The organism is Pseudarthrobacter sp. TRD_SC_9 (genome assembly GCF_055361265.1).
In genome coordinates this window covers 848768-905207 of sequence record NZ_CM143956.1, presented here as the reverse complement: position 1 = coordinate 905207, position 56440 = coordinate 848768, and the positions used below count along the sequence as shown (strand labels likewise).

Annotated in this window: 57 protein-coding genes and 1 pseudogene (2 of these 58 cut by a window edge); 37 read left to right on the top strand and 21 right to left on the bottom strand. The window is 63.0% G+C overall.

Annotated features, from left to right (window positions below; all coding sequences use genetic code 11):
* The 5 genes from ACWA13_RS04340 to ACWA13_RS04320 form a co-directional block, all read left to right on the top strand.
* A protein-coding gene (locus ACWA13_RS04340) for a hypothetical protein (RefSeq protein WP_463936944.1) crosses the window boundary here: on the top strand, positions 1 to 1285 show its 3' portion. The gene continues 383 nt to the left of window position 1, outside the view; 1285 of the gene's 1668 nt are visible here — the last part of the coding sequence; its start codon lies beyond the left edge, outside the window; it ends in the stop codon at positions 1283 to 1285.
* A gap of 9 nt (positions 1286 to 1294) precedes the next feature.
* Positions 1295 to 1483 (top strand): hypothetical protein, encoded by a 189-nt coding sequence (locus ACWA13_RS04335; RefSeq protein ID WP_463936943.1) that lies wholly within the window; start codon positions 1295 to 1297, stop codon positions 1481 to 1483.
* Entirely contained in the window at positions 1480 to 2133 is a 654-nt protein-coding gene (locus ACWA13_RS04330; protein WP_463936942.1) for a hypothetical protein, read from the top strand. The genes ACWA13_RS04335 and ACWA13_RS04330 overlap by 4 nt, the downstream gene beginning before the upstream one ends.
* A gap of 115 nt (positions 2134 to 2248) precedes the next feature.
* Positions 2249 to 2464 carry a hypothetical protein gene (locus tag ACWA13_RS04325; RefSeq protein ID WP_463936941.1) on the top strand — a complete coding sequence of 72 codons (216 nt, stop codon included), beginning with the start codon at positions 2249 to 2251 and terminating at the stop codon, positions 2462 to 2464.
* A 33-nt stretch (positions 2465 to 2497) separates the two neighbouring features.
* Positions 2498 to 2815 (top strand): hypothetical protein, encoded by a 318-nt coding sequence (locus ACWA13_RS04320; protein WP_463936940.1) that lies wholly within the window; start codon positions 2498 to 2500, stop codon positions 2813 to 2815.
* A 2-nt stretch (positions 2816 to 2817) separates the two neighbouring features.
* On the opposite strand, the gene ACWA13_RS04315 is transcribed toward ACWA13_RS04320, so the two are convergent.
* Positions 2818 to 3654: a tyrosine-type recombinase/integrase gene (locus tag ACWA13_RS04315; RefSeq protein ID WP_463936939.1), complete on the bottom strand. Its 837-nt coding sequence runs from the start codon at positions 3652 to 3654 to the stop codon at positions 2818 to 2820.
* A gap of 331 nt (positions 3655 to 3985) precedes the next feature.
* Positions 3986 to 4822 (bottom strand): SGNH/GDSL hydrolase family protein, encoded by an 837-nt coding sequence (locus tag ACWA13_RS04310; protein ID WP_463936938.1) that lies wholly within the window; start codon positions 4820 to 4822, stop codon positions 3986 to 3988.
* A 125-nt stretch (positions 4823 to 4947) separates the two neighbouring features.
* Here ACWA13_RS04310 and ACWA13_RS04305 point away from each other — a divergent pair, with 125 nt between their 5' ends.
* Both ACWA13_RS04305 and ACWA13_RS04300 read left to right on the top strand, forming a co-directional pair.
* Positions 4948 to 5430: a hypothetical protein gene (locus ACWA13_RS04305; protein ID WP_463936937.1), complete on the top strand. Its 483-nt coding sequence runs from the start codon at positions 4948 to 4950 to the stop codon at positions 5428 to 5430.
* A 108-nt stretch (positions 5431 to 5538) separates the two neighbouring features.
* A pseudogene (locus ACWA13_RS04300) lies at positions 5539 to 6295 on the top strand (SDR family NAD(P)-dependent oxidoreductase).
* 101 nt (positions 6296 to 6396) lie between these two features.
* Here ACWA13_RS04300 and ACWA13_RS04295 read toward each other — a convergent pair.
* A complete protein-coding gene (locus ACWA13_RS04295; RefSeq protein WP_330188298.1) occupies positions 6397 to 6696 on the bottom strand; it encodes a DUF4193 domain-containing protein in 300 nt (99 codons plus the stop codon).
* A gap of 130 nt (positions 6697 to 6826) precedes the next feature.
* Here ACWA13_RS04295 and ACWA13_RS04290 point away from each other — a divergent pair, with 130 nt between their 5' ends.
* The gene (locus ACWA13_RS04290; RefSeq protein WP_463936936.1) at positions 6827 to 7108 is read left to right on the top strand and encodes a hypothetical protein; all 282 of its coding nucleotides are present in this window, start codon (positions 6827 to 6829) and stop codon (positions 7106 to 7108) included.
* A gap of 281 nt (positions 7109 to 7389) precedes the next feature.
* Here the strand turns inward: ACWA13_RS04290 and ACWA13_RS04285 are convergent, their stop codons facing one another.
* Positions 7390 to 7779 (bottom strand): hypothetical protein, encoded by a 390-nt coding sequence (locus tag ACWA13_RS04285; protein ID WP_463936935.1) that lies wholly within the window; start codon positions 7777 to 7779, stop codon positions 7390 to 7392.
* Positions 7780 to 7944: 165 nt separating this feature from the next.
* On the opposite strand from ACWA13_RS04285, the gene ACWA13_RS04280 reads away from it, so the two are divergent.
* The 6 genes from ACWA13_RS04280 (at position 7945) to ACWA13_RS04255 (ending at position 13280) form a co-directional block, all read left to right on the top strand.
* Entirely contained in the window at positions 7945 to 8556 is a 612-nt protein-coding gene (locus tag ACWA13_RS04280; RefSeq protein ID WP_463936934.1) for a GyrI-like domain-containing protein, read from the top strand.
* Between the two features lie 117 nt (positions 8557 to 8673).
* Complete coding sequence (locus ACWA13_RS04275; protein WP_463936933.1) at positions 8674 to 9138, top strand: MarR family winged helix-turn-helix transcriptional regulator; 465 nt, start codon at positions 8674 to 8676, stop codon at positions 9136 to 9138.
* Entirely contained in the window at positions 9135 to 10430 is a 1296-nt protein-coding gene (locus ACWA13_RS04270) for an MFS transporter (RefSeq protein WP_463936932.1), read from the top strand. Before ACWA13_RS04275 ends, ACWA13_RS04270 begins: the two co-directional genes overlap by 4 nt.
* A gap of 53 nt (positions 10431 to 10483) precedes the next feature.
* Positions 10484 to 11077 (top strand): TetR/AcrR family transcriptional regulator, encoded by a 594-nt coding sequence (locus tag ACWA13_RS04265; RefSeq protein WP_463936931.1) that lies wholly within the window; start codon positions 10484 to 10486, stop codon positions 11075 to 11077.
* A gap of 50 nt (positions 11078 to 11127) precedes the next feature.
* Positions 11128 to 12063, top strand: coding sequence for a DMT family transporter (locus ACWA13_RS04260; protein ID WP_463937821.1), 936 nt, complete (start codon positions 11128 to 11130; stop codon positions 12061 to 12063).
* Complete coding sequence (locus ACWA13_RS04255) at positions 12048 to 13280, top strand: NYN domain-containing protein (protein ID WP_463936930.1); 1233 nt, start codon at positions 12048 to 12050, stop codon at positions 13278 to 13280. The genes ACWA13_RS04260 and ACWA13_RS04255 overlap by 16 nt, the downstream gene beginning before the upstream one ends.
* 56 nt (positions 13281 to 13336) lie before the next feature.
* Here ACWA13_RS04255 and ACWA13_RS04250 read toward each other — a convergent pair whose 3' ends face one another.
* On the bottom strand, positions 13337 to 14413 hold the full coding sequence (locus ACWA13_RS04250; RefSeq protein WP_463936929.1) for a hypothetical protein: 1077 nt from the start codon (positions 14411 to 14413) through the stop codon (positions 13337 to 13339).
* Positions 14414 to 14442: 29 nt separating this feature from the next.
* Entirely contained in the window at positions 14443 to 15294 is an 852-nt protein-coding gene (locus ACWA13_RS04245) for a phosphatidylinositol-specific phospholipase C/glycerophosphodiester phosphodiesterase family protein (protein ID WP_463936928.1), read from the bottom strand.
* A gap of 257 nt (positions 15295 to 15551) precedes the next feature.
* On the opposite strand from ACWA13_RS04245, the gene ACWA13_RS04240 reads away from it, so the two are divergent.
* The 3 genes from ACWA13_RS04240 to ACWA13_RS04230 all read left to right on the top strand — a co-directional run bounded on the left by ACWA13_RS04240 (position 15552) and on the right by ACWA13_RS04230 (position 16844).
* The gene (locus ACWA13_RS04240; RefSeq protein WP_463936927.1) at positions 15552 to 15983 is read left to right on the top strand and encodes a hypothetical protein; all 432 of its coding nucleotides are present in this window, start codon (positions 15552 to 15554) and stop codon (positions 15981 to 15983) included.
* Positions 15983 to 16195, top strand: a complete 213-nt coding sequence (locus ACWA13_RS04235) for a helix-turn-helix transcriptional regulator (RefSeq protein WP_463936926.1) — start codon at positions 15983 to 15985, stop codon at positions 16193 to 16195. Before ACWA13_RS04240 ends, ACWA13_RS04235 begins: the two co-directional genes overlap by 1 nt.
* A gap of 181 nt (positions 16196 to 16376) precedes the next feature.
* A complete protein-coding gene (locus ACWA13_RS04230) occupies positions 16377 to 16844 on the top strand; it encodes an Lrp/AsnC family transcriptional regulator (RefSeq protein WP_463937820.1) in 468 nt (155 codons plus the stop codon).
* On the opposite strand, the gene ACWA13_RS04225 is transcribed toward ACWA13_RS04230, so the two are convergent.
* Positions 16837 to 18246, bottom strand: a complete 1410-nt coding sequence (locus ACWA13_RS04225; protein WP_463936925.1) for an amino acid permease — start codon at positions 18244 to 18246, stop codon at positions 16837 to 16839. The genes ACWA13_RS04230 and ACWA13_RS04225 overlap by 8 nt on opposite strands.
* A 305-nt stretch (positions 18247 to 18551) precedes the next feature.
* Here ACWA13_RS04225 and hisC point away from each other — a divergent pair, with 305 nt between their 5' ends.
* The 3 genes from hisC to ACWA13_RS04210 all read left to right on the top strand — a co-directional run bounded on the left by hisC (position 18552) and on the right by ACWA13_RS04210 (position 22203).
* A complete protein-coding gene (gene hisC, locus ACWA13_RS04220; protein WP_463936924.1) occupies positions 18552 to 19637 on the top strand; it encodes a histidinol-phosphate transaminase in 1086 nt (361 codons plus the stop codon).
* 16 nt (positions 19638 to 19653) lie between these two features.
* Positions 19654 to 21315, top strand: a complete 1662-nt coding sequence (locus ACWA13_RS04215) for a thiamine pyrophosphate-binding protein (RefSeq protein ID WP_463936923.1) — start codon at positions 19654 to 19656, stop codon at positions 21313 to 21315.
* Between the two features lie 459 nt (positions 21316 to 21774).
* Complete coding sequence (locus ACWA13_RS04210) at positions 21775 to 22203, top strand: universal stress protein (RefSeq protein WP_463936922.1); 429 nt, start codon at positions 21775 to 21777, stop codon at positions 22201 to 22203.
* Between the two features lie 125 nt (positions 22204 to 22328).
* On the opposite strand, the gene ACWA13_RS04205 is transcribed toward ACWA13_RS04210, so the two are convergent.
* The 3 genes from ACWA13_RS04205 to ACWA13_RS04195 all read right to left on the bottom strand — a co-directional run bounded on the left by ACWA13_RS04205 (position 22329) and on the right by ACWA13_RS04195 (position 25377).
* The gene (locus tag ACWA13_RS04205; RefSeq protein WP_463936921.1) at positions 22329 to 22580 is read right to left on the bottom strand and encodes a hypothetical protein; all 252 of its coding nucleotides are present in this window, start codon (positions 22578 to 22580) and stop codon (positions 22329 to 22331) included.
* A gap of 92 nt (positions 22581 to 22672) precedes the next feature.
* Complete coding sequence (locus ACWA13_RS04200) at positions 22673 to 24349, bottom strand: thiamine pyrophosphate-binding protein (protein ID WP_463936920.1); 1677 nt, start codon at positions 24347 to 24349, stop codon at positions 22673 to 22675.
* Positions 24350 to 24516: 167 nt separating this feature from the next.
* Positions 24517 to 25377, bottom strand: a complete 861-nt coding sequence (locus ACWA13_RS04195) for a PaaX family transcriptional regulator (protein WP_463936919.1) — start codon at positions 25375 to 25377, stop codon at positions 24517 to 24519.
* 165 nt (positions 25378 to 25542) lie between these two features.
* Between ACWA13_RS04195 and ACWA13_RS04190 the strand changes: the two genes are divergently transcribed.
* Positions 25543 to 26001: an acyl-CoA thioesterase gene (locus ACWA13_RS04190; RefSeq protein WP_463936918.1), complete on the top strand. Its 459-nt coding sequence runs from the start codon at positions 25543 to 25545 to the stop codon at positions 25999 to 26001.
* A gap of 62 nt (positions 26002 to 26063) precedes the next feature.
* On the opposite strand, the gene ACWA13_RS04185 is transcribed toward ACWA13_RS04190, so the two are convergent.
* The gene (locus ACWA13_RS04185) at positions 26064 to 26462 is read right to left on the bottom strand and encodes a RidA family protein (RefSeq protein ID WP_463937819.1); all 399 of its coding nucleotides are present in this window, start codon (positions 26460 to 26462) and stop codon (positions 26064 to 26066) included.
* A gap of 129 nt (positions 26463 to 26591) precedes the next feature.
* Here ACWA13_RS04185 and ACWA13_RS04180 point away from each other — a divergent pair, with 129 nt between their 5' ends.
* The 8 genes from ACWA13_RS04180 to ACWA13_RS04145 all read left to right on the top strand — a co-directional run bounded on the left by ACWA13_RS04180 (position 26592) and on the right by ACWA13_RS04145 (position 37970).
* Positions 26592 to 27482: a fumarylacetoacetate hydrolase family protein gene (locus ACWA13_RS04180; protein ID WP_463936917.1), complete on the top strand. Its 891-nt coding sequence runs from the start codon at positions 26592 to 26594 to the stop codon at positions 27480 to 27482.
* 5 nt (positions 27483 to 27487) lie between these two features.
* Positions 27488 to 27970, top strand: a complete 483-nt coding sequence (locus ACWA13_RS04175) for a cupin domain-containing protein (RefSeq protein WP_463936916.1) — start codon at positions 27488 to 27490, stop codon at positions 27968 to 27970.
* Between the two features lie 3 nt (positions 27971 to 27973).
* Entirely contained in the window at positions 27974 to 28879 is a 906-nt protein-coding gene (locus tag ACWA13_RS04170; RefSeq protein WP_463936915.1) for an acyl-CoA thioesterase, read from the top strand.
* 39 nt (positions 28880 to 28918) lie between these two features.
* Complete coding sequence (locus tag ACWA13_RS04165; protein ID WP_463936914.1) at positions 28919 to 30577, top strand: AMP-binding protein; 1659 nt, start codon at positions 28919 to 28921, stop codon at positions 30575 to 30577.
* Between the two features lie 12 nt (positions 30578 to 30589).
* Positions 30590 to 32983 (top strand): bifunctional salicylyl-CoA 5-hydroxylase/oxidoreductase, encoded by a 2394-nt coding sequence (locus ACWA13_RS04160; protein WP_463936913.1) that lies wholly within the window; start codon positions 30590 to 30592, stop codon positions 32981 to 32983.
* A gap of 148 nt (positions 32984 to 33131) precedes the next feature.
* Entirely contained in the window at positions 33132 to 34502 is a 1371-nt protein-coding gene (locus ACWA13_RS04155) for an MFS transporter (protein ID WP_463936912.1), read from the top strand.
* 223 nt (positions 34503 to 34725) lie between these two features.
* Positions 34726 to 36096 carry a pectate lyase family protein gene (locus tag ACWA13_RS04150; RefSeq protein WP_463936911.1) on the top strand — a complete coding sequence of 457 codons (1371 nt, stop codon included), beginning with the start codon at positions 34726 to 34728 and terminating at the stop codon, positions 36094 to 36096.
* Positions 36096 to 37970, top strand: coding sequence for a pectinesterase family protein (locus ACWA13_RS04145; protein ID WP_463936910.1), 1875 nt, complete (start codon positions 36096 to 36098; stop codon positions 37968 to 37970). Before ACWA13_RS04150 ends, ACWA13_RS04145 begins: the two co-directional genes overlap by 1 nt.
* Before the next feature lie 95 nt (positions 37971 to 38065).
* Here the strand turns inward: ACWA13_RS04145 and ACWA13_RS04140 are convergent, their stop codons facing one another.
* The 3 genes from ACWA13_RS04140 to ACWA13_RS04130 all read right to left on the bottom strand — a co-directional run bounded on the left by ACWA13_RS04140 (position 38066) and on the right by ACWA13_RS04130 (position 40732).
* Positions 38066 to 39205, bottom strand: coding sequence for a glutamate--cysteine ligase (locus tag ACWA13_RS04140; RefSeq protein WP_463936909.1), 1140 nt, complete (start codon positions 39203 to 39205; stop codon positions 38066 to 38068).
* 299 nt (positions 39206 to 39504) lie between these two features.
* A complete protein-coding gene (locus tag ACWA13_RS04135; RefSeq protein WP_463936908.1) occupies positions 39505 to 39972 on the bottom strand; it encodes a nuclear transport factor 2 family protein in 468 nt (155 codons plus the stop codon).
* Positions 39973 to 40195: 223 nt separating this feature from the next.
* Positions 40196 to 40732: a carboxymuconolactone decarboxylase family protein gene (locus ACWA13_RS04130; protein WP_463936907.1), complete on the bottom strand. Its 537-nt coding sequence runs from the start codon at positions 40730 to 40732 to the stop codon at positions 40196 to 40198.
* Positions 40733 to 40850: 118 nt separating this feature from the next.
* Between ACWA13_RS04130 and ACWA13_RS04125 the strand changes: the two genes are divergently transcribed.
* Positions 40851 to 41450 carry a CGNR zinc finger domain-containing protein gene (locus tag ACWA13_RS04125; RefSeq protein WP_463936906.1) on the top strand — a complete coding sequence of 200 codons (600 nt, stop codon included), beginning with the start codon at positions 40851 to 40853 and terminating at the stop codon, positions 41448 to 41450.
* A 185-nt stretch (positions 41451 to 41635) separates the two neighbouring features.
* Here ACWA13_RS04125 and ACWA13_RS04120 read toward each other — a convergent pair whose 3' ends face one another.
* From ACWA13_RS04120 to ACWA13_RS04105, 4 genes are all read right to left on the bottom strand, one after another.
* Positions 41636 to 42001, bottom strand: coding sequence for a hypothetical protein (locus tag ACWA13_RS04120; RefSeq protein WP_463936905.1), 366 nt, complete (start codon positions 41999 to 42001; stop codon positions 41636 to 41638).
* Positions 42002 to 42312: 311 nt separating this feature from the next.
* The gene (locus tag ACWA13_RS04115; RefSeq protein WP_463936904.1) at positions 42313 to 42450 is read right to left on the bottom strand and encodes a methionine/alanine import family NSS transporter small subunit; all 138 of its coding nucleotides are present in this window, start codon (positions 42448 to 42450) and stop codon (positions 42313 to 42315) included.
* Positions 42447 to 44021 (bottom strand): sodium-dependent transporter, encoded by a 1575-nt coding sequence (locus tag ACWA13_RS04110; RefSeq protein WP_463936903.1) that lies wholly within the window; start codon positions 44019 to 44021, stop codon positions 42447 to 42449. The genes ACWA13_RS04115 and ACWA13_RS04110 overlap by 4 nt, the downstream gene beginning before the upstream one ends.
* A gap of 546 nt (positions 44022 to 44567) precedes the next feature.
* Positions 44568 to 45287, bottom strand: coding sequence for an SDR family oxidoreductase (locus ACWA13_RS04105; RefSeq protein WP_463936902.1), 720 nt, complete (start codon positions 45285 to 45287; stop codon positions 44568 to 44570).
* Positions 45288 to 45347: 60 nt separating this feature from the next.
* On the opposite strand from ACWA13_RS04105, the gene ACWA13_RS04100 reads away from it, so the two are divergent.
* On the top strand, positions 45348 to 46223 hold the full coding sequence (locus ACWA13_RS04100) for an SDR family NAD(P)-dependent oxidoreductase (RefSeq protein ID WP_463936901.1): 876 nt from the start codon (positions 45348 to 45350) through the stop codon (positions 46221 to 46223).
* Positions 46220 to 46921: a FadR/GntR family transcriptional regulator gene (locus ACWA13_RS04095; protein ID WP_463936900.1), complete on the top strand. Its 702-nt coding sequence runs from the start codon at positions 46220 to 46222 to the stop codon at positions 46919 to 46921. Before ACWA13_RS04100 ends, ACWA13_RS04095 begins: the two co-directional genes overlap by 4 nt.
* 68 nt (positions 46922 to 46989) lie before the next feature.
* Here the strand turns inward: ACWA13_RS04095 and ACWA13_RS04090 are convergent, their stop codons facing one another.
* Both ACWA13_RS04090 and ACWA13_RS04085 read right to left on the bottom strand, forming a co-directional pair.
* Positions 46990 to 47430 carry an iron chaperone gene (locus ACWA13_RS04090; RefSeq protein ID WP_463936899.1) on the bottom strand — a complete coding sequence of 147 codons (441 nt, stop codon included), beginning with the start codon at positions 47428 to 47430 and terminating at the stop codon, positions 46990 to 46992.
* The gene (locus tag ACWA13_RS04085; protein ID WP_463936898.1) at positions 47427 to 47963 is read right to left on the bottom strand and encodes a nucleoside deaminase; all 537 of its coding nucleotides are present in this window, start codon (positions 47961 to 47963) and stop codon (positions 47427 to 47429) included. The genes ACWA13_RS04090 and ACWA13_RS04085 overlap by 4 nt, the downstream gene beginning before the upstream one ends.
* Positions 47964 to 48297: 334 nt before the next feature.
* Between ACWA13_RS04085 and ACWA13_RS04080 the strand changes: the two genes are divergently transcribed.
* From ACWA13_RS04080 to ACWA13_RS04060, 5 genes are all read left to right on the top strand, one after another.
* Positions 48298 to 49293 carry a LacI family DNA-binding transcriptional regulator gene (locus ACWA13_RS04080; RefSeq protein WP_463936897.1) on the top strand — a complete coding sequence of 332 codons (996 nt, stop codon included), beginning with the start codon at positions 48298 to 48300 and terminating at the stop codon, positions 49291 to 49293.
* 139 nt (positions 49294 to 49432) lie between these two features.
* Positions 49433 to 50707 carry an ABC transporter substrate-binding protein gene (locus ACWA13_RS04075; protein ID WP_463936896.1) on the top strand — a complete coding sequence of 425 codons (1275 nt, stop codon included), beginning with the start codon at positions 49433 to 49435 and terminating at the stop codon, positions 50705 to 50707.
* Positions 50704 to 51627, top strand: a complete 924-nt coding sequence (locus ACWA13_RS04070) for a carbohydrate ABC transporter permease (protein WP_463936895.1) — start codon at positions 50704 to 50706, stop codon at positions 51625 to 51627. Before ACWA13_RS04075 ends, ACWA13_RS04070 begins: the two co-directional genes overlap by 4 nt.
* A gap of 43 nt (positions 51628 to 51670) precedes the next feature.
* On the top strand, positions 51671 to 52588 hold the full coding sequence (locus ACWA13_RS04065) for a carbohydrate ABC transporter permease (RefSeq protein WP_463936894.1): 918 nt from the start codon (positions 51671 to 51673) through the stop codon (positions 52586 to 52588).
* 47 nt (positions 52589 to 52635) lie between these two features.
* Entirely contained in the window at positions 52636 to 54966 is a 2331-nt protein-coding gene (locus tag ACWA13_RS04060; protein WP_463936893.1) for a beta-L-arabinofuranosidase domain-containing protein, read from the top strand.
* 120 nt (positions 54967 to 55086) lie between these two features.
* On the opposite strand, the gene ACWA13_RS04055 is transcribed toward ACWA13_RS04060, so the two are convergent.
* Positions 55087 to 56440, bottom strand: partial view of an alpha-L-arabinofuranosidase C-terminal domain-containing protein gene (locus ACWA13_RS04055; RefSeq protein ID WP_463936892.1) — the 3' portion only. The gene runs 1142 nt beyond the window's last position; only the last 1354 of its 2496 coding nucleotides appear in the window; the start codon falls outside the window, past its right edge; it ends in the stop codon at positions 55087 to 55089.

The window sequence follows — 56440 nt, the reverse complement described above, 5'->3', positions numbered from 1 at the left end:
GTTCATCCCCTGGGGACGGCTGAATAACCTGCCCGACATGGACTACCGGTCCGGCATCGCCCACGCCATGCGTGAACAGGCGTTCCAGGACCGGGTAGGGCCGGTCCGCACTGACGGGAAGGGCGCCGTAGCGCTCCGCTTCGATCACGGCCTGGCAAACTTCGACACCAAAATCCGGCCCCTGCTCGAAGCCCGGAACCTCCCCTACGCCCTGGCTATCAACTCCAGGTCATGGTCCCTGCCAGAGAACGGCTCTGTCACACCCGGCCACGTCAACGGCTGGGTTACCGGCGGCCTGTGCGAAATCCTCAACCACGGCGCCCACCACGGGGACGCCGTAGACCCCGCAGCCCAAGAGGACACCATCCTGGGCGGCCTGAACGAACTACGTGGCCAGCTCCCCGCCGCCATCATCGAAGGATTCGCCGTCCCCGGCGTAGGCGGCACCAGCTACAACGGTTTTGACAGCACCAAAGCCACCGCCTTTGGCGACACCACCGCCGGGCGCATCATCATGCGCCATCACGCCTTCAGCACCGGCTACGTCACCGGCACCTCTTTCCGCCCCCTGGACGGGCGCCTACGGCAAGGCCAGGGACACCACACCTTCGATTCGGCCACACTCGCCGGCGCGCAAGCCAACATCAACAGCGCAGCAACCAACCGTACCGGGCTGCAAATCATGCTCCACCCATCCCTGATCGACACCGCCGGCTACATGACCACAGCCACCCTGACCGCTGTGTTGGACCACATCGTTGCCAAACGCAACGCCGGCGAACTCGTCGTTCTGTCCCCGTCCCGGCTGCTGTTGGCAGACAACGGGATAGCTTCCGCCCGCGTCACCGTGGACAACACCGTAGGCCGGCGCGCATTCGCCTGGGACGCCGCCAACAACCGCCCCCAGATGATCTATGCAGATTCGGGATGGCGGGATATTAGCGCGTCCGTACCGGCAGGGATCACAGTAAGCCAACTCCGCATTCGCCGCGTTGGTGGGGTGGTCTTTGTTACCTGCCAGCTTGTTTCCACAGCCACGGCAGGGAATGTCTCAATAGTGACCCTCCCTATGGGTTTTCAAGCTGACCCTATTGCCCTCCGTGTCGGCGTTGCATCTGATCGCTCGGGCACATCAGTCCGGCAGGTTTCCCCCTACGCGGGAGCGCTCCGAATCCTTGAGATGCAAACCGGTAAAGCCTATGAGCTAGGCATTTCCTTCACCACCAATGACCTATGGCCCGCGGCCCTGCCCGGTGATGCCGTAGGTCCCGTACCAATCTCCTAGGGGAAATCAATGAGCATCCACCGCGCAGAAGGCCACGCCACCGACGAATCCGGCGAGCCCGTCCATATCGACATTGACCCCTATATCCCTACCGGCGTGTGTGCGATCTGTTCCAGCACGCCACAGGAAACGGAACCACCCGAAGACCGGACCACGCCCGTGGCACCGGAACCACCCCAGGAAGGACAAACACCATGAGTATCAGCATCCAGGCGTTCATCGAGAAGAACGCCGGCAAATCGATCACCATCCCCGGCTACAGCACTGCCGAATGCGTGGCCGCGTTCTGGCTGTTCAACCGGGAAGTCAACAAATCCGAAACCTACAGCGCCCACGGGGCCTACAACCTCTGGACCCAGGGTGGACAGCCGTACGTCTGGGACACCTACGACCGCAGCAACGTCGGCGTGTGGGGATCATGGGCCATCTGGTCCGGTTACTCCGGGGCCTACCAGAACGGCGGCAACGGCCACGTAGCGCAGTTCCTCCGGGACAACGGCGACGGAACCGGCCAGTTCATGTCCCAGAACCCCGGCCCGTACCGTGAGCAAACCCTCAGCATGTCCGGCATCGTCGGCTACCTAGTAGCCAAAGACGTTGATTCCGGCGTCACACCCGCCGGCGGAACGCTCACGCTCCCGGGCACAGTGGACTACTGGAGGGTCTACCCCGAAGGCGTCGCCCCCATTCGAGGGAACGAAAAAGCCGCGCTGAACCCCCAGCAGTACGGCGGGCTGAGCTACGCCATCCAGGGCTGGTCCCAGCCCAACGTGGCCCTGATCAATACCGCCATGTTCGGACGGGTCCAGATTTACGTAGGCCCGGACACGCCCGCAACGATCCAGTGAGCCGGCTACTAACCGCCGCGCTCTGGGCGGTGATGATCATCACCGCCCTAGCCGGCTGGGCCGCATGGACCATGTGGGCCGGCATCAGCAAACTACTAGAGATTGGATTTGGATAATGACCCGCACCATAGGACCCGTGACCGCAGCAGCAGCCGCCGGCGGCACCGCAGGCAGCGCCCTGGCACTCGTGCTGGTATGGGTGCTCACGCTGGCCGGTATCACCGTCCCTGAACCCGTAGCAGACGCGTTTAGCCTGCTGCTGGGCCTGCTGCTGGCGCTGCTGGGCGGCTGGCTCGTGCCACCCGCCCGGAAAGGGGATCATGCCGCCTGAATCGTTCGCCTGGATCGATCCTAAGGAATGACCGTGACCTATACCGACCCGATTACCATCAAAGAAATCACGCTGGGCGAGGTCTACCGGCTCGTGAAAGACCAAAGCGACGCGCTGGCCGGTATCAGCGAGGCCGTAACCAAACGGCCAACGTGGGATGACATTGCCCGGATGGAAGCCACCCGGATCGAGCGGAGCAAGCTTCACGCCGAACGCGAGAAGCTGCAGGACCAGGCCATCAAGGACCTAGAGGACGGGAACCGCTGGGTAGTCCGCACCGTAGGAACCGCCCTCGTGACCGCCCTCGCCGGCCTGATCACCGCAATAGGCGGCGTCCTGACCTCCCGCTAAGACTATGCGGCGGTGGGCAGCTCAAGCCTGCTCACCGCCGCTGTTCGTGCTGTGGACGATACCCGCGTGTAAATCTGCGTGGTAGCAAGACTCTCGTGCCGTAGTAGCTCCTGCACTGTGCGCAAGTCCGCGCCTGACTCCATCAAAGTGGTTCCATACCAGTGTCGAAGCATGTGCGGTGTGCCTCTGACCCCAGCCCGCTCCATGGCCCTACTGATTGCCACCCCAACGGCCTGTGGCCCTACGGCGCGCGTCCGGTCTCTCTGGGACGGGAACCACGGCCCCCGCTCGGGCATTAGCTCAGCAACCTCGGCAAGGTCTGGATGAAGCGGAATGTTGGCAGTTTTGGAACCTTTGCCTGTGACCGTCAGCATGCCGGCCCCGCGATCTATATCCCCGCCGTCAAACTTGGCTATCTCGTGAATACGCAAGCCGGCCAACGCTCCAAGCAGGACCATAGCCCGCGCTCGGGGCGTTTTTGTGACCTCCAGCAACCGCCCCAGTTCATCCGTCCGCACCGGGCGCGGCACGCCTTTGGGCCGCTTGGGAGTGGGCACCTTTGCCATCGGAGAGTCAACAGTCAATTCCATCTCAACCAGCCATTTGTACCAAGCGCGCAAGGCCGTGTGGTAGGTCGCCCGGGTCGATGCCTTCAGCCCCTCCTTGCCAAGGAAGCGCACCACGTCAACGCGGCTAATCAGCAAAGGCGGCGCTTCGCCACACAGGCCCGCCACAATTTGGGCACGCTCTGTAATGGTCCGCAGGCTCAGCCCTGCTGCCCGCTGCCACATTGCCCAGGTATCCAACAAGTCATCGAGTGTTTCCGGTTCGTCCCTCACGATGGTTAATCCTCACGCCTAATACAACCGCGAATGGACAAATAGCCGCATTTCAGCTCGTGATGTTAAGCACGCGGCTGATGTGACTGGTGGTGAGATTGTGCCTGCATTTCGGCCATCACGCGGCGTCGGCCAGGTCGGGAAAAAGCTCCAAAACAGGCGAACTGGTCACCTTGTAATGAAAGGTCATCAGTTCGATTCTGATAGGAAGCTCGTAAGAAGAACCCCGGACAGTCGTTTGATCGCGACGGTGCGGGGTTTTTTGTTGGTTGAGCTGAACGCCGAGGGGCAGAAGCGTCTGCCGATTCTGCGGCGGGGCACCAACAACCCATTACTGCTGGCTGCCCCACCATGACGCCTGCCAAGTGAGATCAGCCAGACGCGCCTGGCCCTCCAGGCTCGGATGGAAGTAATCGAGCACGCTGACGTCACTTGCCGAGAACTTGAAGCCGTGCACAGCGTTGTTGTCCCAACGGCAGTTCTTGTACCGGGAGCACTCGTCGGCAAGGATCTGGTCGAACGCGAGTTTCCGCTTGACCACCAACTGCCGCTGCTCTTCGGTGTTGCCGGCAGCAAGCATCGACGGGCAGGTGCCGCGGGACCATGCCTCGCGTGCAGCGGCGTTGTTTTCCAAAGCCTCCCAGAGTTGGTAGAGATCCGGGATGCTGCTGACGAAGATGCGGGCCCTCGGTATTCCTCGGTCGAGCGTCGCCAAAGCGGTCTCGATGTGCGCAGCAAATTCCGCCTCGGACGTCATCGTGGTTGCAGACGAGGCGCAGAGGTCATTTGCTCCGATCAGGATGGTCACGTATTCCACGTTCTGCTCCACGGCCATCGTGGCCTGGTCCGGAAGGTGCCTGGCTCTGGACCCGCTGACGGCGTTGTTGTGGTTGCGCCCAGCGATGGCGGGTTCCAGCCTTATCAGCCGCTCATAGTGGCTGCTGACGCCGTCGCCGGGGCCCTGTCCGGTGGACCATGAGTGCAGCGAGTTGTCACTGTTCGAACAACACACTGCCAGGGCCCGGGTAATGGAGTCGCCCAAGGCTGCCATGGAGGTGGGCGGCGATGGCGACGAAATTGGCGGCGGTGCGGTCGGGATTGGCTGCGCAGCCGTGATCGCCGCGAGCATGACAAACGGCAGGAGCAGGAACCGCGCAACTTTCGGCACAGCCATCTCCTCGGTGGGCCGGAGGTGCGCCGGCAACCCGCACTGCCAGATGCCGACGTGTACTAGCCGACGGTATGTCCCCGCTCTGGCCCGTGTCCAGCGCCGCGGCCCCATAGACTCAAACCATGAAGATGGGTTGGGGGATCCTCGGGGCCGCGGCGTTGGCGGTCAGCTTTCCCCTTTCGGGCTGCAGTAACGCCTGCACCACGATTGGCTATGTCAGCACCCTCACGGTGAATCTTGAAGGGGATGCCACTACCGTCGACGAAGTCCAGATCTGCGCTGGCGAGGTTTGCTCGGTTTCAGAGTCGCCGTCAGCTCCCCCGAGAATAATTGTTCAGGAATCCCTGGACGCCAGGGCAAGTCCCACGCCGGCTCCCGAGCCCTCCCCGTCCTACTACGGCACCAGGACCGACGCCGACACCTGGGTTTTCACCTTCATCCCTGGGCCGCATCCCGAGCATGTGTCTGTCCGCGCCCTCGCGGAAGACGGCACCGTGCTGGCCGAGCAGGAGAACGCCCTGGTGTGGACCAGGACGGGTGGGACGGCCCGGTGCGGTGGACCGGTCACCACACCGGCGATCACCCTGGCACTCGCTGAACCCTGAACCTGACCTTGTGCCGTAGGCCCTCCTGGCTAGACTCAAATCGTGGCCCCATGACGGGTATCGAGGCGCCCCGGAACCTCTGCGCCGCACAACCGGAAGGAACCGAAAATGGCACAGTTCACGGACAAGGTCGCCTTGGTCACGGGAGGCGGCTCAGGAATCGGCGAGGCAGTCAGCAAGGAACTCGCGGCCAAGGGCGCCAGCGTTGTGGTGACGGACATCAACCTGGAGGCGGCTCAGCGGGTGGTCCAGGAAATTCTCGACGCCGGCGCAAAGGCCTCTGCAGTACGGCAGGACACCGCCAAAAAGGAAGACGCGGAGATGGTGGTGCGTCACGCCGTCGACACTTACGGTTCGCTGCACCTGGCGGTCAACAACGCGGGCATTGGCGGCAAGCAGGCGCCGGCAGGTGAAACCGATTTGGAGGAATGGGACAAGGTCATCGGCAAACCTCAATGGCGTGCTTTACGGCATGCGGTACCAGATTCCGGAGATGCTCAAAGCCGGCGGCGACAAATGCGCCATCGTCAACATGGCCTCCATCCATGGTTCTGTGGCCGCCCCTGGCAATGGTGCCTACACAGCTGCCAAGCACGGCGTAGTGGGGATCACCCGGAACGCTGCGGCCGAATACGGCGCCCAGGGCTTGCGCATCAACGCTGTGGGGCCCGGCTACATCAGGACCCCGCTGGTTGAGAACAGTCTCAGTCAGGAGGTCCGCGACGCCCTTGCGGCCAAACACTCACTGGGCCGGCTCGGCACCGCCGAGGAAGTGGCGCACCTGGTCAGCTTCCTCCTATCCGATGAGGCGTCCTTCATAACCGGCGGTTACTACCTTGTGGACGGCGGTTACACAGCTGTGTGACAGCCCGCCCGTCCCGCGGTTAGTCCTGGGGCAGCCAAAAAAATCCCTCCCGCCGGCTGATGGTGCCAGCCGGCGGGAGGGATCATGGGTTGGATCAGGTTTTAGCCTTCACATTCCACGCAGTACGCATGGCCGTTCTTTTCCCGGGCGAGCTGGGAGCGGTGGCGGACCAGGAAGCAGGACCAGCAGGTGAACTCGTCGCTGGCTTGCGGGATGACCTGGACAACCAGTTCCTCGGCGATGAAGTCGCCGGGAAGGTTGACCCCGTCAACATTGTCCGCTTCATCCAGCTCCAGGACCACGCTGCGGGCATCTGGCGTATTCGCGGAACGCAGGGCCTCCAGGGACTTGTCCTGGGACTCCTTAACGTCTGACCGGAGTTCGTCGTAATCGGCTGCCAATTCGGTGCAACTCTTTTCTCTAGTTCTTGCCTTGTCGCGTCTGCAACGTACAGCATCTTGCGGATATTCCCAACCCCTACCGTTCGAGCAGGCGTTGGATGTGCCATTGCCGATGCCGCTGGAGCGTTGCATGCAGTTCCCGCAGCCACTCCGGATCACCCATATTTGCACCCGCGTCCAGCACTCCTTCGAGATGCACGAGCAACCTTGCCGAAGCAGCCAGCGAGTGGAGCGGCAGGCTGCGTTCCTCCTCCACGGTGAAGGCACGGCGGCTCCGGTAGCCGGAAAGAAAGGCAGCCAGCAGGCCCGGATGCCCGCGGGTGCCGGGCGTAACGCCGGTCAGGTCGCACACGGCCAGGGCGACATCGCCCGCGAAGAATCCGTAGTGGGCTTCATCGACATCAAAGAATGATACGCCACCGGAACTGAACTGAGGTTGTCGAGCTCGAAGTCACCGTGGCACATCCCACGGGAATGGAAAGCAGGGTCCAGCGAAGCAATCTTGTCTGCGACATTTCTCACAGCGTCAGTCAGATCACTGTCACCAAAGCCGGCCTGCACGTCCAGCCCCCGGGGGTGAGTGCCGCCGTCGTAATTTTCGGCCCGTTCGTTCCTGCCTGCACCGGTTGCACCGTTGCGATGAATCCCGGCCAGTGCACTCCCCCACGCTGAGGCCTGGGCTTCAGTCAGCGCCTAAACTTCGATTTCCGCTCCAGGCGCTTCGGGAACCAGCATGGCGGTGGCTTCGCCCATCGGCGTGCTGATGCTTTCCGTAAGGCGCCCGTTGATACTGGGCAGCGGACTGACCGAGCCAAGGCCACGCTCCGTCCAGGCTGGCATGAACTGTGCACTATTTTCGAGCTTCCCTGCGGCCGGGGTGGCAGCAGGCGCGAACCGGAGATAGGTTGCTTCCCCGTGGCCAGATGAGGGCGGAACTATGAACACATGGCTGGCGCTGGACCTCAACCAGCGTGCGGATCCGGCGGGTATGCCCCAGGCTGCTGCGACGGCATCGGCAGTCGGGCTGCGCCATTGCGCGTCCACCGAACTGCTGATCTGCAGGATGCGGGATAGCGGAAGCATTTCGGGTAACTCGCTTTCGGGGGTGCTTTGTCTACTTCCATGGAAGCGTAGAACACGGCCACGGGATACAAGTACACGCCGTACCTTGTCCGGGACCTGCGGCATGTGCAGAACGAACACTAAACTCTGGCTGTCAGCAACGTAGCCGCCATGAAGGGACCTGCCGTGAAAACGGACCTCCGACTGCAGCATCCGGACTACTACAACCCTCCGAACCGGCCGGTCCTGGCTTCCTTCGGGACGATTCCCTACGTGTCCATCAATGGACGCGGCGCTCCCGGCGGTCCTGAGCACGCCGCGGCCATGGAGGCTTTGTACCCGGTGGCCTACGCCGCGAAGTTTGCTGCGAAGGCCCAGGGGCAGGATTTCACTGTGGCCAGGCAGGAGGGTCTGTGGTGGTTCGACGTCCATTTGCCGGCTGCCGAGGTGCCGCGCGAGGAATGGAGCTGGACGCTGCTGATCCGTCTCCCGGACTTCGTCAGCGAGGAGGCTCTGAACGCGGCGAAAACCACGGCAGCCGCCAAAAAGCCGGACAACGAGGCCATCGGGAAGGTCCATTACAAGGAACTGGACGAAGGGCAATGCGTGCAGATGATGCACCACGGGCCCTTCAACACCGAGCCGGACTCCGTGCGCATCATGGAGCAGTTCATGGACGAGCGTGGGCTCGCATATAACGGCCTGCATCACGAAATCTACGTGACCGACTTCCGGCGGGTGCCTCCGGAAAAACAGCGGACCGTGCTGCGGTATCCGGTGAAACCCCGGCGCCAGTAGCCCAAGAACAAGAAGAGCAGACGACGGCGGCACCGCCCCGCTGGAGATTTCCCCGATCCTGCGGAATAATCGTTAGCAACGCTAATTATCAAAGCTAACGAAAATCGGAGACCTTCCATGACGAATGGCAGCCAGGCCAAGGAAACGTGGAACTCCACGGAGCACACCCGCCCAGACATGCTCGCGATCGACCTGCGGATCGCTATCATGCGGACCTCCCGCAGGCTGCGCACCGAGGCGAGCGGCGACTTCGTCTCGCCCGGGCAGTACGCGGCGCTGACCCACCTTCAGAAGGGTTCCCGCACCCTGCGCGAACTTGCACAACTCGAAAACGTCCAGGCACCATCGATGACCCGGATCACCAACGCCCTCGCCGAACAGGGCTTGGTAACGCGTACCGGCCACCCGGACGATGGCCGCCAGGTCCTGCTGTCCATCACCGCCGCCGGCGAAACGGTAATTGACGAGGCCCGCAGCCACCGCACCGCCTGGCTCGCCCAGCGGGTAGCCGTGCTGAGCGACGAGGACCGCCTGATCCTAAGCCGGGCGGCGCAGCTGATGTTGGAAATGAGTGCCAGGTGATCACCACGTTCCGCGCCCTGGAAAACCGCAATTACCGGATGTGGGCTGGCGGCGCCCTGGTCTCCAACATCGGCACCTGGATGCAGCGGGTTGCCCAGGACTGGCTGGTGCTCACCGTCCTGACCGACCATTCCGGCACGGCCGTCGGCATCACCACCGGATTACAGTTCCTGCCCATGCTGATCCTGGGCCCCTATGCCGGCCTGCTGGCGGACCGACACAGCAAACGGCGCATCCTGGTGTGGGCCCAGACCGCCATGGGCATCTGCGCGCTGGTAGTGGGCCTCCTGGTAGTGCTGGGATCGGCGCAGTTGTGGCAAATTTATGTGGCTGCCCTGGGCCTTGGCGTGGCCAGCGCGTTCGACGGCCCCGCCCGGCAGGCGTTCGTCTCCGAAGTGGTGAGCCATAAAGACCTTCCCAACGCCGTGGCGCTCAACTCGGCCTCATTCAACGCAGGCCGGCTGGCCGGCCCTGCCATCGCCGGCCTGCTCATTGCCTGGATCGGCACCGGACCCGTTTTCCTGCTCAACGCAGCCAGCTTCCTGGCCGTGATCATCTCGCTGGCCCGGATACGCGGGGCGCAGCTGTTTCCGTCCACACCCGCCGCCCGTGGGAAGCACCAGGTTTCTGAGGGCCTGCGGTACGTACGGGTCAACCCGGAGCTCGTACTGATTCTGATCCTTGTTGCCCTGGTGGCCTCGTTCGGCATGAACTTCCAGGTGACCAACGCGCTGATGGCAACGGCTGAGTTCGGCGTGGGCCCGGGCGAGTTCGGGCTCCTTGGCACCATCATGGCAGTCGGGACGCTGGCGGCCGCCTTGCTCGCCGCCAGCAGGCCATTCCCCCGGCTTCGGGTCCTGCTGGGTGGGGCATTGGGGCTGGGGTTCTTCTCGCTGGTCGCCAGCGTCGCGCCGTCGTATTGGACGTATGCCGCTGTTCTGGCGTTGGTGGGCCTTGCCTTAATGACGTTTCTCAACAGCTGCAACACACGCATTCAGCTCTCCGTGGATCCGCAGTTCCGCGGCCGGGTGATGGCGTTCTACCTCTCAGTGCTGCATGGCGGCACCGCCCTGGGCGCCCCACTGATTGGCTGGGTTGCCACCGAACTCGGAGCGCGCTGGTCCATTGCCGGCGGGGGCCTGATAGTGCTGCTGGGTGCGGGAACCGCGCTCCTCGTTGTCCGGCGCCGCAACGGTGCAGCGGTTCCCCCGGTGCCGCTACCGTCGGACAACGACGGCGAACAGAAGGCACACCGGTCAGCGCCGGGATTGAAACGTCCCGAAGGGCAGTAGCAAGTAGGTAGACTGCGCTACCTACCATAACCAAGCGACACACGGAGAAAATGATGCCTGAAACTCTCCCGGTGGCCGCCACCCGGCGGCGGCCTGCCCGGGAGGCCATCCTTGACGCGGCGGCACGACGGTTTTATGCCAACGGCCTCGCTGGAACCGGAATCGACGCCATCACGGCTGAGGCGGGGGTGGCCAAGAAGAGCCTGTACAACAACTTCGCGTCGAAGTCTGAGCTGGTAACTGCGTACCTGACGGCCCGTCATGAGGAATGGCTTGGCCTGTACCGGGCAAGGCTGGCCGAGGCCGGCAGCCCCCGCGATCGGGTCCTCGCAGTTTTCGACGCTTACGCGGATCACGCGAACATGGCCTATGACCATGGCTTCCGGGGGTGTGGTCTGCTGAACGCCGCGGCAGAACTGCCCGCCGGTGAACCGGGCCGGGATGCTGTACGTCGCCACAAGGGAGAAGTTGAAACACTGCTGCTGGACCCGCTGGCAGAACTTTTCCCCCGGGACCGCGCCGTACCGATGGCCCGGCATCTGGCATTCCTGCTGGAGGGGTCCATGGCCCGTGCCGGACTGGAAGGCACAGATCGGTGCCTGCGCGAGGCGCGCGGCCTCGCGGCAGCCATGCTGGACGCCGCGTGAGTTCCGGGGCTGTCAAACAGGGCAGGTTCAGCGGGAGCACCTGGGGCGCGATGTTCGTCCTGGCCACATCGGTCCTGTGGGGAACCACCGGCACCGCTGCCACATTCGCTCCGGAGGTCAGCCCACTGGCAATCGGCGCGGTGGCCATGGGGTTCGGCGGGCTGCTGCAGGCGTCCATAGCGGCCCGACCTATCGCGGCATTTTCATCGCTCTTGCAAAGCCGGTGGCGGACACTCGCCCTGGGTGCCGTCGCAGTAGCAACCTATCCGCTGGCCTTCTACTCATCGATGCATCTGGCCGGCGTTGCGGTGGGCACAGTGGTTTCCATCGGTTCCGCTCCCCTGGCGTCTGCAGTGGTGGAGCGGATGGTGGATAAGCGGCCTTTCACGCGCAAGTGGGCAGCGGGTGCTGCCCTGGGAGTGTCCGGGGCGCTTCTGCTGTGCTTCGCGGACGCCGGACACAGCAATGGCGCCTCCACGTCCGCCTGGTCCACGGTTGCCGGGATCGGTCTGGGACTGTTCGCGGGTCTGACGTATGCCATCTACTCCTGGGCCGCTCATCGGCTCATGAACACCGGGGTGCCGTCGGCGGCTGCCATGGGGTCCATCTTCGGGATCGGTGGCCTGCTGCTGATGCCCGTGTTGGTCGTCACCGGGGCGCCATTGACAGCATCCTGGCAAAACCTGGCCGTCGGCATCTACATGGCAGTTGTTCCGATGTTTGCCGGCTACGTCCTGTTCGGCTGGGGCCTGGCGCGCGTCCGAGCCAGCACGGCCACCACAATCTCACTGACGGAGACGGTGGTGGCCGCCCTTCTGGCCGTGGTGATCGTGGGCGAACGGCTTCCGTTGCCCGCATGGATCGGTGCGGGCATGATCATTGGCAGCCTGTTCGTCCTGACATTGCCCGGTTCCAAGGTCTCGAAGAGCAAACCGTCGCTCGAGGCTGAGGTTGCTGGCACACTTAGCCCATGGACGAGGCACTGATTCCCTCCCGGCGGCCAGGCATCCGCGCCGCCATGTTTGTGGATTTCGACAACGTTTACACGGGCCTGCAGGCTCTTGACCCAATGGCGGCAAAACGGTTTGCCGAGGACCCCAAACATTGGGCGGATGCATTGTCTGCGGGAGGCTCCGGTGAGGCTACCCGCCGCTTCCTGATCCGCAACTGCTACCTGAACCCGGTGGTGTACTCCAAGTACCGGACCTACTGGACCCGTGCGGGCTTCCGGGTAATTGATTGCCCCTCGCTGACGCAGCGCGGCAAGAGCAGCACGGATATCAATCTGGTTTTAGATGCCATGGATGCCCTGTCCGGCGGTGGCGGCATAGAAGAATTCTTTATCGCCTCGGCTGACGCCGACTTCACCTCCCTGGTCCAGCGATTCCGGGCGGCCGACCGGATGACCACCGTCATCGCCGCCGGCGCCGTGGCCTTTGCGTACCGGGAGATGGCGGACCATGTGGTGGAGGCGCACGACTTCGTGGCGATCATTAACGGCACCGCGGTGGAGTCGATCCATCCCGTGGCGTCCGGGGATCAGACTCCTGCCGCCGCGGCGAAGGCCAAGGTCAAGGCCGTTTCCCCGGCCGTCCACGAGGTCATCGAGTTTGTGCACTCCGCGCCCGGGCCGGTAGTTGGCGCGATGGTGGCGCACCGCGCCCTGGTGGCCGACCCCTCCCTGAAGAATGACTGGGGCGGCTACGGGAAGTTCGGCTCATGGGTGGCCCAAATCGGCCAGTGGGTGGAGTACTCACCTGTCCAGGGCGGCTGGGTCTGGGACGGCCGGAGGTTCTCCGGCGAGGATCTGCCCTCACCTGCGGATCTCCAGCCCGGCGTCGAGGAGCAGGTCACCAGGGTCACGGACGTGCCGGCACTTTCCGAAGCCCAGTTCCGGCAGATGTTCCGCTCCCTGGAGGCGAGGCTCCGCGAGAACCTGTCAAACCGCACTGAGCTCTCCCGTGCGGTGCGGGACGACTGTGTGAACGCCGGCCAGCCGGTCTCGCGCAACGCCGTGAACTTCGTCCTTCAGGGCCTGGCTTACGTCAATTTCCAGCTCAGCGACACGGTGACGGCCGAAGAATTGGCCGCCGCCTGGACCGCGAACGTGGAGGAACTCTGCCGGGTGGCACTCCTGGAGTTCGACGCCGCCGAGGTCCAGGCCGTGCGGCGCTGGGCCAGCGGAGGCTTACTCGAGGGCTGACAAAACAAAGCGGACGACGGCGGAACCTCCCGCCGTCGTCCGCTTTGCCCTTGTGGCTACTGGCTGAAGGTGACCTTCTCCCAAGTCAGGATGTCCGTGCCATCGGCATTGTTCCCGGCCACCGAGAACCGGACATAGTTGGTGGCGTTGGCGGAGCCGTCAACCGTGATGCGCTGCAGGTCATCTGCGGCGGACTGCCCGTAGATGTTCAGCCACGGTGAGCCCTCTGACAGCGGCCGGTTCTCGGCGAAGACGTGGCTGTCGCCGTTAATGAGGTAGACCGGGCGGTCGAAGCGGTTGGTCTCGTCAATGATTGCCGCCACAATCTCGCGGAATCCGGAGACCATTTCGGGGTCGGCGGTGGCAGCGGCAAGCAGCGACGGGTCGAACATGTCCGCCTGCGTCATCAGCACCACGGCGCGGTCGTTGCGGCGTTCGGCGTCAGCAAAGGTGCTGCGGATCTGTTCCAGGACGGCGCCCGTGCGGTGCCGGACTTCGGCGAGCTGCTCCGGCGTGGGAGCTGATTCTCCCAGGCCGCTCCACGGCTGGAGTGAGTTGTTGCTGCCCTGGATGTTGACCACAGAGAAGGCGACGCGGTTCTGGGTAAAGCGGACGTTTTCCGGAAGCCCAAGGCTCTCCTGGGTCTTGACCGGCATCGTGGCGCCCAAGGTCTTTCCGGGCTCGTCAAAGAAGAGCTCCCGGAGCTTGTCCAGCCGCTCGAGGGGGTTGTAGGCACCGTTGTTGGTGCGGTGGCAGTCCACCCACTCGTTATCGCCCGGGGTGAAGACCAGCGGGTGCTCGAAGGCGTCGAACTGTGCCCGGATGTGGGCGAAGTACTCATCCGAACAAACCGTTGAGCCGTTTTTGATGTCGCCCACGTGGGCAACGAAGTTCAGGGCGGCATCTGCATTGATGTCCTGGATGCGGGACGGGAACTTGGCGATTTCGGCCGCGCCGTAGGGAATGTCGCCAATGACGCCGAAGGTGAACGCCTGGCCGGTGGAGCTGGTGGAGACACCGGATGCTTTGGCTGTCTCGGCTGCCTCAGCTGCGTTGGCGGGCTGCGACGACGCCAGGAGGCCGAGCGCAAGGGCGAGTGCCACCGTCGTGATTTTGGTCGTCTTTGAACGCATGGACGTGCTCCTGTTTCTGGTGGGGTCTCTTAAAGCGTGCGGGCGGCGAGGAACTGTTCCAGCGCCGGCAGATCGTCGGTGTTGATGTGGTCCACTCCGGCCTTGTGGAGCTCCGTCCACACAGCCTCCCGGGCCGCGCCAGCCTGGTCAGGGGTGGCCCAGAAGCGGACCCGGTAGCCGGCGGCGTGGGCGGTTTCCACGTATGCCTGGAGTTTGGCACGCTCGGACTCGGGCATGGGTCCGACGCCCCGCCAGCTGAAGAGCCTGGTCCAGTTGTCACTGACCAGGGGCATCAGGCCCGCGGACCTTCCGGTGTTGAGGTCACCGGAGCGGCCGTCATAGAACGCGAACCGCTTGTCCGCCGCTTCCATGGTGGCCAGGGGCCGGTTCCCGCTCACCACTGCCGTAACCGGGCCGGTTTTGGTTTTGCCGTTGATGTAGCGGCTCATGATGGCCGGGTGTTCGCTGAGTTCCTGCTCGATGGCGGCATAGGTGGTTTCGGCCTCGCTCTTGATGTCGATCAGCAGTTGGAGGCTGCCGTCCCACTGCGGGTAGACACTGTGGCCCCGCTGGCGCACCAGGTCTTCTAGGGGATCCAGGTAGAGGCTTTCCAGCGTCACGCCCGGCTGGACGTCTTCAAGGTCGTGCGCCACCAGCAGTTCGCCGTCCACCAGCCAGACATCGGCCTCGACACTGGTAAAACCGTGCTCGAGGGCGTCGAAGAGCGGGCGGTCGTGCTCGTAGTCGTTGTGGGCGTGGGCGGCTGCAAGCGGCTGGCCCAGGACCACGGGCCCTGGTGCGTTGGCGGCGGTTGCCGGGGCGGCGATTCCAGTCAGGGACGTGACGGCCACAAGGGCGGTAATGGCGCTTTTCAGGAACACAGGGTTCTCCTCGGATACGGCTCAGGGTTCACCACCCGGATTTGCGGCGCCGGGCGGGAGGGTGCCTGAAGGAGCCTTCCAGCCATGGACCAACAAGCGGGGACACTGCGGTTTCATCGCCGTGAACGGCAGGTGTCCCTTGGCTGGAACCAGCACCACACTCGGAACAGGGGGTGTAAAGCGTACTTGACTGTAAAGCGTGCTTGACTAATGATGGAGGAACGAACCCGTACTGCCCACCTCCAAAGGATCCCGCCATGGCCAATACCTCGAAACCCCGCGCTCCGTTCAATGCCTGGGCAGCCACCATCGCACTGTCACTGGCGGCGTCTTTTGGCGCAGCCGCCCTGATCGCCCGCGTTGTCTACCCGGACAATTTCGCCGTAGCCTTCCCCGTGTTCGGCTTTTCCCTGCTGGGGCCCACAGGTGCCCTGATGTGGATGCTGTTCGTCTCCCGGTACACAGTGCAAGTGGAGCCGCAGGCGGAACAGGGCGTCGAGATCTCCTGGCTCCACCAGGCAGGGTTTGGCGCCCTCACCGACGTCTTCCTGCTGGCCGGAGTAGGCAGTGCCGTTGTTGCCCTGAGCGGGATGCCGCTCAGCGGAACAGCCGCACTCATGGGCACGGCCACCCTTGCGGCACTCAGCTTGGCCGTACGCTACAGGGTCCTACGCCACCGCAACGCGTGATGGAAAACAACATTGCGCAGCTCCGTGCAGAAGATGGCCTTTCACAAGCAGCGCTGGCCGAGCGCGTTGGCGTCTCGCGGCAGACCATCATCTCCATAGAACGGGGGCGCTTTGATCCTTCGCTTCCGCTTGCGTTCCGCCTTGCCAGGACCTTCAACTGCCGCATCGAGGATCTGTTTACCTTCTCCGAAAGCCCTGCCGAAGAACAGTAAGCCCCGGCAAAGCAAAGCGGACGACGGCGGAACCTCCCGCCGTCGTCCGCTTTGCTTTTGCTGCCGCTCGTACTGCACAGGCTTGCCGTACTACACTCTGAAAGCAGTGAGCAGATTGCCACGTTTTCAGCAGGACAGCATGCATTCTGCGGCAGAACTACCAATGGAGGTAAGGCCTGTGGTGTCAGTCGACGGCGTGGATGCCAGAATTGTAAGATTCTTTACCGACTCACCGAGGTCATCGGTGCTGGAGGCTTCGCGGATTCTCAAGATTTCCCGCGCCACCGTCCAGTCCCGCCTGGACAAGATGGTGGAGAACCGCGTCATCGAATCCTGGGTGCCGCAACCGGACCCGGCCCGTTTCGGTTTCCCGGTGGTCTCCTTCTGCTCGCTGACGATCAATCAGGACATGGGCCACGACGCAGTGGTCGCAGTCCTCGCCGGGATTCCTGAACTAATGGAGATACACACTGTTTCCGGGAGTTTTGACCTGATGGTGCGCATCGTGGCCCGGTCCAATTCGGATCTGCAGCGTGTGCTCGACGCCATGATCGCGACGAAAACGATTCTTCGTTCATCCTCGGTGATCGTCCTGAACACCCATTTCCAGGGCAGGACGCTGCCCCTCCTGGAGGCTGCGGCTACCTGACCTCAACATCCCGTTCTGACTTGCCGCGGGAACCTGCCGCTACCTTGCAGGCGACGGCGATACCCGCGGTGAGTGCGATGGTGGACAGGAGCTGCGTCCTGGCAACGGGGTCGAAACAGGTCAGGACGAGGATGGCTGCGAGGATCACCATTCCGGCGATGGTCAGGTAGGGAAAGGCCCGCATCCTCAAGGTGAGGGCCTGGCCGGCCTGGTCCGCCCGCCGTCGAAGGACGAACTGGGACAAAAGCACCGAGGCCCACACCAGAAGGACGGTTGACCCCACGAGGTTCAGCAGTGCCGGCAGTATCCGCTCCGGAAAGAAGAGTTCCAACACGGTGGAGACAATCCCTACCGCCACCGATACCAGCACAGCAACAACGGGCGCCTTCGCTTTGTTGAGGTGCAGCAGCAGCCTGGGCGCGTCGCCGCGCTCAGCCAGCGAGTAGATCATTCTCGAGGCACCGTAGAGGTTGGCGTTCAGGGCCGAAAGCAGGGCCACAACTGCCACCAGGATGATGGCCGTCTCCGCCCCCGGAATCCGGGCAACAGAGAGGACTGCGGCGAACGGAGAATTGAGCTCTTCAGAATCCCAGGGCACGACGGTCACGATGATGGCAAGTGAACCGATGTAGAAGACCATGATCCGCCAAACAACCGTGCGGATTGCCTTGCCTACGCTGCGGACTGGATCAGCGGTCTCCGCCGCGGCCACGCTGACTATTTCCGTTCCACCAAAGGCAAAGACCACCACGAGAAGGGCGGAGGCAATTCCGGGCCAGCCCGCCGGCGCGAACCCGCCGTTATCAAAGATGTTGGTCAGCCCGGGGGAATTTGTATTGGGCAGCCAGCCGAAGATCAGGGCAGCGCCGATGAAGAGGAACAAGATGATGGCGGCGACCTTGAGGATGGCGAACCAGAACTCGAACTCTCCGTAGTTCTTCACGCCCGCGACGTTGATGACCGAGAAGACGCCGATAAACAGCAGGGACAGGAGCCACACTGACAGGCCCGGGAACACGGACGCCAGGAGGGCTGCGGCGCCGATGGCTTCGGCTGCAATCACCACAACCAGCTGGAACCACCAAAGCCATCCGACGGTTGACCCGGCGGTTTTTCCGAAGGCCCTCTGCGTGTAGACGGAGAAGGCCCCCGAACTGGGGTTCGCTGCGGCCAGCTCGCCCAGGGCCTGCATCACGATGATGACGAGTGTGCCGGCGACCAGGTAAGAGAGGAGCACGGCCGGCCCTGCCGCCTGGACGCCGACGCCGGACCCCAGGAACAGCCCGGCACCGATGGCGCTGCCCAGCCCCATCATGGTCAGCTGGCGTGAATTCATGGACCGGCCCAGCCCGGGCCGCCCATCAGGGGGTGCAGCAGTGGTTGCAGTAACAGCAGTGTCCATGCAGATGCCTCATCAGAGTCGGGAGGCGGACGCGTGATCCACCTCGAAGGAATATGGGATGCCCGGCCGGTCATTCACCCGGCGGGCGTCCTGGAATGACGCTAGTCACTCAAAGGGGGCGCGGGCAACATACCGGAAAGAACCTGAGCAGCTTGCGCACCACAAAGGGCGTGAGGCACGTCACTCCTAGCAGTTTGTCCGGCGCTGAGCATGCAGCTTGTGTATGTGATGAGCGCTACTTACTGTCGGAAAAACAAGCGCTCCTGCGCTCCATTCTCCCATCTACTCCGCACCCCAGGAGAACCATGAACATCCCGCACCGCGCCGGACTAGAGAATTTTCCGCCCTATCGCCAAGGAAAGGCCCCCCGGGACATCGATGGCCTTCAGGCCTTCAAACTCTCCGCCAATGAGAACCCCTATCCGCCCTTGCCCTCGGTGCTCGCGGCCGTTGCCGGTGCCGTAACCCGCATCAATCTCTACCCGGAGATGGCTGCCGAGCACCTCACCAGTGCCATCGCAGGGCGCTGGGGAGTTTCACCGGAGAACGTGGCACTCGGCGCCGGATCCGTTGAGGTCGCCAGCCAGATCATCCACGCTGTCACCAACCCGGGCGACTACGTGATGTTCCCCTGGCGGTCCTTCGAGGCGTACCCGCTTCTGGCCACAGCAGCAGGCGCCACACCCCAGCCGATTCCGCTGGCAGCCGACGGCGGCCACGACCTACCTGCGATGGCCGCGGCAGTGACGCCGCGGACGAAGGTCATTTTCATCTGCAACCCGAACAACCCCACAGGCACTGTTGTTAGGGCGCAGGCAGTGGACACCTTCATCCAGTCAGTTCCTTCGGACGTGGTGGTGGTGCTGGATGAGGCCTACGTCCACTTCAACCGCGACCCGGGCACCGCCGTCGGGATTGACATGTTCCGCAAATATCCCAACGTGACAGTCCTGCACACCTTTTCCAAGGCCTACGGGCTCGCCGGATTGCGCCTGGGCTATGCCATCGGCGCGCCGGAGCTGGTCACCACCCTCCGCAAGGTTGCTGTCCCCTTCGGCGTCACGGCACTGGCCCAGCAGGCCGGACTGGCTTCCCTGGAAGCGGAGGGCGAACTCCAGGAACGGATCGAAGTTCTCGTTGCCGAACGCCGCCGCATGTATTCCGCAATGCGTGACGCCGGTCTTCCCGTAGTGCCGTCCGAAGCCAATTTCCTCTGGCTTGACAGCGGCGGGCGAACGTCCGCCCTGGCAGCCTTATTCGAGGAAAACGCCCTGTCCATCCGGGCCTTTCCCGAAGAAGGAATCCGCATAACCATCGGAACGCCGGACGCCAACGACCGAGTCCTGGACGTAGCCCGTCAGGCCGCGGGCCTGCTGGCCCCGCTGCCTTAACCCCGAGGAATTGACATTGACTGAGCACCTTAACGTCTCCGACGTCGTTGCCGAGGTCTGCGCACAGCACACCGAGGCCGTATTTGGCCTGATGGGCAACGGCAACGCCTTCTTCACCAGCAACCTCACCAGCCGCGGCCTGCCGTACATCAGTGCCCGGCATGAAGCCGGAACTGTGGCCATGGCAGATGCCTACTACCGGGCATCGGGCAAGATCGCTGTGGCAACAGTGACCTATGGGGCAGGCTTCACGAATGCTTTGACCGCCCTGACAGAGGCTGCTAAAGCACGGACACCGATGATCGTGGTGGTGGGTGAAGCCCCCAGCACGGGGCCGCGGCCCTGGGACATCGACCAGTTGATGGTCGCCCGGGGCCTGGAGGTTCTCACGCTTACGGTCGCTGCAGGAAACGCCGCCCGCGTCGCCGAAGAAGCCTGGGCGACGGCCCGCCGTGACCGGTGCCCGGTAGTTCTATCCATCCCCTATGACCTTTCGAGTGAACCCGCAGGGCCCCAGGAACCAGTAACAGAGCAGCCGCCTGTTCCCCGGACAGCCCCGGATCCCGTCATGGTAGACCGCGTTGCGGCGCTGCTTAACCGGGCCACGCGGCCCCTCATCCTGGCCGGCAACGGCGCCGTCCTCTCCGGCGCGGGCGCGCACCTCGTGGAATTGGGTGACAAGATCGGGGCCCTCTTTGCCACCTCAGTGATGGCACGCAACTACCTCAAAACGCCCTGGGACCTTGGCATCGCAGGAGGCTTTGCCCGGAATGTGCCGCTGCATCTCATGCGCACAGCCGACGTCGTCCTCGTTGTTGGCGCCAGCCTCAACGCCTTCCAGACCCGTTACGGCTCCCTCTTTTCAGACGAAGCCGAAGTTGTGCAGATCGATGAACTGCACGCTGCTAGCAACCCCAGGGTCACCTGCTTTGTTCAGTCGGATGCCGCATCAATGGCACGGTCGCTGACGGCAGCAGTCTCCCCCGTGGTTGATGGCTGGCGGAGCAGGCACCCGGAGGTGGCCCTGGCTTCCTTCTCGGAAGTACAACCCGCAGAAGAATTTGCGGCCGACGGCCGGCTGAATCCCCGCGCCGTCGCCCAGCAGCTCGATTCGCTCCTGCCTGCCGAACGGACCATCGTTCAGGACGGCGGCCACTTCTGCGGTTGGATCCCCATGTACTGCAAGGCACCTGACCCGCAGGGCCTCATGATGGTGGGCACAGCTTTCCAGTCAATCGGCCTGGGCATTCCGGCGGCGGCCGGGGCGGCGGTGGCGCGTCCGGACCGGATCACCGTTTTGGTTGCCGGGGACGGCGGAGCCCTGATGGCACTTGCTGACCTTGATTCTGCCGTCCGCACCATCTCTAGCGGAGTCATGGTCGTCTTCAACGATGCCGCCTACGGTGCCGAAATCCACCAGTATGCGGCGCGGGGACTGGACGACACGGCCATGCAAATACCGGAGGTGGACTTCAGCGCCATCGGGCGGGCGATGGGCGCGCACGGGGTCAAGATGAGATCGCTCGCTGACCTTCAGGTTCTGAAAGAGTGGCTCGCCGCAGGCGCCAGGGGATTGTTCGTGCTCGACGTCGCCATCACCCAAAGCGAGGTGGCCGAATACATGCAGGAAAGCATGGCGCCCATCCTGGCTGCCATGGCCACGGCAGCATCCTCCTGAACCTCTAACGACGAAAGGGTGCACCTCTGGCGAGGTGCACCCTTTCGCGTTGCTTTTCTTGTTGCGCCGGCGGCTACAGGGAGGTCAACCGGCGCAAAGCCCGACGGCGGCACTCCAGTTGGGTGCCGCCGTCGGGCGCCTAAGGAGTACCAGACGCCGCCGATCATCTCCCGCACCCGGGTAGCCAAGAGCGGCGAAAGCCAGGGCAGCGAACGTACTGCCATTGCAGCCCGGACCCCAGGAATAGACCGCTACAGGAGTTCCTGCGGGAACCAGCCGGCGGCGATTCCGATGGGGCACCGGCCACGTTCCGGCCGGGTGGGCTTGGGGGAGCCACCATAAGGCCGGATCATGACGAGGACTTCATCGACTCAGTCCGGTACTTTAAGTCTGTCCCCTGGACGGCCCCGGGCCGCCTATCACATGGCAAGAGCAGGCAAGAGCAAAGGAGCAACACCGATGAGTGGAGTAGTCGTTGTAGGGGTTGATGGCAGCGAATCGGCCATGAAGGCCGCGGAGACTGCAGGTGGTTTGGCCGCGTCGTTGGGGGCCTCCCTCCATGTGGTGACTGCCTTTGACATCGAGCGTGCCGAGACCTTCGGCAGCGGATCGGACCAAGTCAAGATTTCCAATGCTGACAGCGCCGAAATGGTAGCCAAGAGGCTGGCCAAGGCCGTTGGGGAAGGGCTGGAAATCACCCACTCCGCCACGCGCGGCAAACCGGCTGAAGCGCTCATCAAGGAAGCCATGCGCCTGGATGCCCGGTTGATCGTGGTGGGCAACCGCAGGATGCGCGGCATTGGCCGGCTCCTGGGCAGCGTCGCCAACAGTGTGGCCCACAACGCCCCTTGCGATGTCTATATCGCCAACACCTACGACACCGAATAGCGGTTCAGCCCGCTAACCGGATCGCGCAGGCGCTTCAGAGCAACCTTTCGACGGCGGCACTTCGCCAAGTGCCGCCGTCGCCCCTCGAGAAGGTACTGGGGTGATTACCCACAGGCCAATAGGAACTAGGTCGAGGCGTCCCGTTCAATTTCCTCCGCCAGATCGTCGACTTCTTCGGGCCGCAGCTCAATGCCTGCCTTCTCGAAGCGTTCCTCGAGGACATGGCTTACGTCGTCCTGGATGTGGCCGAGCTTGATGTCTTCGCGGACGTCTTCTGCGATGCTTTCCACGGTCTCAGCGATGTCAACCTCCTCCACGGCGTCGTCGTCCTCATTGCCCAAGGGGGTACTTGCGGTGCCGGCTCCAGAGTCGCTCATAGTCTCATGGTGACCGTTGGACCGGAGCCGGTCAATGGCCGGCTCAGCGCGAGCAAGGCGAACAAGCCACAAGCGATCGAGGCGAGTCCAACTCAGTGTCCCTGGAACGCCTCGGCAAGCCACCAGGAACCACCGTCAGAGGCGATCTTCGCATCGATCACCAGCGGACGGTCCTGGGTTCCGGCCCGGTAGGCAGCCACCCAATCCTCCACTGGCTGCAGGTCCTTCAGCGTCCGCACCGTGATGCCGTCGGCACCGAAGCCCCTGGCAATAGCTGCAATATCTGTGTCCGGGAAGGTGACACTGCTGAGGTTCACGCTCTCGTCGCTATGGGCGAAGTGGTGCACTTCCGCGCCGTAGGCGGCATCGTTATAGACGATGCACACAAGCGGCAGCTTCAGGCGGACGGCTGTTTCCAGCTCACTGATGCCCATCAGGAACCCGCCGTCGCCGGCGCCCAGGACGGGCAGCCGCGTGGGCTGGGCCAAGGCCGCACCAATGGCGGTGTACAGGCCAAGACCGATGGCTTGGAAAGCCTGGGTAAAGCAGAAACCGAACTCGTCCGGCACCGCCAGGTACTGGCTGGGATACCCCATGAAGTTTCCGGAATCCACGGACACCACACGCTGCGCCGGAAGGATCGAATCAAGTTCGCGGCTGAGCACACGGGGATCAATCGAGGTCGCGGTGGACAGGTCGGGTGTCTGCACATCCCGCCACCGGGATGACTGCTTGATAAGCACGGCATTGGACTCCGTCCGGTACTTTTCAGCTGCGGCCGGATGCAGCTGTTGCAGGGCAGCCAAGGCATCGTCGGCGGTCAGTGCGGAATCTCCCAGTACCCCCAGGGAGATGGGCCGGTTTGCTCCCAGGGAAGAATCTTCGACGTCGACCTGGATCACCGTAGTGCCTGGCGAAATCAGCCGCCCATGCCTCATGGTCCACATATTCAGGGTGCAGCCCCACCCCACAATCAGGTCAGCGCCGGCGATCAGCTCGGCTGTCAACGGGGACGAAAAACCTCCGGAAATGCCCAGGTTGAAGGTCTCACCATTGAAAAGCCCGTTGGCCACAGCGGAGGTGGCCACCAGGGCACCGCAGTGTTCGGCGAGCGCAAGAATCGAATCGCGAGCGCCACGTCCCCCACGGCCGGCCACGAAGACGGGGCGTTCCGCTCGCTGGAGGAGCCGGACAAAATGCTCGACGGCGGCAGGATCCGGCCGCAGCCGCGGGGACTGCTGCGGGGCTGGCCTCCCAGCAGAAGCAGGAGTAAAGGCCTGCTGCACGTCCAGGGGAAGGTTCAGGACTACGGTCCGGCGTTCGTTGACTGCCGTGCGGAAGGCCCGGGTGGTGTCCGCGAACGCGGACTCAACGGAATGAACCCGCTCGGCCACCGCTCCGATACTCCGGGCCAAGCCGTCCTGATCAATTTTGAAATTCGAGCGGACTGCGGCGCCCTGGGTATCGGCCGCCAAAACGATCATGGGCGTGCGGCTCTTTGCAGCTTCGCCGATACCGGTGATGGCGTTGCTGAGGCCACAGCCCTGGTGGGTGCTGACCACACCAACCCGGTTGGACATCCGGGCGTAAGCGTCAGCCATGGTCGCTGCCCCACCCTCATGCCGGGCGGCTGTGAACGGGACTCCTTCGTTGATGAGTGCATTGGTGACGTCAAAATTCCCGCTGCCCACAACCCCGAATACGTGGCCGACACCCAGCTTCGCCAGCGTTTGGCCCACCAAGGCCGATACACGGATTTCTTCACTCATTGCTCTCCAATCCAGGGTGCTTTATCACCACAGAGACTTTGACTGCCGCGGCAATACGTGCAGCACATCCGGGGGACGCCCGTCAGGTGGATTGATTGTAGTCTCGCCCGCTCGCTTTTTATAGTGTTTATTTTGCGATCGGAACAGTTGCGCTACAGACTAAGGGGTCAGGAGCCGAGAACGGATTGCGCGTAGCGCTGTGCTTTGGGGCCCAGCAAGGCATGAACCCGGGCAAAAAGCGCTTCAGCAGCCAGCCCGGACCAACCCTCCGGAAGGTATTCCTCCGGCAGTCCGGGATCGAGGTACGGAAGCCGGCGCCACTGGGTGACTGTTGGAACATAGTCAGCGAACGCCTGCCGCAGTTGCTCTGTTGTCTCCGGCTCCTCCGCGAGGCCCCCTGACCAGCGCGCCACCACGTCCTCATGACGGACCAGGAACTCCGAGTAAAGGTCGTCCAAAGCCTGCAGATCCCACCACTGGCTCACCTTTGCCTTGACGTCGCCCGTCCCCAGGTGCGCCCCCCGGAACAGATCAACGTACTCCGCGAGCCCCGCCCGCTCCAGTTGTTGGCCGATTTCTCCAGCAAGGCCTCCGGGCGCAATCCACAGTCCCGGGGAAACCTGCCCGCAGCCCAGGCGCGTGAGAATGGTGCGCAGCTTGTGGCGCAGGTGGCGTTGGGACTCGGGTACGGAAAATGACGTCAGCATCCAATCGTCGCCGTGCTCAGCGCGCCGAGGGGAGAAGATTCGTTCATCTCCGGCTTTGAATACTTCCTCGAGGCCGGGAGCAAGACTGTACGCCGCGGCACCGCCCTGCTTCAGGCTAACCAGCACCCCGCGCTTCTTGAGCCTGGACACTGAGGACCGCACGCCGGCTGACTCCACACCCAGGTCGCCCAACAGGCGGATCAGATCCGAGACCGCGAGCACTCCCTGGTGATCCCTGGCGTACAGTCCGTACACCGTCACAATGAGGTGCTGATGGCGCGGCATGGGGGCCGCGTCGGAGATAGTATCGGCGTCCACCATCTTGCACCTCGCTTGCTCGGAGTTAGACCTGGGCGCCGGACCCACCTGCCCAAACGGGTGCCGGCGTCCCGCTTCGACTGGCAACGCCTGTGGCACCATAGAAACGGTCGTCACACACTTTACATAATAAACGGGAGTGCCACGCCTCCCACGTACGGGAGTCCCATGACATCGCGAAATCCCCTGGCCGGGCACGCAAGCATCGATCGACGGGTCGAATGGGTTGACACCGACGCTTCCGGGCACCAGCATAATTCCGCCATCATCCGGTGGGTGGAAGCAGCGGAGGCCGAACTTTTGAGAAGCCTCGACCTGCCCGACTACTTCCCCAGCGCGCCAAGGGTTCACCAGGAGATCTCCTACAGGTCAAAACTCTGGTTCGGACAACTCGTGACGGCCACCATCGAAGTGCGGAAGCTCGGCCGGGCATCGCTGACCTATGCGTTCGAAGTCCGCGGCCACCCGCACCCAAAGTCCGACGGCGGTACAGCGGCAGTTGGAACCGTGACGGTGGCGCACGTACCCCCGGGCTCCGACAAGTCACAGCCCTGGCCAGCCAACCTTGTGGATGCAATCACCACACTTATGGTGTCCTCGGGCCGCGATTCGACGCCGCAGCTGTAGAAGTCCGCAGAAACAGGAGCAAGACCGCCGCGGAGTGCCGCCGCCGTCGAACCTTAACGCCCCTAGTGGCTCCCGATGACCGCGATGCCCTGGATCTCGATGAGGGCTTCCTTCTGCCACAGCCGCGTGACGCCGATCCCCGCCATTGCCGGATATTCAGAGCCGGCCATTTCCCGCCAGATGCGGCCTATCTCCCGGCCGTTGTCCATGTAGTCATCCACGTCGGTGAGGTAGATGGTTACGCTGACCAGGTTCTTCGGCTCGCCTCCCGCGGCCTCAAGCGTGGTCAGGACATTCGAGAACGCCTGCCGGAACTGCTCAACGATCCCGCCTTCAACAATCTTCATGTCCTTGTCCAGGGCCGTCTGCCCGCCCAGGAAAACCGTGTTTCCGGAAAGAATGCCATGGGCGTACCCGGATGGCTTGGGCAGTGAATCGGGGTTGATGGTCCTGTTCACAATGTTCTCCTGATTCGGCGTTGATGGCTGCTTCTGCAAAAAGCACTATCCAGATCATCCCTGTCGTGCTACGTTGAGCATATGTGACGACCGTAATAAAGTCGATATACCGAGTGAAGGGAACCCCGGCAGATGAAACTGGCCACACTGAGGACCGGTGGGAACAGTACGACGGCGGCCCTTGCCGTTGGTGCCACCACGTACCTGCCGCTGCCTTACGCCAACATCGGCGAACTGCTGGCGGATCCCCGCTGGCGGGATGTGGCCGCCGCAGCCACGGACGCTCCGCAGGGAACGGCCGTCGAAGCCTCACAAGACCAGCTCGCACCACTGCTGCCCACGGCGCGAAAGGTCATCTGCTGCGGCCTGAACTACGGGGACCACATCCAGGAGATGGGCCGGGACCTGCCCCACTACCCCACCCTGTTTGCCAAGTTCGCGGACACGCTTACGGGTGCAACGGACACCATCAACGTTCACGGCAGCGCCAAGGTGGACTGGGAAGCCGAACTCGCCGTCGTCGTCGGTTCGAGCCTGCACCGTGCGGACGAAGCAGAGGCACAGGCAGCAATTGCCGGCTACACCGTGGCGAATGATCTGTCCATGCGGGACTGGCAAAGCCGGACGCTGCAGTGGTTCCAGGGGAAGGCATGGGACGCCAGCACCCCTGTTGGCCCGGTCATGCTTACCGCTGATGAAGCCGGCGGCTCCTTCGACGTCAAGGGCTACGTCAACGGGGAACTGGTCCAGAGCGGAAACACCGCAACACTGGTGTTCGGTCCGGCGCGGCTCCTCTCCTACATTTCCCAATTCACCGCCCTGCAGCCCGGAGACCTGGTCCTTACCGGAACCCCCGGCGGAGTAGGGATGGGCATGACGCCTCCGCGGTTCCTGCGCGATGGCGACGTGCTCACCACCGAAATTTCCGGCATCGGAACCCTGAACAACACCATCCGTATCCATCAGTCCGACGGCGGTGCAGATTCCCGCACGCCAGTCGCCGCCACCAGCACAAAGGAGTGAGAGCCATGACAGATACCACCACCAAATACCTCACCGAGGGTGACAATTCGATCTACGCGGGAGCCGACGGCCGCGTTATCCCCGTGGTCACGAAGGCCGGGCAGGAGGACACCAACACCGCCCAGTCCGGCGACTGCGTCCGCGTCTCGGGTGTCTCCATCCAGCACACCCCGGCCACGAAAATCTGGTTTGGCCAGGTTTCCAACGTTCCCGGCTACCGTTCCCTGCCGCACCACCACGGCGAAGCCGAAACCGGCGGCTACGTGCTGCGCGGCCACGGCCGCATCTACTACGGCGAGAACTACTCGGAATACCAGGACATGAAAGCCGGCGACTGGGTGTTCGTTCCGCCGTTTATGCCTCACGTGGAGGCGAACATGTCCGTCACCGAGGAACTGGTGTGGCTTACTGCCCGCACCCCGGAGAACATCGTGGTCAATCTTGACGACGTCGACGACGCCACGCTCGACGGCTACCGCAGGGCATAATCGATGATCCCCGCATCCCCCGCCACCGAAGCGCCCACCTCGGAGATCTTCCTGGAGGCCATCAACCTGACCTCCGTTCCTGCCCAGCACGCGGATGAAGCCTACGAGGCCCGGACGCAGTATGTGCCCTGGCCCAAATCCTACGGCGGAGACATGGTGGCCCAGTCTGCCGCAGCCATGATGCGCTCAGTAGAAACCGGACGCAGCCTGCACTCGATACACAGCTACTTCATGCGTCCTGTGGATGTCGGAGCAACTGTGCGGTATGAGGTGGAACGCCTGCGTGACGGCCGGGGTTACTCCACGCGCAGCGTCCGCGGCTACCAGAACGGAAAAACCGTCTTCGCCGCAATGGGGTCGTTCCACGCGCGCGAAAATGGCCCCGACTTCCAGCCGGATGCTCCTGCCACGGTTGACCCGGAGTCCCTGCGCTCCGCCGCAGAGGTCCTGGACGGGGTGCAGGGCGCGGCTGCCGCTTACTGGTCTGCAGGGCGCAGTTTCGACATGCGCCACGTTCCTGGTCCGCTGTACGTGCAGGTGGAAGGTAGCACCCAGCCCCACCAGGCTGTCTGGCTGAAGGCCTTTGACCGGCTGCCCGATGCCGGCGATGCCCATGCCAGCGCAGACCTGCACCGCACTGCCCTGGCCTATGTGTGCGACTACACCATCCTGGAACCGCTGCTGCGGGTAAACGGCCTGCACTGGTCCTCACCCGGATTAAGTACCGCCAGCCTGGATCATTCCATGTGGTTCCACCGCGACGGACGTGCCGACGACTGGATCCTCTACGCGCAGGAAGCCGTTTCCGGTCAGAACAACCGCGGCCTGGCGCTGGGCCGCTTCTTCGACACAACCGGCCGCCTGCTGGCCACCGTTGCCCAGGAAGGCATGATCCGCCAAGCATCCTGATCACCCACCGCGAACCATTAGACGCATTTAGGAGTGGCCATGACACCAGCTTCCTCGGCCCATCTGGACACCTTCACCCGTGACCACCTGCCGCCAACCGATACCTGGCCCACGCTCGAATTCACCTTGCCCGAACTGCAATACCCGGCGAAGCTCAATGCCGGCGCTGTGCTCATCGACGACGCTGTCGCCGAGCACGGCCCCTCCCGTCCGGCGCTGCACACCCCTGACGGAGCCACCTGGAGCTACGGCGAGCTGCAGACGCGCGCCAACCAGGCAGCCCAGGTACTCACCGAAGACTTTGGAGTAGTTCCCGGCAACCGGGTCCTGCTGCGCGGCCCCAACAACCCCTGGATCGTGGCAGCCTGGTTGGGAGTCCTCAAAGCCGGTGCGGTAGTGGTCACCACCATGCCGATCCTTCGTTCCTCTGAGGTGGCCACGCTGCTGGAGCTCACCAAGCCGGTGGTGGCGATCTCAGACCACCGCTTTATGGATGAGCTGGCCCTGGCAGCCGGCGACGGCTTCACGGTGGTGCCCTACGGAGGCACCACTGAGGATGACTTTGTTGCCCGCTGCGCCGCCAAGAGCGGGACGTTCACCAATGTGGAAACAGCATCTGACGACGTCGCGCTGCTTGGGCCGACCTCCGGGACCACTGGCGTTCCCAAGGTGACGATGCACTTTCACCGGGACATCCTGGCGAACGCTGACACTTTCGCCCGCCATATCCTCCAGCCCACACCTGATGACGTTTTCGCCGGCTCCCCGCCCATCTCCTTCACGTTCGGGCTCGGCGGCCTGGTGGTCTTCCCGCTGCGGTTCGGCGCCTCGTCACTGCTGACCGAGCGCGCCGCTCCCGTTGAACTGGCGGAGCAGGCTGCTGCCGCCGGTGTCACCATCCTCTTTACGGCACCAACGGCATACCGGGCAATCCTTAAGGCGGGCCGCGGCGAGCTCCTCAGTCGACTCCGGACCGCCGTCTCCGCTGGGGAACACCTGCCCAAGGAAACCTGGGAGGCCGTGTACGACGCCACCGGCGTCCGACTGGTCAACGGCATCGGCTCCACCGAGCTGCTGCATGTCTTTATCTCCGCATCCGGGGACAACATCCGCCCCGGAACCACCGGACTTGCGGTGCCGGGCTACCGGGCCACCATCCTTGACGACGATGGCAACGAAGTAGGGCCCAACCAGGTTGGCAGGCTGGCAGTCATTGGCCCCACCGGCTGCCGCTACCTGGACGATGAACGGCAGGCCAACTATGTTGTCAACGGCTGGAACGTCACTGGCGACACCTTCCTCCGGGATGACGACGGCTACTTCGTCTACCAGGCACGCTCAGACAACATGATCATCTCCTCCGGCTACAACATCGGCGCTCCTGAGGTGGAGGCGGCGATCGACCAGCACCCTGACGTCGTCGAAAATGCCGTGGTTGGCCGGCCGGACGCCGAACGCGGCAGCGTGGTCTGTGCCTTCATTGTCCTGCGCGAGGGCGTTGAGGCCGGCGAAGGCAAGGCCAAGGAAATCCAGGACTTCGTCAAGGCCACCATTGCTCCGTACAAGTACCCCCGGGACGTCCGATTCGTCGACGAACTTCCCCGTAACCCCAGTGGCAAGCTGCAGCACTACAAGCTTCGCAACCGCCTTGGACAAGACCCCGGCCAGCTGGCCGGCGCAGCCATCACCAGCCTTTAGAAGGAGCACCTCATGAAGATCGCAATTGTCGGAGGCGGCCCTGGTGGCCTGTACTTCGCAGCACTGATGAAACAGCTCGATCCCGCCCACCAGATCACCCTGTGGGAGCGTAACGCCGCGTCAGACACTTTCGGCTTCGGCGTCGTCTTCTCCGACGAGACCCTCGGCGGTATCGGCAACGCGGACCCCGTGGTGGCCGAGTACATGAGCCGCCGGTTTGCCCGCTGGTCTGACATCGACATCCACTTCCGGGACCAGGTCCTGACGGTGGGCGGCCAGGGCTTCGCCGCCATGAGCCGCAAGGAACTGCTGGAACTCCTGCAGCGCCGGTGCGCCGAACTGGGCGTGGACGTCCGCTTCAGCACCCTCGCTCCGCCGATTGCCGAGCTGGAGGCAGGCTACGACCTGGTGCTCGCCGCGGACGGCGTGAACTCTCAGATCCGTGCCAGCTACGTCGAGTCCTTTGGTCCGAGCCTTGACACCCGGCCCAACAAGTTCATGTGGCTGGGCACGGACCAGGTATTCGAAGCCTTCAAGTTCTTTGTGAAGGACACCGAATTCGGCACCATGCAGATCCACGGATACCCGTATTCGGATGAGGGCTCCACCTTCATTGTGGAGATGTCCCCGGATGTGTGGGAGGCGGCAGGCTTTGACGAGACCGCCGGCGATGTGTTCCCTCCCGGCGTCTCGGATGAAAAGGCCATCAGCAAAATCCAGGCTATCTTCGCCGAAGAGCTCGCCGGGTACAACGTACTGGCCAACAACTCCAAGTGGTTGAACTTCACCACGGTCCGGAACCGCAGCTGGCGCCACGGGAATATTGTGCTCCTGGGCGACGCCGCCCACACGGCCCACTTCTCCATCGGCTCCGGCACCAAGCTGGCTATGGAGGACTCCCTGGCCCTGGCTGCCTGCCTGCACGAGCACCGGGACCTGGAAACGGCTTTGGCTGCCTACGAGACGGAGCGCCGCCCCGTCGTCGAATCCACCCAGCGGGCCGCACAGGCGTCGCTGGAATGGTTCGAACAGATTGGCCAGTACAAGAACCAGGACCCCACGCAGTTCGCATTCAACCTGCTTACCCGCTCGCGCCGGATCACGCAGGAGAACCTGCGCCTGCGCGATCCCGAATTCGCCGACGCCGTGGACCGGCATTTCGCGCAATCGCAGGGGTTGCCGGACGTCGCGCCTGCCATGTTCCAGCCGTACCGCATCGGCGGGCTGGAGTTGAAAAACCGCGTGGTGGTTTCCCCCATGGACATGTACTCAGCCGTGGACGGAATGCCCGGGGACTTCCACAAGGTCCACCTGGGATCCAAGGCATTGGGCGGTGCAGGCCTGGTCATGACCGAGATGGTCTGCGTTTCTGCCGAAGGGCGCATCACCCCAGGCTGCTCGGGCCTCTATACAGACGCTCAGCGGGATAACTGGAAGTCGATCGTTGACTTCGTCCACAGCAACTCGACGGCGAAGATCGGCGCCCAGCTGGGCCACTCCGGCCGGAAGGGCTCCACCCGGCTGATGTGGGACGGCATTGACCAGCCGCTGGAGACCGGCAACTGGGAGCCGGTGGGGCCGTCGGCGCTGCCCTACGGCCCGGACTGCCACGTCCCGCGGGAGATCAGCCGGCGTGAAATGGAGGCCGTGAAGGGGGAGTTTGTCAGCTCCACCCAACGGGCTGCAGAGGCGGGTTTTGACCTGCTCGAGGTCCATGCCGCTCACGGCTACCTGCTCTCCTCATTCCTCTCCCCCGTCTCCAACCAGCGCACCGACGAATACGGGGGCAACCTGGAGAACAGGCTGCGGTTCCCCCTGGAGGTCTTCGACGCCGTACGGGCCGCCTGGCCCGGGCACAAACCACTGACGGTGCGTATTTCGGCCACGGACTGGATTGACGGCGGCAACTCCGCCGACGACGCCGTCAGGATCGCGCAGGCCTTTGTGGACCACGGCGCCGCCGGCATCGATGTGTCCACCGGACAGGTCGCAAAGGAGGAAAAGCCGGCCTTCGGCAGGAGCTACCAGACGCCCTTTGCGGACCGGATCCGGCAGGAGGTTGCCGCCCCTGCAGGGGTCGCGGTGATCGCTGTCGGAGCCATTTCAACCTACGACGACGTGAATTCGGTTCTGCTTGCCGGGCGGGCGGACCTTGTGGCGCTGGGCCGCACGCACCTTTACGACCCCCAGTGGACGCTCCACGCCGCTGCGGAGCAGGAATACCAGGGTCCCGGCTCTGTGTGGATCCCCCAGTTCCGCGCCGGCCGCAGGAAGCCGCCAAGCGGCCGGACTGACGCGGTCCGTCCGCGCTTGTCCCTGCTCAAGGAACCGGACACTGTTACCCAGGGCGGCCACCTGCGCTGGACACCAAAGCTCTCCGTGGCCGAGCCCGTGCTGACTCAATAAAGAGTCAATCCGGAAAAAGCTATCGCTTTTTTGTGACGTAAGTTATATTTCTTCAATACAGGCGGCGTATCCCGAACGCCTCCACCTTCAGCTTCTACAGCTGAGCAGCGCCACCAGTCACCACTTCCCACTCCACCGAAGGATCCTCATGGCTGCGTTGAACCAAACCCAATGGCCAGTTCCACCGAAGACCACCAAGCGTGTCCTGTTCGCTTGCTGGCTGGCAATCCTTGCGGAGGGCTATGACGTTGGCGTCCTCGGCGCCATCATTCCCGCCCTCTCCGAGTACAAGGAATGGGGCCTTACCCCGCTGCAGCTTGGCGGCCTGGGTTCCTACGCCCTGATCGGCATGCTGGTTGGTGCCATGACGATCGGCACCCTCTCAGACCGCGTTGGCCGCAAAAATATGCTGCTGCTCTCGGTCCTGATCTTCACCTCCACACAGCTGGGCGCAGCCTTGGCACCCACGCCGGAAATTTTCGGCCTGTTCCGCTTCCTGGGCGGTCTGGGCATGGGTGGCATCATCCCGGTGGCGGCCGCCCTCACCATTGAATACTCGGCACCTAAACGCCGCTCATTCAACTACGGCGTGATGTACTCCGGTTACTCGTTCGGAATTCTCGCAGCTGCCCTGGTGGCCCTGGCCCTGCTGCCCACCCTGGGCTGGCGTTGGGTGGTTGGCGTTGGATTCATTCCCATCCTCCTCATTCCGCTCCTGGCCTGGATGCTTCCCGAGTCGCTTGAATTCCTGATGAGCAAGGGCCGTCGTGAACAGGCCAAACGCCTGGCGCAGAAGCTTGGCGTCACGCCCTTCGTTGACAATGACTGGGCCCCGGCTCCCGTTGCCGGCGCAGCTTTGAAGCCGGTTGGCTGGAAGCAGTCACTGCTGGCACTCTTCTCCCGCGACTACATCAGGCCCACCGTCTTCTTCTGGATCTCCCTGTTCTGCGGCATGGTCCTGGTTTACGGCCTGAACACCTGGCTACCCACCATCATGCGGAAGGCCGGTTACGATCTGGGTTCATCCCTGACCTTCCTTGCAGTCTTCAGCCTCGCTTCCGCAATCGGCGGCATGGTGCTGGGCCGGGCTGCTGACCAGTACGGCAAGAAGCTCATCCTGGTTCTGTTCTACGCCTTGGGCGGCGCGGGAATCCTGATGCTGATGTTCCCTAACAACATCTTTATCAACTACACCTTTGTGGCCCTGGCCGGGGTGGGCTCCATCTCCACCTCCCTGGTCCTGACGGGCTGGGTGGCAGAGTACTACCCGTCCTACGCCCGGGCCACGGCAACAGGCTGGGCGCTGTCCTTCGCCCGGATCGGCGCCATCTCCGGTCCGCTGATCGGCGGCTGGATCGGCTCCACGCAGCTGCCCTTCCAGGCAAACTTCATCGTCTTCGCCTTTGTAGCCGTCCTGGCTGCCGTCACTGTGGCACTCATTCCCAAGACGCCAGGCTCCACACCAGGCATCGAAACCGCCGCTCCGGAAGAACTGGCGGCTTCCGCGCAGAAGACGTGATCAAGCCACACTGACACTCATCACGCACCACAGTCGAACAAAATGAGCGACGGCGGGAGGTTTCCGCCGTCGCTCATTTTCCTTAATTAAGGACTGATGCCAAAATAAGCCCTTGCTGAGAAACCGTTTTCTCGATAGTGTCCTTCTCAGCGCCCCGCAGTGACCGGTATCACAGCAGCAACCGGCCCGGAGCGCAGTTCATTCCAATGACGGAAGAGAGAACATGCGAAAACGCGGCACCTCCTTGTCCATGTCCGTAGCCATCGCCGTGGCTGGGGCAATGCTCCTCACGGCTCCCGCGGGTGCTGCCCCCAATCCAGGTGCAGGCCCCGCGGCGCAGACTGCGCAGACTGCCCTGGAGCGCCAGGTCCTGGCTCCCGGCAACGGATGGGCCTCAGCTGGAGCAGGCACTACCGGCGGTTCGGCAGCATCAGACGCACACGTTTACGACGTCTCCACCAAGGCCGAACTGAAGGCAGCTTTCGCAGCCGCCGGGACCCAGCCAAAGATTGTCCGGGTCCATGGCATTATCGATGCCAACACCGGTCCGGACGGTTCGCCGCTGAGCTGTGAAAACTACGCGGAAGGCACCGGCTACAGCCTCGAGCAGTACCTCGCGGACTATGACCCGGCCACCTACGGCCGCGACCAGGAGCCCGCCGGTACCCAGGAAACCGCCCGGGTCGCAGCGGCCCGCAAGCAGGCCGCAAACATTCGGGTGGACATTCCCAGCAACACCACCATTGTGGGCGCCACTGCGGAAAGCACCATCACCGGCGCGGCGATGCGCGTCTCAGCCGCAAGCAACGTGATCTTCCGCAACCTCACCGTCCGGGACGCCCACGACTGCTTCCCGTCCTGGGACCCCACGGACGGGTCCGAGGGGAACTGGAACAGCGAGTACGACATGCTCCAGATCATCAACGGATCCACCAACGTCTGGGTGGACCACTCAGAGTTCACCGATGCCCCCAACCTGGACAGCAACCAGCCGCTCTACTTCGGCCGCCCCTTCCAGGTGCACGACGGCGCCGTGGACGTCACCAACGGCTCGGACCTGGTGACCATGTCCTACAACCGCTTCGCGGACCACGACAAGCTGCTCCTGATCGGCTCCACCGACAACACCAGCCGTGGCGACCCCGGCAAGCTGCGCGTCACCATCCACCACAACGTGTTCGAGAACGTGGGCCAGCGTGCCCCGCGCGTCCGCTTCGGCCAGGTGGACGTGTACAACAACCACTTCAAGGTGACCGAGGACAGCACCATTCCCTACGGCTACACTCTGGGCGCCGGCTTCAAATCCAGCATTTACGCTGAAGCCAACGCCTTCACTCTTCCCGCCGACATCGATCCCGCCACCATCATCGGCCGCTACAAGGGCACCGCGATCACTACCATTGCCAACACCGTGAACGGCAAGATCACCGACCTTCGCGCCGTGTACAACGCCGCCGCCTCGCCGGAGAACCAACTGGCCGAGGACACCTCCTGGACGCCGACGCTGCGCACCCAGGTCCATCCTGCCCAAGCCGTGCCCGGACTGCTGAACAACTCCACCGGACCGATCTTCACCGCGAGCGGTCAGAACTGATGGCCGCCTTTCTGCCCAGCCGGCGCAGTGTCCTGACCTCCCTGGCAATCACCGCGGGAACCGTCGCCTTCTCGGGGACGGGCATCGCTAACGCCTTCACCCGGGCGGCCAATGACCCCACGAAACCACGCACAAAACCGGTGATTTTCGTGGTGGGTGATTCGACGTCGTCGGCCTACCAGCAGTCCGAGCGCCCCCGTGCCGGATGGGGGCAGGCGCTGCCGCTGCTGCTGGGGCCGCAGGCAACCGTTTTTGATTACGCCTGGTCCGGCGCCTCATCCAAGAGCTTTGCCGACGCCGGCCTGCTGGACCGGGTGCTGGCTCTGATGCAGCGGGGCGATTACCTGCTGATCTCCTTCGGCCACAACGACGAGAAAGTGGAAGACCCCGCACGCGGCACCCTCCCGGACACCACGTTCAAGGAGTACCTGAGCCGCTACCTGGACGGCGCCAAGGTCCGCGGCGGCAAGCCCGTGCTGGTAACGCCCGTGGAACGCCGCCGTTTCGACGCCTTCGGGAACGCCCGCGATTCGCACGGCGCCTACCCCCAGGCAGTACGGGAACTCGCCGAGGCTACCGGCACCCCGTTGGTCGACCTGACGGCATCGTCCAAGGCATTGTGGCAGGAGTTGGGGCCGGAGGGCACCAAGGAGCACTTCCTGCACCTGGCTCCCGGGGAACACCCGCAATACCCGCAGGGCTCCACGGACAACACGCACTTCCAAGCCACCGGAGCCGTGGCGGTGGCCCGTCTTGTGGCCCGCGAGATGCAGTCCAAACAGATGGTCCCGCCGGGATACTTCCTGAACCTCGACGGCGGTGTGGACCCGCTGCTGGATATGTACTGGCCGGCGGAGCGCCCCATCGACGTGCCGGTGACGCTAGACGTCGGCCCTGCCCAGACGTTCGCCACGGTCCAGGCCGCCGTCGACTCGGTTCAGTCCAACAACTCCCGCCGTACCATCATCAGGATCCAGTCCGGCACCTATCGGGAAGCGGTTCGGGTGCCCAGCAACAAGCCCCGGGTCTCGTTCATCGGGCAGGGCGACCGGCCCGAAGACGTGGTGATCGTATTCAACAACGCCTCGGGCACCCCCAAGCCGGACGGTACCGGCAACTTCGGAACCTCGGGCAGCGCCTCGGTCCGGATCGACGGGCAGGATTTCATGGCCCGGAACCTGACGTTCAGCAACGACTTCGACGAAGCGGCCAATATGCACATGAAGGACCGACAGGCAGTGGCGCTGCACATCACCGCGGACCGCTCCGTGCTGAGCAACGTCCGGCTGCTGGGCAACCAGGACACCCTGCTGGTGAACTCACCGAACACGGGCGTTCAAGCGCGGTTCCTGTTTGACGGCTGCTATGTGGAGGGCGACGTGGACTTCATCTTCGGCCGCGGCACCGCCGTATTCAGCGGCTGTGAAATTAAGTCCCTGGACCGCGGCTCAACCACGAATAACGGTTACGTGACGGCGGGAAGTGTGGACCTGTCCATTCCCTACGGCTACCTGTTTGACGGGTGCCGCTTGGTATCGGACGCCGCCCAGGAGAGCGTCAACCTAGGCCGGCCATGGCACCCCGGCGGCGACGTCCGTGCGGTGGCGCAGGTCCTGTTCCGCGACTCCTGGCTGGGCGCCCACATCTCCGGCACGCCCTGGACGGACATGAGCGGGTTCTCCTGGCGCGAGGCCCGGTTCCACGAATACAACAACCGCGGACCCGGCGCGCAGATCACCCCGGACCGTCCGCAACTGCCCGAGTCCGAGGCCGGCAACTTCACGGCACGGAACTACCTGCAGGGAACCGACGGCTGGGCTCCCCAGCTGGCTGGTACGACGGCGGACTGCAGCGTGGTGCCGACGGCGGCGTAGGTTCTGATGCGCATGAGGGGCCCGGTGCCTCGTTAGGGGTGCCGGGCCTTTCGGACGCACTGCATACGCATGAGGGGCTGCAGACTCGCGTTTAGTTAGTGCTGAGTCTTCTCCTCAGATGGCTGACGTGCTGCTGTCCGCGTCCGCAGCGGTGTCACAGGGCGGCAGGTGATATCGATGGCGTCGGCGACAACGTCCCTGGTACTTGCGGCCCGCGCGTAGGAGTCCCGCTGTACAGCCGCGCCGGTCCCCCGGTTCAGTACCTGGAACAGTAAGAACTCCACCGTGCTCAACTCGCCTTGTTCCTCGAGCACCGGCCGGAGGTGGTTCAGCAGGGCCATCACCACCTCGAATGCATCCCGGGGTTCTCCTGTCCGCGGGTCCACCAATTCGCCCTCCAGTCCATATCGGCTGGCCTGCCAGGACGCGAGTTGCAGCTGGGTGGCCGAAGCCGGGACCGGATCCTCGCCGTCGCGCCACTGCCGAGCTGCGGTTTCTGCCAAACCGCGGACCAGGGCTGCTATCAGGACGGCGTCGTCCGCGAACAGGCACACGTCCGCGACCCTGACCTCTACGGTTGGATGCTTGTGACTGAGCCGTGCGTCGAGGTAAAGGTTTGCTTTGTCCAGGGGAACACCGGAGCTAAGGATCTGCCCGATCTCATGGTGGTACGCAGCAGCGGAGCCGTAAATGGCCGCCGACCCGGTGGTGGGCCACCGGCACCAAGCCTGCCAGCGGTAACTCGCGTAGCGTGAGTCCACGCCGTTCCAGTACGGCGAGTTAGCGCTGATAGCCAACAGGACGGGCAGCCATATCCGGATACGATCCAGGATGGCAACGCCTTCCTCTTCCGACTCGATCTCCACGTGAACATGGAGACCGCCCGTTAGCTGTTCAACGGCGGTAAGCCCGAACCTCTCTATCAGCTGTGCACACCGTTCACCCGGAGCAATGGTGGACTCCACCGGCAGAGGAGAGGTTGCCAGCGCAACCGCCCGCCCTCCAGCCCGCTTGGCCGCGTAGTCGGCGCTCTTCCGCCCATCACTGATGTCCTGGGCCAAATCGGCGAGAAGGGTCCGCGGCAAGGTACAGGTTTCAATCTGTTCCTGCTTCATCTCACTGGTCAGGCGGGAAAAGTCGCTGAGCTGTTCGAGGACTTCACCCAACGGCAGCGGGTTCCCGTTTTCGCCATCAACGATCAGGAACTCCTCCTCGACGCCCATCCTGCGCGTCAACGGATACCGCCAAAATCGCAGATACTCCCAAAGTACTCCCGGCCACCAACTGCGCGGATACTGCCGCTCCAGATAAGGTCAACCACATTGCTCCTCAGCATAGGTCCGCAGGCCGCCTGCTCAGCCCGCCTCATTGTCACACATCAAATGGAACGGAAGACACGAGGGAAAGGGCGGCGGCCTAACCCCGGCCCAGCCGCCTGGCGCCGTTCCCCTTCCAGAGTCCGCATCCATTGCGGCTAAAACTGAATCCGCGGGATGCTATTCCTCGCTGGTCGGATTGTCTCGTCCGATCCAGGTCAAAGGCCAAGTTGGGATAGGCCCGGGTGGTTGTCGGGACGAGGGCCGGAGCGGTCCCAGTGGAAGAGTCGCTGTGATTCCTGGATAGGGACATCGTTGATGCTGGCGTGCCGCTCGGCCATTAGCCCCTCGGCGTTGAAGAACCAGTTTTCGTTGCCGTAAGCGCGGAACCATTCTCCTGCCTCGGAGTGCCATTCGTACGCGAACCTTACGGCTATGCGCGTATCGGTAAACGCCCATAATTCTTTGATTAGCCGGTAGTCGTGCTCGCGCTCCCACTTCGCGGTGAGGAAACGGACGATTTCATCCCGCCCCGTGATGAACGTGGAACGGTTTCGCCAGCGGGAGTCCTCAGTGTAGGCCAGGGAGATGTTCTCCGGATCACGGGCGTTCCACGCATCCTCGGCGGCGCGGACCTTCTGTACGGCGGTTCGGACGGTATACGGGGGTAGTGGCGGTCTCGTCATGGTTTTCCTCTTCGGAGGGAGGGTGATGAAGGTGGGAGGCGCACGGGCGGTGCCAGTCTGGTCGACACCGCCTGTGCGCCGGCTTCAAGGGTCGGAAGTAAGAGCCGGCGATTGGCGCGCCCTAGCGCTTATGGGTCGCACCCGCACCATGCGTCTTGACCGGCGGGTCCTCCCCTTCCACGCTTGGACAGCTATCCCAATACCGGAGACAGTTGCAGGGCCGTCAGGCGTTAACGATGGGGAAGTCGATCTCGACCATGGCAGCCCTATTGAAGTAGTTCGTGAGCACATTCAGCGCGACATGGCCAGCGACCTCGGCGAGTTCTTCATCGGTCACGCCGGCGGCCCGAACCATTCTGGCAGTTGCTTCATCCACCAAACCGCGGCCCTCATTCAGCGCGCTTGCGTAAGCCAGCATCGCGTTGACGTGGGGGTCGATGTTCTCGCCGTGGCGCGCGGCCTTAATATCCTCGACAGACAGCTTGGCAACGTGTTCGCCGAGATAGGTGTGTGCCGAAAGGCAGTAGTCGCAGCTGTTGCCTTGTGCGACGGTCAGCGCGATTCGTTCACGGGTCGCTGCGGTGATGACGCCGCGGCTCAGCGCCTGGGACATCGAAAGGTAGGCATCAAGGAGGGCCGGACTGTTGGCCATCGCCTTCGTCATGTTCGGCACGACTCCCAGCCGGTTCTTCACCGTGCCCAGCAGTTCTGCGCGGCGGGAATCGGTCGTGTCAATATCTACGAGCGGAAGAGCAGTCATAACGTGGTGATCCTTCCAGGAGCACTTCTATAACGGGTGAACGCTTCTGCATCCATTAGAGAAGCTATCAGCCATACCTAACGCGTGCAAGCACATTTACGCGTGATATTGTTCGGGTATGGCTGACACTGTTCGCGCTTGGGTCCTCCCGGATGAGCCCAGACCCGTTCGCTTGATAAATACCATCTGGGCTGATCGTGGACAGGTATTCGATGACCTCAAGGACTGCAGCGACCTAGCCGCATGGCTCGACAGCGTTGGCCTCAACGTCGCCGTACCGGCCACCATGACCGAGTTGAAGAAAGCGCGGGAACTCAGGAACGCGCTTCGCCGCGTGGCAGCATTTGCCACCCACGACCCCCGGACCGCCGCCGCTTCGGCAATGTCAGAGATCGCCGAAGCAGTCGACGTCATCAATGAACGTCTCGGCACTGGAGCCCCAGCAGAACACCTTGTGGTCGAAACAGGAACCCTCGGCCGAAAAAAGACCGATACGCGCTCGCCCGTCGCGGCAAGCCTGGCGATCATTAGCACCGAGGCTGTTGAACTCTTCACCGCCCCCGACGCTCCGGCCCTGCGAGCATGCATGGCACCAGGATGTGTGCTGTACTTCGTGCAGACCCACCCGCGGCGCGAATGGTGCTCGATAGCCTGCGGCAACCGGGCCCGCGCGGCGCGGCACTATCACCGACACCGCGACAACGTACACCAAAACTAACTGGCGGCTGACTGGATGACCTGTCCTATTTCCCTGGTTTGGGGACACCACCACAAAGAGGACACTCACCCTGTGGCTCCTGATCGGCGGATGCCGCGCCATCTGCAAGTCCCGTTATCCAAAAACTCCCCCGCATCGTCTGACACAGGGATAGTTTTCGAGACGGACTAAGGCATGCTCTTTGCCTAATTGTCGATGATCTTGTCGTCGGCATGAGCGCCGTAATAGGCCGATTGGCCGTGCATAAGGTCGCGCATCGAGACTTCGTTTCCCACGCCATAGACAGTGCCACCGAAGTTCAGCTCTTTCTGGATGGCCCAGATCTCGTCGTGTCGCTCTGAAGGGAGGATGGCAGCTGGGTTGCCCACTGCTACCCAGCCGATGGGAACAACAACTCCGGGCTCGATGATCGTATTGACCTGGACGACTCCGTTGATCCGAACCTCGGCGCCAGCGCCAATCCGGCTCCCGGGGAAGAGGGACGCCCCGGTGGCAATAAAGGCGCCGTCCCCCACGTTGCTGCCGTTGATGTGAGTGTGCGGCCCGACCATGACCGCCGTCCCGATCTCAACTGGATGCCCTGATCGACCTCGGACGAGGGCTTGCTCCATGATTATGCAGTCCTCCCCGATCGTTACCGAGCCATCTTCGGCGGTCACTACCGCACCGTGCAGTATTCGTACGCCGGCGGCAATCCGAACGTCTCCGATAATGACCGCCGTGTGCGCGATGTACGCTGACGGATCGACCGTCGGTTCTAAGCCTCGATGTTGCACGAGCACGAGCACCCTCCAGTGTTTTAAGTCGTCATGGTGGCCGGTCGTGACCGGCAGTTTTAGGCAGCGTCAGTCGGCTGCACCCTTCAGAGCTCCGGTGCGTGCCCGTCGGGCAGCACCTCCTCATCCTCCGGGTGCCGTTTCAGGTTGAGCAACGCCAGCGCGAGGCCGCCCCACACCGTCAGTATGGCGATAATCATCATGGTGATCGCAATGGCCGTCACAGTGCCGTCTCCTTAGCTTCGTTCTCCACCACGGAGTCGTATTCCGGGTCGTGATGAGCCTTGGACTTGCGGCTCCAGGGGATGAAGGTCAACACCAGCGCAAGGACAACGAGGCCCCCGGCCATACCCCAGCCAAACACGCCCACGAACCAGGCGGGATAGTCCTCGTAGGTGGTGGAGATCTTGCTGATGAATTCGTTGGCCACCATGTAGATCAGGGCCAGCGGGACGACGCCGGCCACCAGCACCATCCAGCCACGCCGCATCTTGACGGTCGAAATCCGGTTCAGGTGGGCGGACAGCAGCGGAAGCTTCCGCAGGAACCAGGCGATGACGACGATGGTCACCAGCGCCCCGAGCGTGATGCCGAAGCTGTTCACGAACGCATCGGAGACATCCAGCAGGTAGAGGCCTGTCGCCGTCGGGAAGAGTGCCAACGAGACCACCGCCACCAGGCCGCTGACGGTAAGGGAGGCCTTGACCCGGCCCCATCCAAGCTTGTCCTGTACTGCGGCAACGATGACTTCCAGTACAGAGATCAGCGATGTCACGCCGGCGAACACCAGGGAGCCAAAGAACAGTACGCCCATGAAGGCCCCGAACGGAGCCTGCGACACGATGGTGGGGAAGGCGACGAAGGCCAGCCCGATCCCCTGCGTCACCACGTCATTCACGCCGGTGCCCGCGGCCTGAGCCATGAAGCCAAGAGCGGCGAACACGCCGATTCCGGCCAGGATCTCGAAACCGGAGTTGGAGAAGGCGACCACCATGCCGGAACCGGTCAGGTCCGTCCTGCGCTTCAGGTAGGAGGAGTAAGTGATCATGATGCCGTAACCCACGGAGAGCGAGAAGAAGATGTGGCCGTAGGCCGCAGCCCAGACCCCCGGGTCCCCCAGGGCTGACCAGTCCGGGGTGAAGAAGGCGTTCAGACCCTCTGCAGCGCCCGGCAAGAAGAGAGACTGGATCACGAGCAGCAGGAACATGACCACCAGAAGCGGCAACAGGACGGCGTTGGCGCGGGAGATGCCCTTGCGGATACCGGCAACCATGATGACGATGACTGCCACCCAGATCAGCAGCAGCGGGAAGAAGACGGACGGCACGTAGCTGAACCCGAGGCCCGGGGCTTCAGCAATCTGGAGGAAGTTCCCGAAGAAGAAGCCCTCGGCGTCGTCGCCCCACGCTTCCGTGAAGGAGAAGACGGTATACATCAGTGCCCAGGCAATGATCACCGCATAATAGGCGGCGATGACGAAACAGACCAGCACCTGCCACCATCCCAGCGGTTCTGCGGCCCGGTGCAGCCTTCGGTAGGCCAGCGGCGCCGAGCCGCGGAATTTATGGCCCACGGCGTAGTCCAGGAACAGCAATGGGATACCCGCCGTCAGCAAGGCCACGAGGTACGGGATAAGGAACGCGCCGCCGCCGTTGTCATAGGCGATGTAGGGGAAGCGCCAGATGTTGCCCAGGCCCACGGCCGAACCAATAGCGGAAAGGATGAAGAGCCGGCGCGTGGAAAACGTCTCGCGTTTTACAGGTGCCGGTGCGTTGGGTGCGGACGTGCTGCTCATTCGGTCACCCCCCATATTGTTGCGCGCGTTTGTGCCGTGCCGCGGTAAGCACCGCGGGTTCCTGGCCGGTTCATGGGGGCTCGCTTTCAGGTGAAGGAGGACGTCCGTTTCGCTGTTTGTCTCTGGGGACTTTACTGCGTATTCTGCGCCACGCGAAAGTCTTCACCCAAACCGCCGTCCGGAATGCACCGCCATGCAACACGAGGGTAGGCCGGCTGGCAGCGGAATCCACCTGCCAGTCAGGCTGCACTACAGCGTGGCGCCAAGCTTGGTCTGTACACCCCGATCTTTTTCAGCTGGACCTTGACGGCGACCCAGCCAAGAGAACCTGGATCCTGGCTGCAAGTGCCAACGGAAACGAGGGAGGGACTACCGGCGTCGCTGACCTCACTCGTTTTTCCGCGCGCGGCACAACACACCCTCAAGCTACTTACAGAAACAGGAACGCTGCATCCGGGCGGTCGTTCGAGCTGGAGGCTGAGGTGGGGATCCCTTCCTCCTTTGGGGCCACGTCCTTCGCGTCCGGGCGCGACCTCCACCGACTCCTTAGCGCTGCCCGACGGGGCTCAGTGACAGTTCATCAATGCGCACATGTGGGGGGCTGTCCAGAATGAAGCACACTGCCCGCGCGACGTCGTCCGTGCTAAGCATTGCTGAGCGCTGGGCCCGGTCCGGCACCTGCGGCCGCATGGCGAGGAAATCGGAATCGACGTCGCCCGGGCAAAGATGGCACGCTTTGATGCCATTGGTTCCTTCCTGGTCATTCAGGGAGGCAACCAAAGCGGACAGGCCACTCTTGCTTGTCATGTAGGCCACTCCTGAGCCCGGCGAGAACCGCCAGGCCGCACGCGAGGAGATCACGACGATGTTTCCCTGCCCGGCGCTTCTCATGTCGGGAAGCAGCAGATCGATGGCCCGGACCACGCTGGTCAGGTTCGTGTCCACGATGGCTGCGAACTCATCCATGCTTTGGTCGGCCCAGGTTCGAGCCGGGGTGTTGAGTCCAGCGGCAAGAACCGCGGCGGTGACCGGGCCCCATTGGGCGACGATCTCCTGATGTGCGTTGGAAAGAGACTCGGGGTGTCGTGCATCGGCGGGCAGTTCAAGCGCGATTGCGCCGGCATTCCGTACGAGCCCGGCGGTTTCGGAGACCGCTTCGGCCCGACGTCCAGTAATGGCTACACGCCACCCCGTCTTTGCTGCTGCGATCGCACTGGCCCTGCCCATACCACTGCCGCCACCGATGACCCACAATGTTTTGCTCATGTCAGTTTCCCCGCCAAATTTGAATAGTCTTATGTTTTACAACTGCTGTAGGTTAATAGTATGACGTTTAGAGCAGCAGTGCAGTGGGGTATCGAGGGTCGCGTTGTGGTGGTTACGGGAGCGGCCCAAGGTATAGGACGGGTAGTAGCGGAAAGCTTCGCGCGGAACGGCGCAAAGGTTGCTGCATTGGATGTCTCGCAAAAAGGGGTCCAAACGCTCGCCGCTGAGCTGACCACAAAGGGTGCCGCAGTGGCAGGCTTTTCCTGCGACGTGACGGACGGGGCGTCGGTACGGGGTGCGGTTAACGCCGCCGCCAGCCACTTCGGAGGCATCGATATTCTTGTCAATAATGCTGGGATCAACGTTGAAGGAACCGTTGAAGAACTTGACGACGGCGATTGGCAGCGCTGCTTCGACGTGAACGTCACCGGCGTAGCCCGGATGTGCAAGGCAGCTATTCCGTACCTGAAGGCAAGCGGTCACGGCCGCATTATCAATGCTGCCTCGTTCGCGGCTATTGTTCCCAGCATCGGCAGCGGCGCTTATGCGGCCTCCAAGGCGGCCGTTGTGCAGCTCACCAAGGTACTCGCCGGGGAACTGGGGCCGTGGAAAGTGACTGTCAATGCCTACGCCCCGGGCATGATCCCTACCGGGATGAATGGTTTTGCCGGCATGCCCCTTGAGACGCAAAACCGGTTGCTGGATACCCTCACGCTGCGTAAGTGGGGTGAGCCCGACGAAGTGGCCGATCTCCTGCTGTTCCTGGCCAGTGACGCTTCCCGCTACATCACAGGATCCCTGATTGACGTCAGCGGCGGAAAGCTGGCAACACAGATTCCGGCAAGAGCATACGAAGCTTTGACGGCCACAGCGGAGGGCACTGCCCCCGATGCCGCGCTACCGGGACGGAACCACTCGTCAAACGGTCTCGCGTGACCTTGGAGCGCCTTCGATCACTACCGGGGTTGCATGAGCAGGTGCTCGACAGCCTGGGCATGGAAATATGCTCTGGCCTGCGTCAGCCCGGCAGTGTTATGACACTGGAAGACCTTGAGCGCGTGCACGGCGTCTCCCGCTCGGTGGCCCGGGAAACGGTACGGGTCCTCGAGTCAATGAGGCTCGTCGTTTCCCGCCGGCGGGTCGGCGTTGTGGTGCTCGACCCCGGCGAGTGGAACTTGTTCGAGCCCCGGGTCATACGCTGGCGCATGCAGTCTCCAGAACGCGCCGAGCAGCTTGAAGATCTGGTGGGGATCCGTCTGGCAGTCGAACCAGAGGCGGCCCGGCTCGCGGCGCTGCACGCCTCACCGAACCAGGCCGCGGAGCTGGTGGCACTCGCCGGCAGGATGTGGGCTGCGGGCGAGGAGGGCAACCAGAAGACCTTCCTTAAACTCGACGTTCAGTTCCACGCGCTTATGCTGTCCAGTTCGGGAAATGCCATGTTTTCCCAACTGGAACGCCTTATCAGCGAGTTCCTTGAAGGATGGCATGCTGGCGGGCTAGGCCCAGGGCACCCCCACCCCGTTGCCCTCAATCTGCATTCCGCCGCCGCCGCCGCAGTGCAACAAAGGGACCCGGAGCAAGCCTTCAGCATCATGCGCACGCTGCTGACCCGAAGCGCCGACGAAGCTTCGTGAACCCCTCAAGTCGCCAGTTCAGAATCTCCGGGCGTTCAAACCCCTCCCGCCGTCGTCTGCTTCCCGGCTTAGGACCGGCCGGCGGCCTTTTTGACGATCTCGGCGATCCTGTCTTCCTCGGCGGCGCCGAGTCGGGTGATGGCCCAGCTGGTGGGCCACATGTTGCCGTCGTCCAGGGCGGCGTCCTCCTGGACGCCGAGGGTGGAGTAGCGCGTCCCGAACTTGGCCGCGGCCTGGAAGAACAGAACGACCTTGCCGTTCGAGTTGGCCCAGGCCGGCTGCCCATACCAGGTCTTCGGAGCCAGGGCCGGCGCCACCTTCGCCACGATCGCATGGATTCGCTCAGCTATCACGCGCTGGTCCTCCGGCATTTCTGCAATCTTTTGCAGCAGGTCCTCCAGGGCGTCCGCCGCCTTCTTGCCGCCCTTCTCCGAACGCAGCTCTGCGGCGCGCTCCTTCATGGCGTCCCGCTCCACCTCAGTGAAGCCTCCCGATCCGCTCGCGCTCATGATTCCCCTTCGTGTTGGTGGATGGGCCCGAGTCTATGACCGCACCCCACGTCTTCTGCGATATCCTCTGCCCACAAGTCCGGGTTGTTTTCCTGGAACGTACGCATCATGTCCACGCACCGCTGATCATCCAGGACCACCACCTCGACGCCGCGTGATCGCAGAAGCTCGAACTCGCCGCCAAACGTGCGCGCTTCGCCCACCACCACGCGGGGGATTTTGAACTGAATGATGGTTCCGGTGCACATGGCACACGGAGCCAGGGTGGTGTACAGCGTGGTATCCCGGTAGCTCTTCTGCCTGCCTGCTGCCCGCAGCGCGGACATTTCGCCGTGCGCTATCGGATCTCCGTTCTGGACTCGTTCGTTGTGTCCGCTCGCGATGACCACACCGTCACGGGCGAGTGATGCCCCAATGGGAATGCCGCCTTCGGAGCCGCTCTTTTGAGCGGCTTGAAAAGCGGCTTCGAAAGCGGCGTCAGGAACCGCTTGTGGAGACGGTGTGGTGGCGGACTGCTGCGGTTCGTGGGTCATGCGGTCATTGTCGCACGTGGTCATTTTCCCGTAGTCATGGTCAGGAGCTTGGGTGCTGCGGGAACTTCGGCACTGATCAGGATGTTGCCCTCGGAGATGGATTCCGGGAAAGACCTGAGCAGGCTTTAAACCTTAGCTTGAGCTCGGTGGCGCCGCTGTCCGCGAGGTAACCGGCCATGAAGTTGTCCCAGGTGAATTCGGTGGCCGCCCCGGTGGCCCGCTTCTGGACTGGAGCCGGTATCAGCCACCTCCGGAAAACTCCAGAAACTTTTCCGTTGACAGGAAAAGACCGGCAACATAGGCTGACTCGTAAATCGTTTATGTCAGGAGAATCGTGAGCTTTCCCTCTCGCCGGGTCACTCTGTCCGACGTCGCCAATGCCTCTGGCGTATCAATCGGCACGGTTTCCAAGGCGTTGAACAACCGTGGCCAGCTCCGGGAAGATACCCGGGACCGGGTCCTGGCTGCAGCCCATAAACTTGGCTTCGAAACCCTGGCCCCTGTAGCCAGCACCGGTGAAGTAGTCACCATAGGCCTGGTTACCTCGGATGACATCGGACGCTTCAGCATTCCGGTGATGTACGGTCTTGAGGACTCATTCGGCCTGGACCAGGCGTCAGTGCTGATCAGCAACTCTCGTGGGGATCTCGTCCGCGAGCGTCACTGCGTTGAAACACTCGCCTCGCGCAATGTCGACGGAATCGTCGTCATGACCAACCACACCGGCCCCCGCTCCCCGCTACCCAAGACTTCGGTACCGATTGTCTATGTCATGGGACATTCTTCAGACCCTGAGGACATGTCGGTGGTGGTTGACCAAGTCCAAGGCATGCTCCTGGCCCTGGAACATGCAGCCAACCTGGGGCATCAGAACATTGCCTACGTCGCTGGCCCCCGACAGGACTATTCCGCCCGGATCCGCGTCCAGGCCGTTCAGGAACACGCGGCGGCCTTCGGGCTCACACTCGTGGGCGACCGTGCACTGTATGGGAACTGGTCCGAGGCATGGGGCAGGCAGGCGGCCCAGATGCTCCGCCAGCGAGTGGAGCCGGTGGACGTCGTGCTCTGCGGCAGTGACGAAATCGGCCGCGGTGTAGCCGATGGCCTTCGTGAGGCAAACATTGTTGTGCCCCACGATGTCTCCATCATCGGCTTTGACAACTGGCCGGCCGCAGCACTGAACAGTCGGCCTGCCCTTACCACCATCGACATGAATCTTGAAGAGCTGGGCCGTGCGGCGGGAGCACGCGTCCTTGAAGCCATTACCGGAAACTTCAGGCCCGGTGTCGAAGCACTGCCGTGCCAACTTATCGTGCGCGATTCAACCTAACCCCTTCATTCAACCCCTACAGAAACACGAGGGAACAATGATGTACCCCCCACCCACCTTCCTTCAGCGCGCCCAAAAACCTCGCTCCGACGGCAGCAGAGACGTCAGTCGTCGATCCGCGCTTGCCTTGGGAGCTGCAGTGGCTGCCGCAGCAACTGGCCTGACAGGCTGCTCGGCTGTCCTGCCGGAAGCAAACGTCAGCGCGGCCAGCTTCGGGAAAAACCCCTCCGGAACAATTCGGTTTTGGTGCCGTAGTACGGCGTTCAAACCAGCGCAGCTCATTGTGGACAAGTACCACCGAGCACAGCAGTCCGTGCGGCTCGAGCTCACCGTCCTTCCGGAGGGTCAAATGACGACGAAGCTCGCCACGTCCATCCGGAGCGGTGCCGTACCGGACGTAGTCGCCCCGGACTCCGTGACAAGCCCAGTTTTCACCACCCGGCACGCCTTTACCGACCTGACCCCCTTGGTCGCAGAGCTCCCCTACGCCTCCTACCTCAACAAGCCACTCCTGGAGGTGGCCTCATTCGAGGGAAAGATCTACGGGCTCCCGGCACTTTCCAACGTCTCACAACTGTTCTGGAACAAAGAGCTCTACGTGAAAGCTGGTCTCGACCCGGACAAGGGCCCCGGCAACTTCGCAGAGTACCTGGAGCACGCTGGGGCGCTACAGGACGTTGAAGGCGTGTCGGGAGTAACCTTCACCGGCAACTCCGCCGGCATCCTGGGATATGTCATCCAACCCCACTTCTGGGCGGACCAAAGCCCGTTCTACGACGGACCTCTGGGTCGGCAGCAGGCCGCGGTGCTGGGCAATGAGCCGCTCCGCCGGACCTTGGAGCTTTACCGGGAGTTGTACAGGAAGGGCCTCTCACAGCCGGGCGCCTCGGCAGACTCCGGAGCGGCCTGGGGTCAAGACTTCCTCGCAGGAACCGTGGGACTGTTCCCGGGATCCTATGATCTGGTGGTCGGCGGCGCCAAGCCGGAGTTCCTGGACAAGCTCGGCGTCAGTGCGTTCCCGGGTCCGGACGGAAACTTTTCCCAGTTTTCCGGCGGCGCCGTGCTGTCCATACCGCGAGGCGCTCCCAACCCGGAAGCTGCCTGGGACTTCATCCGCTTTGTCGGTGAACTTGAACAGCAATCCGAACTGGCGGCATTGGGCTGGTACCCGGTCCGCAGCGACATCCTCGAGACGGATTTCGCCGAAAAATACCCGCTCATGGTTCCCGGCGTGGAGCGCATGAACGAGGGCTTCGCCGCCCCCACCACGCTCTATACACAGCTCACCAACACCGTACAGTCGCCCTGGCTTGCGATGTTCCGCGAAGCGGTTTTCGGTCAGGAAGCACTGGAGGATGTTCTCCACCGTGGACACCAGGAAACCGCACGAGTTTTGAAGGTGAACCAGGCATGACAACCGCCACCCACGGGCAGAGCCGCCAGACCACCGAAATTGCATCGGCAAAACCAGCCTCACGCAGGGATTCCTACACGGGCATACTCATGATCGCCCCTGCCGTGCTCCTCGTGACCGTCTTTGTCATCTTCCCGCTGATTTTCGCCGTCGTCATCTCACTCACGAACTGGCCGCTCGTAGGCGAGGTTGAGTTCACCGGCGTCGAAAACTACCTGACCGCCTTCACTGACACCATTTTCTGGGGTTCCATCCTCTACACGCTCGGCTTTGCTGTGATCTCCACACTGCTGGGGATCGTGGCGGGCTACCTCCTTGCGGTCCTGGTCCGTTCCAACCGGAGGGGTGCAGGGCTGATCCGCACAGCTGTCTTCCTGCCGTATGTCATCGGCATCACTTCCTTCAGTTTCGTGGCCCTGCTGGAGTTCCGGCCAGACAGCGGTGCGCTGGATCAAATCCTGATGGCACTCGGCTTCACTTCTGCTCCCACCCCATGGCTGCTGGATGCCACCAGCGCAACCGTGCTGATCGTCCTCCTGGGCGCCTACGTGGGATCGGGCTTCGCCATGGTCATCCTCATGTCCGGCATGCAAGGGATTCCGGATGAGCTGTACGAATCTGCCCAGATCGACGGGGCAGGCCGTTGGAAGCAGGAATTCCTGGTCACCATCCCATTGGTCAAAAGGTATCTCGGGCTCTTGACGATTATGGGCTTCATCGGAGCGATCCTTGCCTTCACACAGTTCTTCATCATCACCGGAGGAGGCCCAGGAACCGGAACGTTGACGGTCATGCTCTACGTCTACAACAAGGCTTTTGGCGACCTGCAGGTCGGTTACGCTACCGCCCTGTCCTTCGTGGTGGTGATCATCGCAGCAGTCCTCACGCTCATACAGTTCCGCGTTATGCGAGAAGACTGACCAACCCAAACGATCCCTCGTCCGATTCCGCTTAGGAGATGTCGTGACCACTTCCCTTAACGCGCCGCCGCTGGTGACGCAACGCAAGACCCAGATCCCCGCTCCCCCTGCCGCTTCCAATGCCCGGAGATCAGCCAGAACCAGGACCGCCGCCTACGCCGTGATCGGCGCCTCCACGGCCGTCGCATTCTTAGCTCCGGTGGCGTGGTCCGTTCTTCGCTCCCTACAACCGGGGGCCCAGATTGGCGCCCCGGCATCGGAGCAGTCGTTCCACAATTTGACCTTTGAAAACTACACAGGCCTCATGGCCAACCTGGGCGCCGGGTCCTACATCTGGAACAGCCTGGTCATTGCCCTGGGCGCCGCCGTCCTGACCGTCCTCATCACCACCCTTGCTGCCTATGCCCTGGTTAACTATCCCTTCCGTGGATCAAACGTCGCGTTCGCGCTCATTCTGCTGACCATGATGGTCCCGTTCCAAGCCATCCTGACGCCACTCTTTTTGGAGATGAATGCCCTCGGCCTCACAGACTCGCTAGCCGGCATCATCGTCTTCCACATCACCTTCAACCTGCCGTTCGGCGTCTTCCTGATGCGCAACTCGTTCGCCCAGATCCCCAAGGAGGTCGTGGAAGCGGCCCGAATCGATGGCGCGGGTCCCTTTCGGATTCTGCTCTCGGTATTGCGGCCAATGATCGTCCCCGCCGCCGTGACCGTTTTTCTTTTTGCCTTTCTCGGCGGATGGGGAGACTTCCTCGGAGCATTGACGTTCCTCACCAAACAGGAACTCTTCACCCTGCCCGTGGCCGTCCAGAACCTCGCCTCCGGGGCATTCGGAGTCGTAAACCACGGCTACGTCATCGCGGGCGCCGTACTGCTGATGCTTCCCTGCATCATCCTGTACGCAGCGGTCCAACGCTATTACGTCAGAGGCCTCGTCGCCGGCGCCGTCAAGGGCTAATGAGCGGCCGGGTCCTCCCCCACGACCACATAACGAAAGCACAAAACATGCACCCCACCAGGCCCTCCGTGGAGGCACCACCGCGGCCGCCGTCATCTCTTCCACTGGACAGGATCCGGCTACTGCCAAGCCGTTTCAAGACTGCTCAGGACGTTGCCGTTCGCTATGTTCTTGAGCTCGACGCCGACCGCCTCTGCGCGCCGTACCTGAAGGAAGCGGGACTTGAAACGGCAGCGGAACCCTACGGCGGCTGGGAATCCGACGGCATGGGCGGCCACATGGGCGGTCACTACCTGACCGCCTGCGCGCGGCTGTTCGCCGCCACCGGTGACATCCGGCTGCTCGATCGGGTGCAATACGTTGTGGGCGTCCTGCGCCAGTGCCAGGCTGTGGCCGGAACCGGTTACGTGGGCGGCGTCCCCGGCGGACACCGGCTCGGTGAAGAACTGGCTGCAGGAGTTGTCGAGGCGGATTTGTTCACGCTGAACGGACGCTGGGTCCCGCTCTACAACCTGCACAAAACGTTTGCGGGGCTCCTGGACGCCTACACCTACGCGGGCGCCGACGACGCACTCGCTGTACTCCTGCGCCTCGCAGACTGGTGGTGTGAGGTCTCACTCCGCATTGGTGACGACTCATTCGAGGAGGTACTCACCACCGAATTCGGCGGCATGCACGACGTCTGGACATCCCTTGCCCGGCTGACAGGCAGGAAAGAGTACCAGCGCGAGGCCAGCCGTTTCTCGCACCGCGCCTTCCTCGATCCGCTGGCAGCAGGTGAAGACCGGCTGGACGGGCTCCACGCCAACACTCAAATCCCCAAAGTTGTAGGCTACGAACGCTACGCACAAGCGACAGGCGACCGTCGCTACTTCAAAGCGTCCGATCACTTCTGGGATGTCGTCACCCGGCAAAGGACTGTCTCAATTGGCGGCAACAGCGTCCGGGAACATTTTCATCCGTCGAAAGACTTCACCCCCATGGTCCTGGACGTCCAAGGCCCGGAAACCTGCAACACCTACAACATGCTCAAGCTCGCCAAGCTCCGTTTTGAACGAACCGGTGACCCGGCAGCCATAGAGTTCTACGAGCGGGCCACGTACAACCACATCCTTTCCTCCCAGCACCCAGAACGGGGAGGCTTCGTGTACTTCACGCCCATGCGGCCGTCCCACTACCGCGTGTACTCCAAGGTCCACGAATCAATGTGGTGCTGCGTGGGCTCCGGCATAGAGAACCACGCCAGCTACGGAGAACTCATCTACAGTCACAGCGGCGACACCCTCGCCGTCAACCTCTACATTGCATCCACGCTGGATTGGACCGAACGCGGCATACAGGTTCAACTGGACACTGATTTTCCCAACTCGGACTTCGCCACACTCACCGTCACCGCGGTTACCCGCACCAAGTTCACACTGCGGCTTCGACGCCCCATGTGGGCAACGGAAATGGAAGTCCGCGCACCCCAGTCCGACGGGAACATGCCGCCACACATTGAACCCGCTGAACAGGACAACCACGTGCTCATTCAGCGCATCTGGGAGGGCACCACAACAATTTCCATCCGGCTCGGCGCTGAGATCCGCGCCGAAACTCTTCCGGATGGCTCTCCCTGGGTGTCCTTCCTCTACGGACCCGTGGTCCTCGCCGCCCGGGAGGGAAAAGCCGGGTTGGAAAGCTTTGAAGCACTCGACGAACGCATGGGCCATGTCGCCAGTGGCCGCCAGGTAGCCCTCGCAAACACCCCGGTCATCTCCACACACGATCCAGCAGAGGCCGTCATCCTGATCAACCGTGAAGCGCTTGCCGCAGACCTCACGGCCACAACGGATGGTTCTGCCGTCCGGGTCCGCCTTGAACCATTTACGGGTATCCACGACGAGCGCTACACGATCTACTGGCCAACCGGAACGGCTCCCGAGTTGCGGGTTGCCGAGCTCGCGACCCTGGATACAGACGCCGCGAAAATGGAGGCCATCATCGACGTCGTCACGGCAGGCGAGCAGCAACCCGAAGCTGACCATTTCTTCGCCGGCGAAGGCACAAAGGCCGGAGGGCAGGACGGAGTGCACTGGCGCACAGCTACAGGTTGGTTCTCCTATATCCTCAAGGATCCCCACAACGAGGCAGCCTGCCTCAGGATCAAGATCCGCAAGAATCCAGGACGCCGCCAGCGGCTCACCCTAAACGGCGCGCCCCTGACCAAGGGATTGCGCTCCGAAATGGATAAGAGTCATGAAGTAACCGAGTACGCCATCCCAGCGGAAGCAAGAATCAAGGACTCACAGACGCTTGTGTTCGCGGTGCACGCAGAGCCAGGCTCTCCCACCGAGGACTTGCTGTGGGTTGAACTGCGAAAAACAGATGACCAGTAGTCGCCGGGCAGCAAGGTGCCGGTGCGGGCGCAGGTATTCAACAAGCGGGGATTGATCCTGTATCCAGAGAGGCCCGGCTGATGAATTCAGCCGGACCTCTCTGGTGCTGGTTCGAAGCGACTACTTCGTGGCAGGAGCCAATCGAATGAACGTCACCGACTGGGGTTCGAACTGGTAGCTAAAGCTCGCCCCTGCGCCGCTGAAGGTACTCGACGCCGGAGCCAGGTTCTGCCCGTCGGCGGTCTGGGTGAGGGTGGTGACCGCCGCGGAACCGGCAATACTGCCGGCCCCGGTCACGTTGATGTCCACCGGAGTCTTTGCCGTCGACGTGTTGACCACCTTCACGATCGTGTCACCGGAGGCTTCGTCCTTGGTAACCACCGAGTAGATCGGGTCGGCCTGCGCGTCGTTGACCGTGCCCCACAGGACGTTGTCCAGGTAGAGGTTGGCGGTCCGGCCGCTGACCTCGATGCGGATGTCGTATTCGCGGCCAGTTTCGATCACCGTGTTCTTTTCAGCCACGATCGATTTGGCGCCGTTCGTGGCCTTTTCCACGACCGACCTTGAGTTGTTCCAGCCGCCCAGGTTCCACCAGAAATAGTTTCCAGTGTCCTTGACCCCGAAGGAAACCAGGAACCCCTCCGAGCCTGCCAATTTGGTGGCCTTGGTGCTGAGCGTGTAGTTGCTCCAGTCGGCGCTGCCCGCAGTCACCATGGTGTTTGTGGCGGTGGTGCTGGACTGGACGTAGCCACCGTCCTGGATGGACCAGGAACCGGTACCGTTCCCGGTCCAGGCTGCCGCTGTCCCGGAGAAGTCATCGCTGAAGAGAGGTGCGCCGTCCGCCCCGGTGACCTTGACGTCGTCGTAACGGGCCGACGTGGCCCACGTGGACAAGCCGATCTTCCCGGAAATCGGCACCACGGTGGATGCCGGGTTGTCCTGCGTGCTGGGAACCACCCGGGTACCCACGTTGTTCATGAACAGCTTCTGGACCTCGTAGTTAGGGGTGGTCCGGACTGACGTGCCGTTGAAGTACATCAGGTCCGGGTTCCACTGCGTGTTTGCCTCGTTGGCGATCAGCGGCGCGTAGGACGCCATCTTGACCACGTCCGCGTTCCGTTCCAGCCCGGTCATGTACGAGGCTTCGGCCAGGGCGTTCTCCGGCTTGTTTCCGCGGGACGCGTACTCGCCCAGGAACACCTTGTAGCTGTCGCGGCTGTAGGAGTCGTAGCGGTGGTTGTTGTTCAGGAACCAGGACGGGTCGTTGTAGTAATGCTCGTCAACGAAGTCCACGCCAATTTCCGCGTTGAACCTGGACAGGTCATCAAATTCCGGGCCCTGGCTGAACGGACCGGTGTTGCCGATGATCTGGATCTCCGGGTGCTTGGCACGGACAGCGTTGTAGAACTGGGTGAAGTATTCCTTGAATTCCGGCTTGTATTCCTCGTTCCCCAAGCCGATCCGGTCCAGGTTG

Bases quoted from the DNA above. Each gene is read 5' to 3' on its own strand.
- ACWA13_RS04335 (WP_463936943.1), top strand. From the start codon at position 1,295: ATGAGCATCCACCGCGCAGAAGGCCACGCCACCGACGAATCCGGCGAG.
- ACWA13_RS04330 (WP_463936942.1), top strand. From the start codon at position 1,480: ATGAGTATCAGCATCCAGGCGTTCATCGAGAAGAACGCCGGCAAATCG.
- ACWA13_RS04325 (WP_463936941.1), top strand. From the start codon at position 2,249: ATGACCCGCACCATAGGACCCGTGACCGCAGCAGCAGCCGCCGGCGGC.
- ACWA13_RS04305 (WP_463936937.1), top strand. From the start codon at position 4,948: ATGAAGATGGGTTGGGGGATCCTCGGGGCCGCGGCGTTGGCGGTCAGC.
- ACWA13_RS04290 (WP_463936936.1), top strand. From the start codon at position 6,827: ATGCAGTTCCCGCAGCCACTCCGGATCACCCATATTTGCACCCGCGTC.
- ACWA13_RS04285 (WP_463936935.1), bottom strand. From the start codon at position 7,779: ATGCTTCCGCTATCCCGCATCCTGCAGATCAGCAGTTCGGTGGACGCG.
- ACWA13_RS04275 (WP_463936933.1), top strand. From the start codon at position 8,674: ATGACGAATGGCAGCCAGGCCAAGGAAACGTGGAACTCCACGGAGCAC.
- ACWA13_RS04265 (WP_463936931.1), top strand. From the start codon at position 10,484: ATGCCTGAAACTCTCCCGGTGGCCGCCACCCGGCGGCGGCCTGCCCGG.
- ACWA13_RS04260 (WP_463937821.1), top strand. From the start codon at position 11,128: ATGTTCGTCCTGGCCACATCGGTCCTGTGGGGAACCACCGGCACCGCT.
- ACWA13_RS04255 (WP_463936930.1), top strand. From the start codon at position 12,048: ATGGACGAGGCACTGATTCCCTCCCGGCGGCCAGGCATCCGCGCCGCC.
- ACWA13_RS04250 (WP_463936929.1), bottom strand. From the start codon at position 14,413: ATGCGTTCAAAGACGACCAAAATCACGACGGTGGCACTCGCCCTTGCG.
- ACWA13_RS04240 (WP_463936927.1), top strand. From the start codon at position 15,552: ATGGCCAATACCTCGAAACCCCGCGCTCCGTTCAATGCCTGGGCAGCC.
- ACWA13_RS04235 (WP_463936926.1), top strand. From the start codon at position 15,983: ATGGAAAACAACATTGCGCAGCTCCGTGCAGAAGATGGCCTTTCACAA.
- ACWA13_RS04225 (WP_463936925.1), bottom strand. From the start codon at position 18,246: ATGGACACTGCTGTTACTGCAACCACTGCTGCACCCCCTGATGGGCGG.
- hisC (WP_463936924.1), top strand. From the start codon at position 18,552: ATGAACATCCCGCACCGCGCCGGACTAGAGAATTTTCCGCCCTATCGC.
- ACWA13_RS04210 (WP_463936922.1), top strand. From the start codon at position 21,775: ATGAGTGGAGTAGTCGTTGTAGGGGTTGATGGCAGCGAATCGGCCATG.
- ACWA13_RS04205 (WP_463936921.1), bottom strand. From the start codon at position 22,580: ATGAGCGACTCTGGAGCCGGCACCGCAAGTACCCCCTTGGGCAATGAG.
- ACWA13_RS04200 (WP_463936920.1), bottom strand. From the start codon at position 24,349: ATGAGTGAAGAAATCCGTGTATCGGCCTTGGTGGGCCAAACGCTGGCG.
- ACWA13_RS04195 (WP_463936919.1), bottom strand. From the start codon at position 25,377: ATGGTGGACGCCGATACTATCTCCGACGCGGCCCCCATGCCGCGCCAT.
- ACWA13_RS04190 (WP_463936918.1), top strand. From the start codon at position 25,543: ATGACATCGCGAAATCCCCTGGCCGGGCACGCAAGCATCGATCGACGG.
- ACWA13_RS04180 (WP_463936917.1), top strand. From the start codon at position 26,592: ATGAAACTGGCCACACTGAGGACCGGTGGGAACAGTACGACGGCGGCC.
- ACWA13_RS04175 (WP_463936916.1), top strand. From the start codon at position 27,488: ATGACAGATACCACCACCAAATACCTCACCGAGGGTGACAATTCGATC.
- ACWA13_RS04170 (WP_463936915.1), top strand. From the start codon at position 27,974: ATGATCCCCGCATCCCCCGCCACCGAAGCGCCCACCTCGGAGATCTTC.
- ACWA13_RS04165 (WP_463936914.1), top strand. From the start codon at position 28,919: ATGACACCAGCTTCCTCGGCCCATCTGGACACCTTCACCCGTGACCAC.
- ACWA13_RS04160 (WP_463936913.1), top strand. From the start codon at position 30,590: ATGAAGATCGCAATTGTCGGAGGCGGCCCTGGTGGCCTGTACTTCGCA.
- ACWA13_RS04155 (WP_463936912.1), top strand. From the start codon at position 33,132: ATGGCTGCGTTGAACCAAACCCAATGGCCAGTTCCACCGAAGACCACC.
- ACWA13_RS04150 (WP_463936911.1), top strand. From the start codon at position 34,726: ATGCGAAAACGCGGCACCTCCTTGTCCATGTCCGTAGCCATCGCCGTG.
- ACWA13_RS04145 (WP_463936910.1), top strand. From the start codon at position 36,096: ATGGCCGCCTTTCTGCCCAGCCGGCGCAGTGTCCTGACCTCCCTGGCA.
- ACWA13_RS04135 (WP_463936908.1), bottom strand. From the start codon at position 39,972: ATGACGAGACCGCCACTACCCCCGTATACCGTCCGAACCGCCGTACAG.
- ACWA13_RS04130 (WP_463936907.1), bottom strand. From the start codon at position 40,732: ATGACTGCTCTTCCGCTCGTAGATATTGACACGACCGATTCCCGCCGC.
- ACWA13_RS04125 (WP_463936906.1), top strand. From the start codon at position 40,851: ATGGCTGACACTGTTCGCGCTTGGGTCCTCCCGGATGAGCCCAGACCC.
- ACWA13_RS04120 (WP_463936905.1), bottom strand. From the start codon at position 42,001: ATGGTCGGGCCGCACACTCACATCAACGGCAGCAACGTGGGGGACGGC.
- ACWA13_RS04110 (WP_463936903.1), bottom strand. From the start codon at position 44,021: ATGAGCAGCACGTCCGCACCCAACGCACCGGCACCTGTAAAACGCGAG.
- ACWA13_RS04105 (WP_463936902.1), bottom strand. From the start codon at position 45,287: ATGAGCAAAACATTGTGGGTCATCGGTGGCGGCAGTGGTATGGGCAGG.
- ACWA13_RS04100 (WP_463936901.1), top strand. From the start codon at position 45,348: ATGACGTTTAGAGCAGCAGTGCAGTGGGGTATCGAGGGTCGCGTTGTG.
- ACWA13_RS04090 (WP_463936899.1), bottom strand. From the start codon at position 47,430: ATGAGCGCGAGCGGATCGGGAGGCTTCACTGAGGTGGAGCGGGACGCC.
- ACWA13_RS04085 (WP_463936898.1), bottom strand. From the start codon at position 47,963: ATGACCCACGAACCGCAGCAGTCCGCCACCACACCGTCTCCACAAGCG.
- ACWA13_RS04070 (WP_463936895.1), top strand. From the start codon at position 50,704: ATGACAACCGCCACCCACGGGCAGAGCCGCCAGACCACCGAAATTGCA.
- ACWA13_RS04060 (WP_463936893.1), top strand. From the start codon at position 52,636: ATGCACCCCACCAGGCCCTCCGTGGAGGCACCACCGCGGCCGCCGTCA.